Origin of the sequence: Paenibacillus sp. OSY-SE, from assembly GCF_000283315.1 — a bacterium.
GTDB classification, from domain to species: Bacteria; Bacillota; Bacilli; order Paenibacillales; family Paenibacillaceae; genus Paenibacillus_B; species Paenibacillus_B profundus.
In genome coordinates, this window is the sequence record NZ_ALKF01000152.1 from 1 (window position 1) to 40,458 (window position 40,458).

General features: G+C 43.6%; 39 protein-coding genes and 3 pseudogenes. 14 read left to right on the forward strand and 28 right to left on the reverse strand.

Going from position 1 to position 40,458, the window contains the following annotated elements; all coding sequences use genetic code 11:
* Nucleotides 1-92: 92 nt before the first annotated feature.
* From A372_RS0105285 to A372_RS33300, 9 genes are all read right to left on the reverse strand, one after another.
* Complete coding sequence (locus tag A372_RS0105285) at nucleotides 93-407, reverse strand: heavy metal-binding domain-containing protein (protein WP_019419785.1); 315 nt, start codon at nucleotides 405-407, stop codon at nucleotides 93-95.
* 171 nt (nucleotides 408-578) lie between these two features.
* Nucleotides 579-788 (reverse strand): hypothetical protein, encoded by a 210-nt coding sequence (locus tag A372_RS0105290; RefSeq protein WP_019419786.1) that lies wholly within the window; start codon nucleotides 786-788, stop codon nucleotides 579-581.
* Nucleotides 775-3,879 carry a copper amine oxidase N-terminal domain-containing protein gene (locus tag A372_RS0105295; RefSeq protein ID WP_019419787.1) on the reverse strand — a complete coding sequence of 1,035 codons (3,105 nt, stop codon included), beginning with the start codon at nucleotides 3,877-3,879 and terminating at the stop codon, nucleotides 775-777. The genes A372_RS0105290 and A372_RS0105295 overlap by 14 nt, the downstream gene beginning before the upstream one ends.
* A gap of 515 nt (nucleotides 3,880-4,394) precedes the next feature.
* A complete protein-coding gene (locus A372_RS0105305; protein WP_019419789.1) occupies nucleotides 4,395-5,213 on the reverse strand; it encodes a protein-glutamine gamma-glutamyltransferase in 819 nt (272 codons plus the stop codon).
* Nucleotides 5,214-5,330: 117 nt separating this feature from the next.
* Nucleotides 5,331-5,732 carry a DUF1761 domain-containing protein gene (locus A372_RS0105310; protein WP_019419790.1) on the reverse strand — a complete coding sequence of 134 codons (402 nt, stop codon included), beginning with the start codon at nucleotides 5,730-5,732 and terminating at the stop codon, nucleotides 5,331-5,333.
* A 147-nt stretch (nucleotides 5,733-5,879) separates the two neighbouring features.
* Complete coding sequence (locus A372_RS0105315; RefSeq protein WP_019419791.1) at nucleotides 5,880-6,908, reverse strand: NAD(P)H-dependent amine dehydrogenase family protein; 1,029 nt, start codon at nucleotides 6,906-6,908, stop codon at nucleotides 5,880-5,882.
* A gap of 101 nt (nucleotides 6,909-7,009) precedes the next feature.
* Nucleotides 7,010-7,843: a MerR family transcriptional regulator gene (locus A372_RS0105320; protein ID WP_019419792.1), complete on the reverse strand. Its 834-nt coding sequence runs from the start codon at nucleotides 7,841-7,843 to the stop codon at nucleotides 7,010-7,012.
* Nucleotides 7,844-7,888: 45 nt separating this feature from the next.
* Complete coding sequence (locus A372_RS0105325) at nucleotides 7,889-8,800, reverse strand: alpha/beta fold hydrolase (protein WP_019419793.1); 912 nt, start codon at nucleotides 8,798-8,800, stop codon at nucleotides 7,889-7,891.
* A 4-nt stretch (nucleotides 8,801-8,804) separates the two neighbouring features.
* A complete protein-coding gene (locus A372_RS33300; protein WP_019419794.1) occupies nucleotides 8,805-9,419 on the reverse strand; it encodes a TetR/AcrR family transcriptional regulator in 615 nt (204 codons plus the stop codon).
* A 233-nt stretch (nucleotides 9,420-9,652) separates the two neighbouring features.
* Here A372_RS33300 and A372_RS0105335 point away from each other — a divergent pair, with 233 nt between their 5' ends.
* Both A372_RS0105335 and A372_RS33305 read left to right on the forward strand, forming a co-directional pair.
* Nucleotides 9,653-10,090 carry a DUF7832 domain-containing protein gene (locus tag A372_RS0105335; RefSeq protein WP_019419795.1) on the forward strand — a complete coding sequence of 146 codons (438 nt, stop codon included), beginning with the start codon at nucleotides 9,653-9,655 and terminating at the stop codon, nucleotides 10,088-10,090.
* A gap of 4 nt (nucleotides 10,091-10,094) precedes the next feature.
* Nucleotides 10,095-10,514, forward strand: a pseudogene (locus tag A372_RS33305) (DUF1349 domain-containing protein); the annotation flags it as partial.
* Between the two features lie 64 nt (nucleotides 10,515-10,578).
* Here the strand turns inward: A372_RS33305 and A372_RS0105345 are convergent.
* Complete coding sequence (locus tag A372_RS0105345; protein ID WP_019419797.1) at nucleotides 10,579-11,349, reverse strand: MBL fold metallo-hydrolase; 771 nt, start codon at nucleotides 11,347-11,349, stop codon at nucleotides 10,579-10,581.
* Between the two features lie 118 nt (nucleotides 11,350-11,467).
* Here A372_RS0105345 and A372_RS0105350 point away from each other — a divergent pair, with 118 nt between their 5' ends.
* A complete protein-coding gene (locus tag A372_RS0105350) occupies nucleotides 11,468-11,884 on the forward strand; it encodes an Lrp/AsnC family transcriptional regulator (RefSeq protein ID WP_019419798.1) in 417 nt (138 codons plus the stop codon).
* 46 nt (nucleotides 11,885-11,930) lie between these two features.
* Here the strand turns inward: A372_RS0105350 and rnhA are convergent, their stop codons facing one another.
* The 8 genes and pseudogenes from rnhA to A372_RS0105385 form a co-directional block, all read right to left on the reverse strand.
* Nucleotides 11,931-12,566, reverse strand: a complete 636-nt coding sequence (gene rnhA, locus A372_RS0105355; RefSeq protein WP_019419799.1) for a ribonuclease H — start codon at nucleotides 12,564-12,566, stop codon at nucleotides 11,931-11,933.
* Between the two features lie 67 nt (nucleotides 12,567-12,633).
* Nucleotides 12,634-12,870, reverse strand: a complete 237-nt coding sequence (locus A372_RS0105360; RefSeq protein ID WP_019419800.1) for a DUF6953 family protein — start codon at nucleotides 12,868-12,870, stop codon at nucleotides 12,634-12,636.
* Between the two features lie 136 nt (nucleotides 12,871-13,006).
* Complete coding sequence (locus A372_RS0105365) at nucleotides 13,007-13,234, reverse strand: hypothetical protein (RefSeq protein WP_019419801.1); 228 nt, start codon at nucleotides 13,232-13,234, stop codon at nucleotides 13,007-13,009.
* A 143-nt stretch (nucleotides 13,235-13,377) separates the two neighbouring features.
* Nucleotides 13,378-13,803: a DUF3995 domain-containing protein gene (locus A372_RS0105370; RefSeq protein WP_019419802.1), complete on the reverse strand. Its 426-nt coding sequence runs from the start codon at nucleotides 13,801-13,803 to the stop codon at nucleotides 13,378-13,380.
* A complete protein-coding gene (locus tag A372_RS0105375) occupies nucleotides 13,800-14,366 on the reverse strand; it encodes a TetR/AcrR family transcriptional regulator (protein WP_019419803.1) in 567 nt (188 codons plus the stop codon). The genes A372_RS0105370 and A372_RS0105375 overlap by 4 nt, the downstream gene beginning before the upstream one ends.
* Nucleotides 14,367-14,785: 419 nt before the next feature.
* Nucleotides 14,786-15,550, reverse strand: coding sequence for an exodeoxyribonuclease III (locus tag A372_RS0105380; RefSeq protein ID WP_019419804.1), 765 nt, complete (start codon nucleotides 15,548-15,550; stop codon nucleotides 14,786-14,788).
* 262 nt (nucleotides 15,551-15,812) lie between these two features.
* Nucleotides 15,813-16,048 (reverse strand): annotated as a pseudogene (locus A372_RS36155) (transposase); the annotation flags it as partial.
* A 168-nt stretch (nucleotides 16,049-16,216) separates the two neighbouring features.
* The gene (locus A372_RS0105385) at nucleotides 16,217-17,071 is read right to left on the reverse strand and encodes a DegV family protein (protein WP_019419805.1); all 855 of its coding nucleotides are present in this window, start codon (nucleotides 17,069-17,071) and stop codon (nucleotides 16,217-16,219) included.
* Nucleotides 17,072-18,399: 1,328 nt separating this feature from the next.
* Here A372_RS0105385 and A372_RS0105400 point away from each other — a divergent pair.
* From A372_RS0105400 to A372_RS0105410, 3 genes are all read left to right on the forward strand, one after another.
* Nucleotides 18,400-20,097 (forward strand): SWIM zinc finger family protein, encoded by a 1,698-nt coding sequence (locus A372_RS0105400; RefSeq protein ID WP_019419808.1) that lies wholly within the window; start codon nucleotides 18,400-18,402, stop codon nucleotides 20,095-20,097.
* 123 nt (nucleotides 20,098-20,220) lie between these two features.
* Complete coding sequence (locus A372_RS0105405) at nucleotides 20,221-20,484, forward strand: AbrB/MazE/SpoVT family DNA-binding domain-containing protein (RefSeq protein ID WP_019419809.1); 264 nt, start codon at nucleotides 20,221-20,223, stop codon at nucleotides 20,482-20,484.
* Nucleotides 20,481-20,882 carry a type II toxin-antitoxin system death-on-curing family toxin gene (locus A372_RS0105410; RefSeq protein WP_019419810.1) on the forward strand — a complete coding sequence of 134 codons (402 nt, stop codon included), beginning with the start codon at nucleotides 20,481-20,483 and terminating at the stop codon, nucleotides 20,880-20,882. Before A372_RS0105405 ends, A372_RS0105410 begins: the two co-directional genes overlap by 4 nt.
* 102 nt (nucleotides 20,883-20,984) lie before the next feature.
* Here the strand turns inward: A372_RS0105410 and A372_RS0105415 are convergent, their stop codons facing one another.
* Complete coding sequence (locus A372_RS0105415; RefSeq protein WP_019419811.1) at nucleotides 20,985-22,214, reverse strand: MFS transporter; 1,230 nt, start codon at nucleotides 22,212-22,214, stop codon at nucleotides 20,985-20,987.
* A 376-nt stretch (nucleotides 22,215-22,590) separates the two neighbouring features.
* Here A372_RS0105415 and A372_RS0105420 point away from each other — a divergent pair, with 376 nt between their 5' ends.
* The gene (locus A372_RS0105420; RefSeq protein ID WP_019419812.1) at nucleotides 22,591-23,190 is read left to right on the forward strand and encodes a TetR/AcrR family transcriptional regulator; all 600 of its coding nucleotides are present in this window, start codon (nucleotides 22,591-22,593) and stop codon (nucleotides 23,188-23,190) included.
* 35 nt (nucleotides 23,191-23,225) lie between these two features.
* Here A372_RS0105420 and A372_RS0105425 read toward each other — a convergent pair whose 3' ends face one another.
* Together A372_RS0105425 and A372_RS0105430 are read right to left on the reverse strand one after the other, a co-directional pair.
* Entirely contained in the window at nucleotides 23,226-23,981 is a 756-nt protein-coding gene (locus A372_RS0105425) for a class I SAM-dependent methyltransferase (RefSeq protein WP_019419813.1), read from the reverse strand.
* 200 nt (nucleotides 23,982-24,181) lie between these two features.
* Nucleotides 24,182-24,901, reverse strand: coding sequence for a YebC/PmpR family DNA-binding transcriptional regulator (locus tag A372_RS0105430; protein ID WP_019419814.1), 720 nt, complete (start codon nucleotides 24,899-24,901; stop codon nucleotides 24,182-24,184).
* A gap of 977 nt (nucleotides 24,902-25,878) precedes the next feature.
* Between A372_RS0105430 and A372_RS0105440 the strand changes: the two genes are divergently transcribed.
* Nucleotides 25,879-26,922 (forward strand): hypothetical protein, encoded by a 1,044-nt coding sequence (locus tag A372_RS0105440; protein WP_019419815.1) that lies wholly within the window; start codon nucleotides 25,879-25,881, stop codon nucleotides 26,920-26,922.
* Between the two features lie 265 nt (nucleotides 26,923-27,187).
* Here the strand turns inward: A372_RS0105440 and A372_RS38420 are convergent.
* The 3 genes and pseudogenes from A372_RS38420 to A372_RS0105450 form a co-directional block, all read right to left on the reverse strand.
* Nucleotides 27,188-27,425 (reverse strand): annotated as a pseudogene (locus tag A372_RS38420) (IS110 family transposase); the annotation flags it as partial.
* 81 nt (nucleotides 27,426-27,506) lie between these two features.
* Nucleotides 27,507-28,892: an amino acid permease gene (locus A372_RS0105445; RefSeq protein WP_019419816.1), complete on the reverse strand. Its 1,386-nt coding sequence runs from the start codon at nucleotides 28,890-28,892 to the stop codon at nucleotides 27,507-27,509.
* Between the two features lie 241 nt (nucleotides 28,893-29,133).
* Nucleotides 29,134-29,667 carry a GNAT family N-acetyltransferase gene (locus A372_RS0105450; RefSeq protein WP_019419817.1) on the reverse strand — a complete coding sequence of 178 codons (534 nt, stop codon included), beginning with the start codon at nucleotides 29,665-29,667 and terminating at the stop codon, nucleotides 29,134-29,136.
* Nucleotides 29,668-30,133: 466 nt separating this feature from the next.
* Between A372_RS0105450 and A372_RS0105455 the strand changes: the two genes are divergently transcribed.
* A complete protein-coding gene (locus tag A372_RS0105455) occupies nucleotides 30,134-30,778 on the forward strand; it encodes an SGNH/GDSL hydrolase family protein (protein WP_026010913.1) in 645 nt (214 codons plus the stop codon).
* A gap of 206 nt (nucleotides 30,779-30,984) precedes the next feature.
* Here A372_RS0105455 and A372_RS33310 read toward each other — a convergent pair whose 3' ends face one another.
* A complete protein-coding gene (locus A372_RS33310) occupies nucleotides 30,985-32,130 on the reverse strand; it encodes an alpha/beta hydrolase family protein (RefSeq protein WP_237728489.1) in 1,146 nt (381 codons plus the stop codon).
* A gap of 83 nt (nucleotides 32,131-32,213) precedes the next feature.
* Nucleotides 32,214-32,678: a LytTR family DNA-binding domain-containing protein gene (locus A372_RS33315; protein WP_051004465.1), complete on the reverse strand. Its 465-nt coding sequence runs from the start codon at nucleotides 32,676-32,678 to the stop codon at nucleotides 32,214-32,216.
* A gap of 546 nt (nucleotides 32,679-33,224) precedes the next feature.
* Between A372_RS33315 and A372_RS36165 the strand changes: the two genes are divergently transcribed.
* A protein-coding gene (locus tag A372_RS36165) for an IS1595 family transposase (protein ID WP_443146828.1) occupies nucleotides 33,225-34,248 on the forward strand; the annotation gives its coding sequence in 2 pieces (ribosomal slippage) (nucleotides 33,225-33,644 and nucleotides 33,646-34,248; 1,023 coding nt in all).
* 62 nt (nucleotides 34,249-34,310) lie between these two features.
* A complete protein-coding gene (locus tag A372_RS0105485; protein ID WP_019419822.1) occupies nucleotides 34,311-35,021 on the forward strand; it encodes an alpha/beta hydrolase in 711 nt (236 codons plus the stop codon).
* Between the two features lie 47 nt (nucleotides 35,022-35,068).
* On the opposite strand, the gene A372_RS0105490 is transcribed toward A372_RS0105485, so the two are convergent.
* Both A372_RS0105490 and A372_RS0105495 read right to left on the reverse strand, forming a co-directional pair.
* Nucleotides 35,069-35,503 (reverse strand): hypothetical protein, encoded by a 435-nt coding sequence (locus A372_RS0105490; protein WP_157259447.1) that lies wholly within the window; start codon nucleotides 35,501-35,503, stop codon nucleotides 35,069-35,071.
* A gap of 213 nt (nucleotides 35,504-35,716) precedes the next feature.
* Complete coding sequence (locus tag A372_RS0105495; protein WP_019419824.1) at nucleotides 35,717-37,486, reverse strand: oleate hydratase; 1,770 nt, start codon at nucleotides 37,484-37,486, stop codon at nucleotides 35,717-35,719.
* A 176-nt stretch (nucleotides 37,487-37,662) separates the two neighbouring features.
* On the opposite strand from A372_RS0105495, the gene A372_RS38425 reads away from it, so the two are divergent.
* The 3 genes from A372_RS38425 (at nucleotide 37,663) to A372_RS0105505 (ending at nucleotide 40,275) form a co-directional block, all read left to right on the forward strand.
* Nucleotides 37,663-37,860 (forward strand): TetR family transcriptional regulator, encoded by a 198-nt coding sequence (locus A372_RS38425; RefSeq protein WP_019419825.1) that lies wholly within the window; start codon nucleotides 37,663-37,665, stop codon nucleotides 37,858-37,860.
* A gap of 15 nt (nucleotides 37,861-37,875) precedes the next feature.
* Nucleotides 37,876-38,214: a TetR-like C-terminal domain-containing protein gene (locus A372_RS38430; RefSeq protein ID WP_251575062.1), complete on the forward strand. Its 339-nt coding sequence runs from the start codon at nucleotides 37,876-37,878 to the stop codon at nucleotides 38,212-38,214.
* 555 nt (nucleotides 38,215-38,769) lie between these two features.
* Nucleotides 38,770-40,275 (forward strand): IS1182 family transposase, encoded by a 1,506-nt coding sequence (locus A372_RS0105505; protein WP_019419827.1) that lies wholly within the window; start codon nucleotides 38,770-38,772, stop codon nucleotides 40,273-40,275.
* The last annotated feature ends 183 nt before the right edge of the window (nucleotides 40,276-40,458 follow it).

A 40,458-nucleotide genomic window follows, 5' to 3' on the forward strand; every position in this document is an offset into this window, starting at 1 on the left:
TCCAATAGCCATCAACGATCACAACACAATAAAAAGGAACACCCCATCAGGTGCCCCCTCACCATACGCAACATCTCAATACCATCTCATAATTAGCGCACAATAACTGCCGTCCCGCTGACCGCGACCATTAACATGCCTTCACGCACGACCTCATAATCAACGTCAATGCCGACGACCGCATTCGCTCCTTTTTGCTTGGCCAAAACCTTCATTTCTTCCATGGCGATGTCACGCGCTTCCTTCAGCTTGCTTTCATATGCTCCGGAACGGCCGCCCACGATATCGCGCACGGAGGCCAAAATATCCCGCACCACATTGGCGCCCATAATCGCTTCACCTGCGACAACGTCAATGTATTCCACAATTTCTTTACCTTGTATCGTAGAAGTTGTCGTTATAATCATTTTGCCATTCCTCCAATAGTATAGACGTGGATTGAATCAAGTTGTTATACATTCCTCATATGAGCACAAGGTTGTATCCCGTATCTATAAGTATATTTTACTTGTTCCTGTCGTTTCATGTACATCGATTATGGTGACAAAACGGAGCCCGAACGTGACAATTCAGCAAGGTTAAGCCCTAACTGCAATCATCGCATGGCAGGCGTGCAAGCATGAAGCCGTATCGTCAGCATTTTTCCAGTCCGACACTTTCCCGTCTTCCTCTTCCCCACCTTTTTCGTGTTCTATAAAAATAAAGAAATAAGCCCCGGAAATAGATTCCGGGGCTTCGTCTGGTACGGTCAGGTGCATGGATGATACATGCTTCTTAGTAACCTTCACCCATAATAATCTCATTGGATGAAGCGGACAACACATTAATGGATGTAGTGCGCCCGTCTACGACAGACGAGATGAATACTCTATAAGCAGTGCCCGTTGTAAACGGGTTGCCGAATGCATCCGTATCATACAAACTAAACCATGCCTTGGTGTCGCCATTAACGCTCACCATCTTGGAAGCATTCGAGTTCGTCCGGTCCGCATCGGCCAGCGTGAAGCTGCTCGCGCTGCCGGAAGGAACGGCCATTACTTTATAGTAAGCGATGCCGCTCTCATTGCTTGGTTTGACAAAAGTGACACTAAAGTCGTTGTTGCCCTCTCTTTGAGCATATAAACCGCTAACCGCCTGCACGGATTGATCGGCGAGAGTGACATCTCCGGACGAGGATGACAGCGCATTGCCCGTGCCTGTTCTTCCATCGGCCACCGTCAAAATAAAGATACGGTACGATACGCCCTTCCTAATAGCGTCACCGAATACATCCCGAGTAGAATCGGTTAACTGCTGTCGGACATACCCGCCCTGCTTCGATACTCTCGTATAGTTAGAAGCGGAGACCCCATTGGCACTCGACAGGTTAAACGCATACGCTTGGTCAGACCGCACAGCCATGATGCGGTATTCAGCAACGTTCGATTCGTTGGAAGGCGCCATGAAGCTTACCTCGATATCACGTCCGCTGCCGTAGCTGCCCGTCACATTCGCCGTTACATTCGCCGCGGCGTCCACTGCAGTCGTGCCCCCAAGCGTAATCGCCGGGGATTGAGACGACAGAGCGTTGCTCGACTGGTTGCCCGTGCTTACGGACAATACGAATACACGGTAACTAATGCCGTTGCGAATCCGATCGCCATCAACGTCTCTGGCATCGGAAGCCAGAGTCTGGCCAAGGTTGCCGCCTGTTCTGTTCACGACTGTCGAATTCCAGCTGGACACATTATTCGCATCCGAAACGCTGAACCAGCCTGCCTTGTCGGCTTTCACAACCATGACGCGATAATGGTTAATGTTCGCTTCATCAGCGGCACGAGTGAACGTCACACGCAGGTCGCGGCCGTCGTTGTAGTCGTTCACATCGCTTGCCGACACGTTCGTTGCCGGATACACCGTTGAATTGTTCGATAACGTAATTGTGCCAGACGGGCTGGACAGCGCATTGTTATAGCTGCCTCGGCCTGCAGACATCACGAATACTTGGTAGCTCACGCCGTTTCTAATCGCCGATCCGTCCACATCTCTTGCATTGGAATTCAGCGCCAAGCTAATATTTCCTCCGGTCTTGCTCACGGCCGTATAATTATAGCTCGATACGTTGTTCGCCGCCGATAGATCGAAGCGGTTCGCATTGGATGCCTTCACGACCATGATGCGGTATTGGCTGATGTCCGATTCATCCGAAGCCCGGTTGAACGACACACGCAGGTCGCGGCCGTCGTTGTAGTCGCTCACGTCGCTGGCCGTTACATTCGTTACGCCGCTGACGATATTGTTGTTCGACAGCGTAATCGTATCCGAAGCGGTTGACAACGCATTGTTATAGGACCCCCCGCTATTGGACACCGCCATGACGAATAGGCGGTACGTTTCTCCGTTGCGGATAGAGGATCCATGCACATCCCGCATGCTGGAAGGAAGCGTAGTCGTGATGCTGTATCCGGTCTTAGACACGTCATGGTATCTGCCGTAAGATGCTTTGTTGGCTTCCGTCAGATCGAAGCTGTTGGCATCTTGGTATCTCACGGCAAAAATCCGGTAATAGCTTACTTTCGATTCGTCGGATGCCCGATTAAAGCTAATCTGTAAATCACGGCCATCTCCATAGTTGCCTACATCGCTGACCTTCGTAATGACAGGCAAGCCGACCGATTGACCCAATGTCATCGAGGCTGATCCTGAAGACAGCTTATTCGAGTACGAATTCGTATTGCTGACCGACAACACAAATACGGTATAAGGCACTCCATTGCGGATATAATCTCCCGAAGTGTCTCTTGCTGTCGAGCTTAGCGTCGATGTCAGCGTCGTGCCGCCCGATTTGTACACGGTCGAGTAGTTCTGGCTGGACACTCCGTTCGCTGAAGACGTATCGAATCGGTTCGCGTCTCTGGTCTTCACGACCATAATGCGGTAGTTCGAAATATTGTTGTCGTTTTGCGGTCTCGCAAAGCTTACATTCATGTCCCGCCCGTCGTTATAGTCCGCGACATCGCGCACTTGAACATTGCTCGCCGCCGACACGCCGTTGTCAGACAGCGAAATCTGCGAGGACGGATAAGAAAGCGCCATCTGGCTGCTTCTCTTGCCAACCGTCACCACGTACACGTTGTACGTTTGGTTGTTGCGGATATAATCCCCGTCCACGTCGCGCGCGCGGGAATCCAGCCGCACGCTCGGATCATCGCCTTGCGGATAAGCCGTCGTATAATTGTTGGAAGACACGGAGCGAGCCTTCGACAAATTAAAGGAAGACGAGCTCGACGATTTGACTACCATGATACGGTAGTGATCCACGTTGTATTCATACGGCGCTTTGGAGAAGCTGACATTCAAGTCGCTTCCATCTCCCTGTTGCCCGATTACTTTCGCGTATACGTTGGATACTCCGCTTACATCATCTGAATTATTTGGTCTGTCAGGTCTATCCGGAGTGCTTGGTCGGTCCGGAGTCGTAATTGTAACCGTTTTGCCTCTCTCGTTCCAGCTCACCAAGGCGCCCAATGCCTCACTGACGAAGCGGACAGGCACCATCGTTCTGCCTCTCAGCGTGTTGGCCGGCACATCCAAGCTTACGTTCATATTGTCGATGGTCGCCGACTTGGAGCCAAGCTTCAGCACAACGGTCGTGCCGTCCTTGCTGCCGGTCACCGTTCTCGTTCTCGAGTTATAAGATACTCTTGCGCCCAATGATTCAAAAATGGCGCGCATAGGCAGCAATACCCGTCCGCTAGACTGCACGGGCGGTTGATCCATCGCCAGCTTCGATCCGTCAACATAGACGGAAATGGCGGCTGCCGCATTCAATTGTGTGGTCGGCAGTATTAAAGAAAATACCAGTGACATTGCCACAATTCCAGATAATAACTTTCTCACGTGTTCATCCTCCCAGTTTACTTTCATCTTTCCATAAGAAAATTTTCCCTTCATAATTAGACGTACGAGAGCAGGAAAATGTTGCGTATTTTCTGAATAAATTGTGGCAAATTCACGGCGGATTTCTTAACCATATCTTAAGGAGACGGCCTGGGCTTCGATGAATGCTGCAGCGACACTCCCTTGAGGCGGCATAACTGCGCATATTTTCGGTTCTTATGCAGCTTGACCAGAGCGCTGTGAAAAAGGGTTGGCGCATGTTGGGCGGAGGCGGGCTTCTCCGCCTGCACGCTTCGGCTCATATCGCTGCGCGCAGCGGCGAAACCTCAACGCAAAAAAACCGGCCCATGGGCCGGGGATCGAATTCAATTATATTCTTTCGGAATCTTGCTTATCTTTCAAACTCAGCAATGATTCGAATTGTATACATATGTCCCGTTCTCGGAAATTCGCAGCGAACAGACGCCTTTCGCTTTTAGCTTGAGGTGCCCATTCTGGCCGTGCTAACCTTTATTTCAGTAAATGTAAGTATTCGCCCCCACTCTGGCAACGATGGCGTTTACTGAATACTTATTTTGTACTGCCAAAGGATTTCCCCTTACAGATAATTTTTGCAATGATTGAAAATCCGGATGAAGCACACGTTCGGACAGGTAAGCCGATGTCATACTGCCTGGTTTTCTTTTGCTATTAAGAGCCGAAATGATTCCCTCCGACGTTTCTATCCCTATTCCGTGTCCATAATACTGGTCATTGGCCAGCATGACGGTATTCTCCCCTTGCCATTCCGGCGTCTCGGGAAGATGGTCAGGATTTTCGAAATAAAGTATATCCCCTAAATAAGCTTCATTTTTATTATTGACTGAAATTAGCCGCAGGTTGCTGTCAACATTCCAACCCCATAAGAACAGCTCTGTAAAATAAGTATTGAATGCTTCCTTATGGATAGCATCGAATACTGCCTTGTACAAAATAATGACCACTGCAGTCGCACATTCGAACGCATAGAGATACCCGTTTTGAAAAATATCGTTTATCCCATCAGACGGTAACACGCCACTCTTCAATCCGAAACCTCCATTTTTTGTGCGAGACCAATACCGCTTATTGCATTGGGAGCCTTTAAACGTGGCGAATCTTACACCACTGGCATCTAAATCCGTGGCCGATTTCACAATTTTAGATCTCATTTTCAACTCGAACTCCAAAGCTTCAGGAGAGTCATATCGATATATGACTGGACTTGCCTTCTTCTTTTGCAATATTTCTCTTTCTACATCCGACAGCGTTACCTTATTTACTTGTTCTACATCACTGTCCGAAATAATTATCACTGATTATCCTCCAACTGATGTATGTTCATAGTATAGGTTAGTGTACGTGTGTCATTTTATTTTGGTGCATCATAGGGCTGCATGCATACATATCGGTCCAACCTCTGCTTCTTGCCATTACATCACTCCGATAATAAGTCCTGCTATCAAGTAAGAAATCAAATGATATCCGGCGGTGATCAGATACAATCCTAACTTTCTGCCTTCAAATAAGTAGTTCATCCCGATCTTAAGGGAAATGCTGATCCCGACTAGAAGACCGATGGTCATCCCGGATGCAATCGTGGGTTCCCCAGCCAACGAGACGAGCCAAGCTAGAATAAATGCTCCACCTAATGCGGTCAGAGCCGTCAGCACATATGTCGCAGCCCCTCCCGACAGGTCCTCCATGTTCACATTCAGACGTTTGGCCCACGCATTTCCGAATAACAGCGGCGAATACCATAAAAACCCGAGCACCATAGTGGCTGCCGTGGCCAGAAGCACCGCCCAAATATTAATTTGACTCAAATCTAACATTGTTATCCCCCTCTGTAATAGAAAGACTCTGCGTCTTGCTATAATCATATTTTCTCTTTTTCAGGGGAAAAGTAAACCTAAATGTGTGGACGGGAGCAGACGCAAAAAAGACGACAGTGATAAGCTGTCGCCTTTGCAGAATTCGATTTATTTTACGTAGTAATGAAGCGGATACGTACGATATTGGGCCGGTGCCATTTTTTCGGTTGTGTAGAAGCCTGCTGGAGCTTGAAGCAAATCTGGAATCCGGTTGACGACCGTCGCGCATGTAAGCTCCACCGTTGCCGGGCAAGAGATGTTGACCTCCGTTTTCGGTTCGCCTTTGATAACCCAGTCGTTGTGATCCACTTCGTCCTCGGCATATACTTTACCGATACATTCCGTTACGATAACTGGACCTTGATGGGTGACAGTCGTGACGACGGCGGACATACCAGTGGCATCGCCTGCAGGAATTGTTTTGCCAAGCGTAGTTGAATGAAGATCTTGATTGTGTGTCATTGGAATCAATTGTTGATCCATTGACTTAATCGTCCATCCAAACTGTGAGCACAGCCACTCGTTGGCGTTTCTCATAAAGGACGGAAGATCATTGTTGCTCGCGATTTTCTCCTCGAATTCCTTAACCGTCAAGCCCGCACCATGAACTTCAGCAAGCGCGATGCCGTACTCTTCGACATTGTAGCTGGACATGCCTTCAATTCTAGTAATCTGATGCGTCGCTCCCGCCAATACCGTAATTAAATTGCCCCAGAACACGTCTTGGTAACCAGATCCGCTTAAGGTGCAATTGTTGTCTTTGGCAAGCCGGTCCAGACGGTTGGTCAGCGCCGGGGAGGTTGTCCATGGATAAAACGCCTCTTCGCACGTGCTAATCGCGTTCACGCCATAACGAGCCGCCAGCTCAAAAGCGCCATACGTATCTGTCAGCAAGCTTGTCGTCGAAATAATGCAAACCTGTGCATCGCATTCCTTGAATACTTGCTCGGCATCGGAACGGACAGGCACATTCAACTTCACGCCCAAGCCTGCAACCTCACCCACATCTTTGCCGACGACGTTCGGATTCACGTCGATCGCCCCTACGATTTCCGCACCTTTTTCATACAGATATCTCAGAAAAAACTGTCCCATCTTACCGCAGCCGTATTGAATGACTCTAATTTTTTCCTTCATGTGGACAACCTCCTATATTGTTATAAATTTCACAAACTATTATGCAATCGATTCTTGGGAGCTCCTATGTCCTTATCATAAACTCTATAGTTACTATAGAGTCAATCCCTTTTGATAGGAACTTGTAATTTCATAAACATATTCCGCTCGTCATGATGAAATATCGGCAGCTCCACCACCACTTCACAAATGTAATCCCCAATCACTTCGTAGCCATGCTCTTGAACATAGTCGAACAACTTGCCCGCGTACTCACGTTCATGAAAGAAACTATCGCAATAGATGCTCAAGTAGTCGTATTCCGGGATGATTTCAACACCTGCTTGCATCTCAAAGTCGGGATCTACGAACAAAAAAACTTCTGTCGATACGAATTGTCCCCGTTCAATCGCTTCTTGACGGATAATGGAGCCGACATTGCAAAAATAAGCCATCGGCAAATGGTTGACGATCGCCTGTGCGCGCAACTCCCGCAGTATGTATTCGTACGTCTCCAACGTATTTTCATAAATATTAACCTTGCTGTCGTAGCAATAAATTTTGCGTGCCGGAACACGCTGCAGAACGATATGTCCGTCACCCGGGGCGTTCATATAGGTATCGTAATTTTTGATGCTGACATGGACCGCCTTTTTCATCTGATCCAGTTCCTTCATCTTGCGCTCGATGAGAACCGCTTGTTGCCGCAGCATCTCAGGGATAGATTCGACATCCTCGGTGTCGAACCAAGCTTTAATGTTGTCCAACGACATGCCCAAATACTTCATATAGTTGATCATATCTAGTCTGGCGCATTGTTTAATCGCATAGTAGCGATAACCGGTACTCTCTTCTACGTACTCAGGCTTTAGCAGACCCAGCTTGTCGTAATAGCGCAGCGTTTGGACAGAAGTGTGGTTCAATTCTGCCATTCGGCCGATCGATAGTTTATCCATGACGAGGATACCCCCTCTCGATTAATGCGATACATCCGCCTAATCCTATACGTTGTGGGTGCTGATAGGGTGTTGCCTGAGAAAATCAATAACAAGCTCGTTAATCCGTTGTTTCTGTTCGATACTTAAGAAATGCCCTGCCCTAGGGATGGTTGCGATTGTGACATCGGGAATGAGGCTCGCCTTCGCTTGAACCGTCTTGATGGAATGGCGGTAAATGACTTCGTCTTCCCCGACCACGAATAAGGTAGGGACTGGAAGCTGCGATAGCTCACCCTCTGTGAATTCGGTAGGAAGCAGCCCGAGTCGAGGGGCGCAGCTCTGGTAGCACGCTGCAAGGAGCGCTCTGTAGGACTCAGGCAGCAGCTCCAGGCTATTATGCTTCGACATGCACCACTTGAATGCGCGATCAATAAACCACTGTGTTGGGAACATCACAGCAGGGAACATCTTTACATAGAACATCCTTGGCAGCGGCGCAAAGGAGCCGGCAGGTGCCAGCAGCCCCAGCGAACGTACCCGCAACGGATGCGCTACCGTATAATTCAAAGACAAAAAACCGCCCATGGAATGCCCCAATAAATGAAACGCGCCCAATTGCAGCTCCCCGACCAGCTCCAACAGCCATTGCGCTGCTGCTGCTCTGCTTGATAGCGGCTTGACGAGCGTGCTTTTGCCAAAGTCTCCAGGGATTTCAATGCAATGAACATAATAGTCCTTGGACCATTCGGCAATGTTTGCACTCCACATGAGAGAAGTCGCGGTCATTCCGTGAATGAGCAGCAGAGGCGGATTCGACTTATTGCCGCATTTGATCATATGAGTAGTTCCGAAGTCAGTTGTAACAAAGCAGGATTCGTAAGAAACTGGCCACTCGCTCAGCGCTTGGTCATAAGCAGCTGTAAAGTGCGCTCGCATACTATCGCTTCTAAATATGGATGAAACCTTCATATCCATCAACTCACTCCTTTACAGACGAAGTATTAATGAAAGCTCTTAAGATTTGATCTACTTGCGGAAAGCGTTCCAACGACGGATAGGTTAACCGGGTAAACACAACACCGTTCAGCATCGAAGTGTACATAAGAGCTTGCTGTGATGGATCCGCCTTGATGAATTCCCCATGCTTCTGACCTTGCTGGAACAGATGCGTGAGCAACTTCAGGCTCTTGGCCGAATATTCGGCTGAGATCGCTGATGCCTGCTCCGGGACCGTCTTGGACGTATTGGTTTGCAGCGCGATCAGAAAGAAATAACCGCTCTCCCGGGTGTGAGCAAGAATCTCTTCCGTCATTGCCTTTAGACGTTCATAAGGACTTCCATTGCTGTTCACAGCCTGATGAATCGTGTTATAGGAAGTAGTAAATGCCGTCTTTGCTAACTCCATATATATATCTTCCTTGGAAGAAAAATAATGATAAATCAAGCCGTGGCTTAGCTGAGCTTCCCCTACAATATCGCTGACTTTCGTGCCTGCATAGCCCCGCTCTCCAAATACTTTCGCCCCGGCTGCCAGCAGCTGCTGTTTGCGTTTATCACGAATTTGCTGATTCTGTTCATCCACTCTGGGCGACATGGTGTTCATCCTCCTTGACAGAAGTGTTCTTCATAAGGCAATCGTAATTAACTTTGATTAATTAGTCAATCAAAAATATGATTTAAAAAAGCACATCTTCTAAAAAAATACGCAAGACGGCTATTTTTACAGTTGATATTTGATATTCACGAACGGATGTTCTATAATACTGGAAAACATTGCGTTTTAATCTAAACGAAACGTTTCCAATAGTTGCAGAGGAGCTGAACGAAATGTCGGATACGTGCGTCTACGACAAGGCTAAATATCATTACGACGGTGATTTTCCCGCAGATTTGCCTAACGAGCAAGCATTTGTCCATACTGGTTTGTTTTTAGGATGGATGATAGAGCATGGGTTATACAGCATTGATTTCGAGGAAGATGCTGAAGAAGATATTGCGGCTTTCAAGCAAAGGCAACTAACCGGAACACAGATTTATATGAACTGGGACGGGGTTCTGGCCGATGATATGTTAAGCGATGAGGGAAATCGATTTGCAACGGTTTATTTTGATTTTGAGAATGGCACCTATTTAGAAGACTATCAAGATACATTTTCGGATGCCCCTACTCTCTATCATGTAGAGGATACGTGGGACAATTATTTTCAGTTGAAAGAAGTAATCGATCAACGGTTTATGGACTGGAAAAACACGAACGCGAAGTAAGGCGGACTTCACGGCAGAGACATCGCTGAGCATGAAGCCCATGTCAACCTATGATCAAGCAGGCCTATTCGTAATGGTGTCGGATACATGTTGGTTGAAGACATCGCTTAAATATATACCGGACGGCCCATCACACTTGGGAGCGGTCGTCACGAATTATGGATATTCGGACTGGTCCACTCGGAATTACCAGAATGCATATGTCACGGAACCTCTGGCATTCCGAGTCGAGCGCAAGAACGGCGATTATACCGTATCGGCCAAGACGCAGGGTAACCCTGATGAGTGGGAACAGATCCGAATCGCTCATCTGCATGAAGACCAGCATCCACAACCCGTCAAAGTAGGTATCTATTGCTGCAGCCCGACCCCGAATGGCGGTTTCGAGACGCGCTTTCATTCTTTTTCCATTGAGAAAAGATAACTTGTTGTATCACAAGCATATAGGACTCCAACACCCGGCCGCATGCGGTCGGGTGCTTACCTATTCAGCGCGATGAACGGAAAGAAAGCGATTCTCCGTCGGCAGGCACGAGTATATGAGAGGAGAGCCCCTTGTCTGCAATGTAGCTTTTCAATTCCTCTCTTGTTAACAAGCAATGATTGACAGATTCCATATGAGACACAATAATGGTCGCTTGCGGGGCTTCCATATGCGTCCGATAGACATCTTCCTTCGTCATCGTAATAGGATCGCCCTCTAGGAACTGGGCTGCGCCTGCATTTACGACAATCACTTCAGGCCGGTACGCGTCAATCGCTGCGTGAACATCGTCGCACCATATGGTATCGCCTGCAATATAGAGGGTCGGTTCATCTGCATGGGAAAAGGCCACTCCCGATACTTCGCCCATTAGGTTGCCGATCTCGCCTAACCCGTGCTTTCCAGACGTCCGATGCAGCCGAATTTCCCCAATCTCGGATTTGCTATTCAACCATTCCACGTTATGAAATCCCGCTTCCTCTATGACCTTCGCATCTTTTTCGGACTGCGCAATCATTCTCATATCCTTCGGCAGCGCCTCGATAGCGGCCGCATCGAAATGATCTGGGTGCAGGTGGGTTACAATAACCGCATCGGCTTGTATAATATCATCCACAGGGATCGGCAGCTCGACCGTCGGATTCCATTGTTCTTGATTCGGGGTGTTTGGAAACGGTGGATATGCCCCCTGCCGCGCTAGAAATGGATCGATTAAAAAGGTCATGCCACCATAATTCAACACGATAGTGGCATTGCGTATTTGTCTAATCTGCACGGTCAATTCCTCCTTTAAGTATCTTCTCCTATAGGATAATATGTAAGCAATAACACGGAACATAGATCAAATCATGAATAATGTACGGTTTACTTGAAAAATGAAAGAGGTTGTAGGAATGCTGGATAACACGGACAGACGAATTGTGGAAGAGCTATTGCAGAATGGCCGCATGTCGATGAAGGAATTGGGGCAAAAAATTCACATGACCGGTCAGGCGACCGCCAACCGCTTGCTCAAGCTAGAGGAAGAAGGGGTAATCGAAGGATATACCATTCGGCTGAATCACGCCAAAGCAGGGAATCCCGTCCATACCTTTATCAATATTTATACAAAGGAATTCAATCACCGTCCCTTTCTATCGTTTATCGAGACACAACGTTCTTATTTGGTGAACAACTTCAAAATTAGCGGCGAGGGCTGCTATCTGCTAGAGTGCAGGTTTCCGTCTAATGAGGAATTGGATCTGTTCCTGAGTGAATTAAATAAATATGTGAACTATAAATTGTCTATTGTAATTAATAAGAAAAACTAAACATGAGCGAAATGTAAATAGAGCACCTGGCATGGTGCTCTTATAGTTATTTTCTTCCATAATCGGCTTTAATTTCTCCCCAGTCTTGGGTCTCCCACTTTAATACCTTGTTGTCATAGCTATTGGTCTGCAGCCATTTCAGGGCTCGGTCCACCAGATCCCATACTTCTTTTGTGGATTCATTCCGCTCTAATGTCGTAGCCACTTTCTTCTCTCTCACCCATTTCAAAGCGGTTCTGGAGTCGCTATATACGGTCTGAGTGCTGCCCTGCTTCTTCAAGTAAGCCAAGGAATGGACGATAGCTAAAAACTCACCTAAATTATTCGTACCGTTCGGAATGGGACCACGGGAAAATATGACCTCGCCGGTTTGCGTATTCACGCCTCTATATTCAATCGGCCCCGGGTTCCCCTGCGTTCCTACATCAACTGAAATGCTATCGTAATCAATCGTTTCTTTGGACTTGGGTGAGGCGGGTTGAGTCTGTTTCTTAGCGGACCCCTTCTGGCCCCAATGCTTGGTCCAACCTTCCCGATAGGCTTGTTCCGCCTCCGCTTTAGAAGGATAGGATTTATACTTCGCATCCTTGCGTCCGTCCACTTGCTCTTTACATTCTGTCCAATTCGTATAAATGCCTGGCCGATTGCCGACCCATACGACATAGTACTTTTGTTTTGCCATTTACCTATCTCCCTCTTCCTCCGCACTTTCACTACTTATCTTCTATATACTTACATATCAAATGATATTACGTCCACCCCCAAGAGAAGCCGTCTCTGTCCCATGCTATTTTACCGCCATGCAGCTTGCGAAATGCTTTCTTCACTTCTTTGGAAAGCGACGCATTTCCATTTTCATTCACAAACACAAACTCTTCTCCGAAATGCGATTTTACATAAGCGATCACATCGCTTTGATAGACAATTCCTTTGAATTTAATTTCTGCTACCATCCATTCGGCAACCTGTTGCGCTGTTATTTCCATGTGGATCCCACTCCTTATTCTTCTATTCAAAAGTATGTACGCAAAGAGCCGACCTCATGCGGTCGGCTCTTTCATGTGTGATGTAGGCGAACCTTGCTGTGTAAAATGAATTCGCCGCAGCGTGATGTCCCAGAGCTTATGCCTTTCGCACGATTTCATCTATTTCACTCTTCAACAAAAGGTACCTATGAACACTCCTCATAATTGGAACCTTGGTCAAATTATTTTTATCCACATATATTTTCATGAGATCTTTAGTGAGACCTAACTTCTTTCCCGCTTCCATAACTGTTAATACAACTTCGTTACTTGTAGCATTAAAAGTTTTCTTCACCTTTTGGTTCCAGTCTTCAAATTCATGCATCTACGGGCAACCTTTCTCATCCTTAGTTGTTCAGAATACCTTAATTGTATCATGAACCTACGTAAATGCATAAAATTCGCTTTTAACAGTGTGATGTAAGCCTATCCATCGATGACGTAGTTATAAACTCACCACGAGTATCCTTACGGTTCAAAAATTAAGATCATAAAAATAAAAACCGCCAATACAAGACATAGTGGTGAAAATAACATCGTATCCCATCTAGCGAAAGGGGTCCCCTTCTTCTTTTTAAAAAAGCCGACCCAGCGAAATTCGCCGATGGACCGCAATAAAAAAACAAGTCCGATGCTCCACCCGCCCCAGCGATACATCCATTCAGGCAAGACAGCTAACGCTCCTCCCGAGAGCCCGATGATGATAACAGACGCGAACGCCAATAACAAGGCAACTGCAAAAGTCGAGAATGTCCTTGGAGTAAACAACGGCCTGCTTCCGTCATAAGGTATAGCGGCAGCCTTGCCCCATTCCCCCCCGAACATCCAATACACATGCAAGATGCTTAACCCCATGAAGACGCAGCCTACAAAAATAGATAATGCACTTGTCATCCGGACACCTCCCTCGTTTCAATTTTGGTTTGCCACAACAGATCGACCAACTTGGCGGTGTCATCCAAATGTTCACGATGTTTATTTCTTTCATACCAGCCTAAGTAGAAGTGATACATAACAAACGCTTTTTGTTGGGCGGATTTTTCAGATAGCCCTCTTGCCTGCAAAAGAGAGATCATGAAATCAACCCTTTTGTTTTCTATCGTGTCTAGCAATTGTTGATATCGTTCGTTTTCTTGCCCTAGCCTCCGCAAATAAAAAACAAAGTCACCCGCTGATGTTGTAGAAAACATCGCTGTCAACAGTTTTTTAATCTGGTTGTCAATGTTCCCTTCTGTAAGGGTATGATCGATCACTTCATGAGTTGCTCGCTTCACCCAGTCGTCTACGACGCATGTAATGAACTCTTCCCGATTGCCGAAGTACCAATAGAAGCTGCTTTTGCTGCAGCCTAACTCCCTCGCCATTTTTTCAATCAAGAGAGCCTCACTTCCCCCGATTGAAAAGTATTTCTGGCCTTTCTGGATCCACTCTTCCTTCGTCACCACGATTTTGGGCATCGACCTCTCCTTTCTGTACGGTGTCGTACAGATAATATATGATCAGTATACCGCCGTGATTAGATTCCCGCAATGGTTATGTACGCAATCGTCTAGAAATGATTATATTTATAAAAAACAGTTCACCATCTACACTCAAAATAACCAACCCCCATTGAATGAGGATTGGTTATTTTACATTATTCACTATGTGCTTAAGGCCTGGCTTTACCAGCCAAAGTCTAGCGTGTTCCGGTTTCGGCCAGCGTCTTGATGTTGCTTAATATCATCCACCAATGCGCTTCCGCATTTTTATACGAAGGATGCTCGGCTGTCCACTGGGTTCCTTCCGGCGACACGAACGTATCGAACGAACAACTGTCCTAACGCAAGCAAAGGCTGGGGCCCCCTCTCGCTAGAGGAAGCATCAGCCCTCGAATTTACACTTCAATGTCGGCGATATTGAGAATAACAGGGCAATGATCGCTGCCTAAAATACTTGAATCGATTTGCGCATCGATTAATAAGGAATTCAGTCTTGAAGAGACAAGGAAATAATCAATTCTCCAGCCAATATTCCGCTCCCTCACCTTGGGCATGTAAGACCACCACGAATAGGCATCTGTCTTCTGAGGATAGAAATGCCGGAACGTATCGGTAAATCCAGCGTCCAGCAATCGGGTCATCTTCTCACGCTCTTCCGGAGTAAACCCGGAATTGTTCCAGTTGGACTTCGGATTCTTCAAGTCGATCTCTTGGTGGGCCACATTCATATCCCCGCACATAATGACAGGCTTACATGCATCCAACTGCTGAACGTAATGTCTGAACCGTTCTTCCCATTCTAGCCGTTCTTCCAACCGGGACAGATCTCGCTTGGAATTGGGCGTATATACATTCACGAGATAGAAGGACTCGAACTCGAGCGTGATGATCCGCCCCTCAGGCTCTTCATCTTCTTCTATCCCATATCGTACCGATACAGGCTTTATTTTAGTGAAAACCGCTGTCCCCGAGTACCCCTTCTTCAGCGCATAATTCCAATACAGCTCATATTCATCGCCAAGCTCCATGGCAATTTGGCCTTCCTGCAGCTTCGTCTCCTGCACGCAAAATATATCTGCTTCCGTCTCCCGGAAGTAGTCATTAAATCCTTTGTTCACACACGCCCTTAGGCCGTTCACATTCCAGGATACCAGCTTCATTCGCGTCTATCTCCTTGCTGTATACTATTCTTTAATCTAGTGTAACATAGCTGAACGATAGACTGGGAGGCTCTCTCGTGATGCTATTGTTTCCAATGATTTGACCTATTGTACAGAACCCGGTTAAGGCCGAGTATCGAGAGAATCATATGCTACCACGATGGGGAGAGAAGCATCTTTTTTAGTAATGGTCTGACTATCAAAAATACTATAAGCACCGAAGAAAGTAATCCTACCGTCAAACTACTTACAAGACTACAAATACTACGTCAACATCAGACAAATCATAAATTGACTTTAACAGTAAATACTTGAACATGCGAACAGGGTCAATGGCATTACGACCGTTATCGAGACAGTGTTGTTCTTAAGCTCATCGTAAACAAAGGAAAAGTCAACTTGATCGTTAATTTGCCGCAACAAATTATCCTTCGTAACGACTAGGTTATAGATATCCCTACATGGATTTAAAATGATCGTTTGTTGGTTTTGAATCATCGGACTCACCCACTAAGTTTGATACCTTAATGATACAGAAAAAAAGGTACAGCCTCCTCATAAATTGAGGAACTATACCTTTTTCTTTAAGGGGACTTTTTCAGTGGCCTCCTTCATACGGCCGGGGTTTTCATGGTTAAGGCAATGGGGGAAATCAGATCCCATATATCATTTTTCTTCGTTGTGCCAAATAACAGCTAAGGTACCTTCACCGGCATGAACGGCAATGGCAGAGCTAATCTCTCCGATCACAATATCAAGACCTGGGAATTGGCTCAGGAGATCTTGCTTGAATGCCTCTGCTTTATTACGAACATTTCCATGCATAATTTGCAATTGTTGAATGTTGTTTTGATGATAAGCATGTTTGAATAGTTCAATCATTCGCAAGTAGGCTTTTTTCTCTGAACGCACTCTTTCAAATAGCTCAAATGCGCCGTCTGAATTAATCCGAATGATAGGTTTGATGCGGAGAAGTGAACCTACTAAATACTGGGTGCCTGTCATTCTCCCACCCTTATAGAACTGCTCTAGACTGCCTAACACAATGTAATTTTCCGACTTATCAGCCTCTTGTCGTAATTTGACCGCTATATCCTTGCAGTCGATCCCTTGTTCAGCAAGTTCTATCCCTTTGTAGAGTAACGTCGTGATAGCATAGGACATTGATTTAGAATCGATCACTTCGACCTGGAGCGGCACGGAATCTGAAGCTGATGTGCAACAGGCTAGTGTCCCGCTTAATTTGTCAGATACATGAATGGCAATAGCGCAGTCATAATCTATACTTAATTTCTCGAACAACTCTGTAAACTTACCGATAGGAGGCTGTGACGTTTTGGGGATGTCTTTCTCTTCCCGGATGCGTCGATACAATTCCTCAGTAGTCAGATCAATTCCATCGTCAAACACATTATTACCAAATACAATTCCTAACGGAATCACATACACGTCTGGGTTATTCTTTAAATCATCAGGAATATAGGCGGTGCTGTCTGTAATCCAAGCAATTTTCTTTGTCATTGAGTTCCCATTTCTGTTCATGTTATGAAGTCGACTAAAAATGTAAAATAATTTATTTTTATGCAAAAAAATAATCGCGTTTCCATCTTATATAAAAGTAAATAAACTCTACCTATATAAGTTAGATCTCTAAGCTTTTACAGAGGGTTTCGCTCATGTAACCATACTGGCCTTCATTATATCATCTACATTCATTTATATAAACGGGCCTCTGATCGAATAAATTAAAAAGACTATCATATTATATAAACTTCCTTCGTATTGCCATATTTAACGTTTAATTATTCGTTCGCTGGTATCTCCCTTCGGAGTATTCTCTTCTTCCCTGCACGCGAACGAGGGTACTTCTTTATCTATCCGCACATAGCTATCCCGGAACGATTACAGTATAATGTGGACATATTATTGCAGGTGTTTCACCTTAGGAAGCATAGGAGGTATTTACTTGAGTTGGAGTTCTGTTACAAAGACCTTATATGCAGTAGCTATTTTTCTTGTGATTCTTATCATCAGTCAAGTCTTTATAAAAGCAATTCTCAATTCGTTCGTGTCTTCTGATTATTTAGTAAATCTGCTTACATTGTTGACCTCTATTGGTTTCTCGTTTGTTGTAACCAGAAAGTTTCTTCTTAAACAAAAAAGGAAATATTCGCTGTGATATCCCGTTAACCTTATTGAGAGTCTTTACATTTAACCTCCAACCACTACGATAGAAAAGTCGATGACATGATCTATTGAGGACAGGGAGGGAACATATGAGATTATTTGAAATGCTTTTAGTTCTATCATGTTTTGCTTTACTGATAGACTTATTGTTTTTCAAAAGAATAGCCCCGAAAACAGGCATAGTTACATGCATAGCAAGCAGCGTTATATTAAGGCGTCCTAAAAAAACTACAAATATAAAGTTTCCAAAGGTGAAATTTCAATAAAGGCTTGGACAAGAGAAAACCTAACGGGAGGCATTCTTCCCGTTAGGTTATTTATTTTTGAGAGGCCGTGGCGTAGAGGCCATAAAGGTAGAGAACACTGATGGAAAGCGTCATAATTGCATCAGCTTCTAAACGATCTAAGAGATCGGTAACAGTCCACATGTTTATAAGCATAGAAAAGCAACATACAGTCGACTAATAAGGTGGGACTTTTGTTATAATCAGGGTAAGTTTGAGACCTAAAAGGTAAGTGTATACAGGAGAACCGGGAAGACAAACTATTCGATGCGCTCAATAAGATCTGAAAAACAAAATGTGCCACAACGTACAACAACTGCTGTGTGCTAGTGAACCTGATTCGGAATCATCCAGGTTAGGAATAGGAGTTGATTCAGCTTGAATCTCCATCATCTCAGTAAAAGCATTGACCCTGTTATTATAAATAGAGGCCGGGATTATGTCCTGGCTGGATATGTACGCTCCATTAAAAAAATCAAGGATGGACTGTATAGGGCGTTGGTGGAGGGTAGTGATCTCTATGAGGTTCTTGTAGAGCTTAGAGACAATGATGACGTTCTATCCGTCGAATGTGACTGCCCATTTGATTACGGTCCAACTTGCAAGCACCAGGCTGCAGTTCTGATTAAGCTAAGGGAAATGAGAGGAACAGCCAGAAGCCATTCGGCGAACCTGTCCTCACCCATATCCGTTCAGACCAAAACTCTGAAACAACTACTGGAAGCAGAGAGCAAAGACAGCCTGATTTCACTACTGCTCTACTTAGCCGTTGATTCCGAACAGATGGAAGAGCGAATCAGACTGTATCTGTCCGATGTCGATCATAACGATTCGATTGAGAGCTGCAGACATCTGATTCAGTCCTATATCGAAATATATGCCGACAAATATGGATTTGTCAGATGGGATAACGTTGAACGGGCTGTTGAGGGCGCCGAACACGTGGCTGAACAAGCCGCTTTAGCTTTCGTTGATGGCAAGCTGCTGCAGGCTGCAAAGATAAACATCTGCATCCTGGAGGAAATGATGGATTTGCTCCAGTCATCGGACGATTCTAACGGTACAATCGGCGGAATTATCGAGGAAAGTATAGAGCGCTTGGATGCCATTGCCCAATCAGGCGAGTTGTTGTTGTCCGGAGAAATGGAAATCCTGTTCGATTTGATAATGGGTGTTGCTATACAAAACCGTTTCGACGGATGGCCTGATTGGCGGGTAGATCTGTTTGCAGCAGCCTCATATTTAACCGCCTCCCCTGATCTGCGGGAGAAGTGGGAACAACACATTGAACGTATGAGTCAAAATACAGACGAAGATACTTGGAGCGGCGAGTACTTTACAGCTCGTATAGCCAAACTGCGTTATAACCAACTGCAAGAGCACGCCGGTGAGACGCAGGCCAACGATTATTTATACAGCCAGTTGCATTTTTCCGACTTCCGCAAGCAAGCCATACAGCTTGCACTGGATAACTGCCGCTATGATGAAGCTATACGTCTGGCGGAAGAGGGCGAAGCACAGGACCTTGAGAAGGGCTTGCCCGGCCTCGTTGGTCAGTGGAAGCAGCTCCGCTACGATGCATATCGCTTGTCAGGGGATGTGCAGAGGCAACGCGAGTTAGGCTTGGAACTGCTATGCTGCGGAGACCTTTCTTATTACACGTTCGTCAAAGCTGCCTATTCTTCCGCCGAGTGGCCGCTAGTCTATCACAACCTTTTAGAAACCTTGGAGAAAGGTAACTTCTGGCGGCAGGAATCAGTGTATACGCAAATTCTGGTGCAGGAACAGGAGCACGCACGTCTACTGCTCTATGTGAAACAACACCCTGAACAAGTTGAGACCTTCTGTCCTCTTCTGATAGAACATTATCCAAAGGATGTTATCCACATCTTCCAAAAGTATATTGAATGGAAGGCAGCCAACTCTTCTTCAAGAAAGCAGTATCAAGGGGTTTGTCAGGTCCTCAAGAGGTTTAAGAAAGCCGCCGGCCCTGCGGAGGCAGAACGTATTGTTCAGCTACTGCTGACACAGTACCCGAACAAGCCGGCCTTCAGGGATGAGTTAACGAAGCTCTAAACTGAAACTCATAATACAACTTCATTGCAAGATTAGAATCGTCAACTTCCCAATGCAAAAAGCCGACAGAACTTATGTATAATTGTTATAACAGTTGAATAGTATGATAAGGAGGGAAATACGATGGGCAAGGTGATTGAAATGGAACGAAAAGTAACAAAATTCGGAAATAGTCTAGGAATCACGATGACCGAAGCATTAAAACAAATTGGTCTTGACCTGGGAGATACGGTTCAAATCGATGTTAATCAGACTAGTGGAGAAATCGTGATCAAAAAGGCCAATAAAGTGACACTGCCAGCGGGAATTAGTGCTGATTTTATGGAAAGTCTTTCAGAAGTGATAAGTGAATATGATCAAACCTTAAAAGGATTAAAAGATAGATGACCGAAACCCGTTATTTGACAAGCCAAGAGGTCATTGCGATCAACATTGCCATGATACAGAAGTATAGTGAGGGGGAACAGATCGGCGTGAAAAGCCCCAGCCTGCTGGAGTCTGCAGTGTTCCGTCCTCAATCATCGGCCTTCGGAGAAGAAGCATACCCTTCTATTTACGAGAAGGCGGCAGCTTTGTTTGAATCTCTCAGTCAAAACCATCCCTTTTATAATGCCAACAAGCGCACCGCTTTTACTGCCCTGCTAATCTTTTTACGATATAATGGTTTTCGTTTTGTAATGAGCACCAAGGCAGCGGAAGATTTCACAGTAGACATGGTCAATCATAAATACACTTTTGATGAGTTGGTTACAACCATTCACAGAAATACGATTATCCACAAATAGTAAAACAAAAAGAGCACCGCTTGAGGTGCTCTTTTTGTTGGTGGAATGAATTATCAATAGTTATTCGCACGAGACCCTCGCTGCGTGATACTTAATTCGGTTTTAGTACTTGACCGAGACTGAACCATCCTTCGGGCTCATGACCGCGTGATTGTATGCTGACCGGAGGGATCTGTAACCAAGAAGCACGATAGCCAGAGCAAGCAATCCCGCCGCTATAGCCACGACAAACCCCGCCCGTGCGCCAAAGCCATCCACAACCCATCCCGCTGCAGCCGAGCCTAGAGCAACCCCGATACCCAAGCCTGTAATTGCCCAGGTCATTCCTTCCGTTACCTGGGATTCGGGAACGATTTTCTCCACCAACCCCATAGTGATGATCATAGTGGGAGCCACGGACATCCCAGCGAAGAAGACAGCGACTGCTAGCTTAGCAATGCTGTCCACGAAGAAGAGTGGAAGCATCGTAACGGCCGATACTGCAACGGCCCGCAAAAACTGACGGTGTGGCGGAGTACTCAGCCTAAGAGTGCCGTAAACCAGGCCGGCCAAGCATGAACCTACAGCGTAGACGGAAAGCACGATACTGGCGGCTACCGCATTTCCCTGATTCTCTGCAAAAGCTACACTCACTACGTCCACTGTGCCAAATATGGTGCCTATGGCAGCGAGCGTGAACACCAGCACCCTCAATGAACCAATCTTGATCACAGTTCCTTTACTGTTAGGGTTAAGCGGACGCACGGTTGGTTCGGTACTCTTTTGCATCGTGAACAGAAATACCCCTATCGTTAGAAAAACGCACGACAAAAGAGGACCCGCTTCGGGGAAGAGCATAACGCTTAAACCGACAGAAATGACCGGACCAATAATAAAGCAGAGTTCGTCAACAACTGACTCAAAGGAAAATGCGGTATGCAGCTTTGGGGAACCCCGATACAGCTCGGTCCAGCGCGCGCGTACCATGGCCGGCATACTGGGCATGCATCCGGCGAGTAACGCGAACAGGAATAGCGTCCAATCCGGTGCTTGATATCTTGTGCATAGCAGCAAGGAGACGACGGATACTACACTGATCCCTGTGGCTGGGAGCAGTACACGGGATTGCCCCAATCGGTCCACCATACGTGAAATTTGAGGGGCCATCAAAGCTGACGCCAACGCAAAGGTAGCTGCAACAGCACCAGCGAGCCAGTACTCGCCACGCAACTGAGACAACATGGTAACAACGCCAATTCCCAGCATGGATATAGGCATCCGAGCGACAAAGCCTGCCGCTGAGAACCCCTTTGCACCAGGGGCATCGAATATCTCACGATATGGATTAGGCATGATGCACCCCCGAATAAATGCAGATTGGAAATACATTCTTCATTCCTTTAACTCCCCTCATTTTGAATAGTAATTCATTCAGACCAGGATAAACGGCTGCGCCGTCCTTGTGCAACAAGGAGCATCGCGTTTGTCAACGTAGACCATAGATAAGATGTGAAAAACTTATACTATCCTATCAGCTGAATTATATTGACATACGTAATGTATGTGAATACTATATATACATACGATGCGTATGTCAATGTCCATTTTTATACCTCCAACTACTGAATTCCAAAGGACTTATTCTTTCGGATGTCGAACAATATTAAGCATAGGATTGGTTCCCAGCGAAGACAATTAACATAAAAAACGTATGTAAGCAGGAGGAAAAATGGCTCGAAAAGCACGATCGGAAATGATTGCAGAAACACGCGCCAAGTTGGTAAGTGCGGCAAGGCAAGCTTTTGGCACGATTGGGTATGCACACACATCCATGGATGACCTCACAGCTTCTGTGGGCCTAACGCGCGGCGCGCTTTATCATCACTTTGGCGACAAGAAAGGCTTATTGGAAGCTGTCGTCAAAGAAATCGATGCTGAAATGGATAGCAGATTGGGAAGGATCTCAGATGCAGCAGAAGGAAATTGGGAAGGCTTCGTTGGTCGTTGCCGCGCTTATCTTGCCATGGCTCTTGAGCCCGAAATCCAGCGAATCGTGCATAGAGACGCGCCTTCGGTACTGGGCAATGCTTATTCTCAATCATCTCAGTCGCACTGCCTAGCGACGATGGCTGATATGCTTCAGCAATTGATGCTGGATCGGATCATTGCAACGACGGACTCCGAAGCTTTAGCGCGGCTACTGAATGGGGGACTAATGGACACTGCTTTTTGGATCGCAAATTCCGAGGATGCCGAGGCTGGCTTGTCCAAAGCTTTACACAGCCTTTCACTTGTATTGAACGGCTTGCTTCTGGAGAAGGGTTTGTAGTGTAATGAAATGACTCTTCGCCGAGCTAAGCGGACCTACACATTGCCTATGTAGCTTCGTGTAATATTGGGAATGACAATCATGTTGTCACTGCTATATTTTATAAAAAGCTCGGTCACTGCCTCAATAAATGGATTGTAATTTGCATCTGTCGGCTTAGGAGCATAGGATGCTGACAAATTGCGTCCTACAAATCCCTCTAGATTAAACTCCAGATCGTGCCGAAAAACTTCATATTCATATTTGCCGTCTTTGAAAAAGTCCTTGTATATGTCAGGCGTTTCATCTATGCCTCCACTAAAGCCTTTAAACCCAGAGCACAGCTGTTTGCATACCTCCGCATTTTCATTTACTAAAAGGCTTGAAGAATCCCTGCTGTTCCATACAAGGGCTACATTTGAATTGGGTTTCAATATTCTCTGGCATTCCAATTTAAATTTATCTTTGTCAAACCAGTGAAATGCCTGCGCAACCGTTGCCAAATCAATACTGGAACTTTGAATACCGGTATTCTCGGCAGTCCCTTGTATCGAGATAAAACTTGAATAGCTGTTTAATGCTTTTTCTGCAATCGTTCTCATATCACGATTAGGCTCAACTGCAAACACTTTAAAGTTTCTGTCGAGTAGCTGTTGAGTAAAAACCCCCGTACCCGAACCTATATCTGCAATAATATGGTTGGAAGTTAATTGGTTGGATGAAATCAAATAATTCATATATTCTGTTGGATAATTCGGGCGATATTTCGAATAAGTATCTGCTTTACCGGTAAACTTGTTTGTTGTTTCCAAAGCATGTACCCCCTTCGCCTAATATAAATACCACGTGCTGATATCTCCATTACAGTGCTACCGAATCCTATCCATAAAAACCCGACCTCATATGGTCGGGTTTTTATGGTAGAAGGCCAGGGAATCGAACCTCAATCCGAAAATATCGCCACATAAGCTGCAAAGATTGTAGCGACACCCTAGAAACCTCTGAATTCAAATTAATCTTCAAGCTCAACGTTATGGTAAACTTGTTGAACATCTTCCAGATCTTCTAGCACATCAATCAGTTTCTCGAATTGAGCCTGAACGTCTTCTGCAAGCGTAACATAGCTCTGTGGAAGCATGGTCAGCTCCGCTACGGTAAATTCCGTGATGCCCTCATTCTTGAATGCCTCTTGAACAGCATGAAACTGATCAGGCTCAGCGTAAATAATGACCGCTTCATCCTCTTCCAAAATATCACGAACGTCTAAGTCCGCATTCATTAAGATCTCCAGCACTTCATCTGCTGTCTTGCCTTCCAGACCAATAACCGCCGTTTGATCAAACATATAATTTACAGATCCGCTCACTCCAAGGCTGCCGCCGTTCTTGTTAAATGCAGCACGCACCTCAGAAGCCGTACGGTTCACGTTATTCGTTAATGCGTCCACGATAACCATGGAGCCGTTAGGTCCGAAGCCTTCATAACGGAGTTCATCGTAGTTCTCATCTGAACCGCCCTTTGCCTTCTCAATCGCACGGTCAATGATCGCTTTTGGTACATTGTATGTTTTGGCACGCTCAACGACAAATTTCAAGGCTTGATTCGATTCCGGATTCGGCTCGCCTTGCTTCGCGACCACATAAATTTCTCTTCCGAACCTGGCATATATACGACTTGTATTAGTATCTTTGGATGCTTTCTTTTCCTTAATGTTGTTCCATTTACGCCCCATACTGTTTTCGCTCACTTTCCACAATAAATATGCATAATTACAATAATTATAGCTCTAAATAGCAGGCTTGAGCAAGCGTCCTATATGAGGGAAAAATACATATTTACACCTCGCGCAATAAGCCCCGTCGGTTGTAAGATAGGCCGTATAAGGGCGATTCGATATCTCCATTGACTCTGCTTGCGTCGCTTACTCCTAGATGACGTTCTTAGAGATTGGATATCGATGCCGTGCTCCATGCTCGTCCGCTCTGCTCCCTGCGTGCGGAACTAAACCCCTGTCCGAAGATAACACAACAAAGGCTTTTACAGGTGTAGCCACAATTTTGATGTCACCCCAAGATTATTTTATTTTGATAAAACCCGATAATAAACATATAAACGTCACAAGATAAGAAACAATGACAAAGCACAAAAATTATATAACAAGAATGATCAGATAGGGCACCTATTTATTCACCTAAAAATAGTAGGAAAAACCCGGTTGCCTTGGGCCCCCTATCATGGTGAACGCGCAGGTATCAAGCTGCATGTTACTCTGCAAGCGGGGAATCATCAGCCGTCGAATGTCGTGGAAACGGTCGGTTCTAAGCATGATGGACCGTGCTTATGGTAAGCTCGAACGATTGGATCGGTTTAAAGAAGAAGGACAGTCGTTCGTGGTTCGCTTGTGAGACAATGTTCATTTAGAAAAACCACGTGCCTTGCGCCGTCAGGCAGTTCCCGACTCGTCGGTTATCCGGGACATCAAAATTCTATCACGACATGTGGTACTGTCATTCGCTCGTTTTACACGTTTGCTTGATCTTGGGCAACTACCAGCCGAATGGCGGTTAATACTTTGTCACATTCTTCAAACGGACGGTCAGAACAGGCTTATTCTTGTTACATAATTTGGTTAATCAACAGGCGTGATCAGATAGTAATGTTTTAAATAATAATTTAATGGAATGAATACTAATCTAGGATGTGATTTTAATGAATAAAATAGGCTTCACTCAAAAACATCGTTCAACTAGATATTATAAGTTACGTGAATTGTTTAAAAAGGGACTTACTCTTGTCTTACCAATATTTCTAACATTAGTAATCATTGCTTGTCTATTTATCTTCCCTTCGCGTAAAGCTTGGATAATCGCCAATGGTTCACCTCAAGATCTAAATATTGTTAACTTTGAAGGAAGAATTGATAGCAAATCACATACAATATATTCCAAAAGTAGATTGAAAGGACTCATAATTAATCAACAACCCCTATTATTAAATGTGAATGGAGAAAATTTCAATCTAGAACCTGGAGATTTACATATACGATATGGTTATAACGATAAATATGCAGACCATTGGGATATTATCGAATCCAATTCTATATTTAAATTTGACATGCTTGATATAAATTCAAGTCATCTTTCTATCAATAAAGAGTTTTTTCTTCAGCGCCTAAATGAACTCCCTAGTATGTATACTTTAAATATCGAGGTAGATAAAGGTTATATATCTGCAGGTATAAATGAAAAGAATTTTAATTTGACTTTACGTGGAAATTTTGAAGTTTTTATAAAAGAAAAGAAATACAAGAATGCTGCCCCTTACTTTCAAATGAATTTTACCACTCTTGATCAACAACCTAGTTCACGTTTTCAGTTTCTGAACTTCGACAATCTGAAATTATTAATACCAACAATGAAAGGAGAGCTATTATTCACTGGAGAAGGTGATAAATCAACCTCATTTTTTGAAACTGGTAATTTGAAATTTAACCGAACTACTAGTGAACAACAATACAGTTTAGATGAAAAAATCTTTACAGTAGAACCTTACAATGAAGAAAAGCTCAAAATCGCATACTCGATGACTAGAAACAAAAACCAGTTAAAGATATACGGAAATACAGATAATGCCAGTTTAACAGGAAACAGTCTTTTTTCAACTTTTGATCAATGGTTATTTGAAAATATGTCAACCGTTATTGGAACACTAGTTGCATCATTGTTAGGTTTAATTATCGTTAAGAAAAAGTAATGCCTGACGAAGTCTTTCCTTCGAAGCATCTCTTTCGCTACCTTGCGCGCGGGCGAACCCGCTCAGGGGTTCAACTCCCTTTATTGCCTCCAACAAACACAAAAAGACGACCTCGTCCCATGCGAAAATGTGACAGCGTATCCCACTAAAGTTGAGCCCTTATCCCGGTACATGGCGATGCAGAGTAGGAGCACACTCACAGTTTCTTAGGCTGCGAAAGCTAAATAGTTAACTTCCCTGCTGCTTTTAATTTCGTGTTGAGTTCGCCATTCACATCAGAAATGAACGTGCCTAATTTTACATTAGAGGCTTCCATGATTTTTTGAGTCCATTTTTTTCTGCTGTTAAGTTACCAATTCTTTTTTTACGCAATCGGGTCAAATCTCGCAGTTCGCAGAGACCTTTCGATAGGACAAAGCCCTTTTCAATAAGACATAGCGGAGTAGTTTTTCAATCCATTCTGCATCAGTCACATCCGTTATTCGCCCCGGAACATTTACAACATTTACAAATAAACACGCCTGTCTTATTGACTTTATGTGATATGCAAATGAATAAACAATTGGATATTCAGATACAACATTTTATTGATTCAGGTTACTATGCTTACGTGAATACATAAAGTATATAACCGTACCAATACCAATCCATATAACAAATGAAACCCAAGTGATTAAGGGCAGACTAGATGCAAGGTAAAGACAAAGTAACGCACTAATGGCTGGCAGCACTGGCACGAACGGGACTCGGAATGAAGCCTTTAATTCAGGGAATTTCTTGCGCAGGACGATGATTGCGATGGATATTAAAGTAAACGCAGCTAATGTGCCCATGTTCACTAAATGTGCAAGTGTTGTTAGATCAATAAAACCTGCAATGCCTGCGGCAACGAACCCGGTTAACCACGTGTTAGCGAATGGAGTTTGGGTCTTTGCATTTACTTTTGAGAACTTTCTCGGTAATAATCCATCACGACTCATTGCGTAGGATAAACGAACTTGCGCATAGAGCAATGCAAGGATAACGGTTGTAATGCCAAATACCGCCCCAATTGAAATGATTCCAGCTATAGAGTTCTGCCCTACAGATTCTAATGCTAATGCAACAGGTGCACCAACATTTAACTTGGTATACGAAATCATCCCTGTTAATACCCCAGAAACGGTCATATATAAAATGGTGCAAATGAGCAAGGACGCTATAATCCCAATCGGCATCGTTTTTTTAGGATTCTTCACTTCTTCCGATGCCGTAGCGATAACATCGAACCCGATATAGGCAAAGAACACCGTAGCTGCACCTGTTATAATCCCATTAAATCCAAAGGGCACAAAAGGCACCCAGTTATCAGGTTTTACATACCAAATCCCCACAATAATAAATAGTAAGATAACAGCTAATTTTACAAAAACCATGATATTGTTAAACTTAATACTTTCCTTTACGCCTTTACTAACGAGTGCTGTGATGGACAATATGATCAGAACTGCTGGCAAATCAATGACTCCCCCTTTTCCTACACCGGGAGCGGAGGAGATAATGTCGGAAAATTGTATATGAAAGCCCGTGAGCAACGATTGAAAGTATGCAGACCAACCCGTAGCAACGGCAGAAATAGCCAGTACATATTCAAGCATGATATCCCATCCAATAAGGAAAGCAAACAATTCACCTAATGTTGCATACGTGAATGTGTACACACTTCCTGAGACAGGTACGGCTGAAGAAAACTCTGCATAACAGAATGCAGCGAGCGCACAGGCAATACCTGCTATAACAAATGATAACATGATCGCTGGTCCTGAAGATTCTGCCGCAACGACACCTGTAACAACAAAAATCCCAGTCCCGATCACGCAACCTACGCCAAGGAAGATTAAATCCATCAAAGACATCGCTCGTGCTAATTCTTTTTTCTCACTTTGAGCAAGCATGAGGTTCAGTGATTTTTTTCGGAAAAGCTGATTCAATTTTATTCCTCCTATGCAGTGGGCACACAAAAGACATATGACATATATAGTATTCCAACAATTGAAACATTCATTATTTTGCGCACCACTTCCATGCTGACATTCTTTTTAAGAATTTATCATAGGAAGAAATATGTTATTTGTGAGTTATATCACACTGAACATAATCCATTTATTGTATGATAACCCACTGTTAACCTCTAACCATAAATTATGAAGGTTCACATCCGAAATCAGTATTTTACGATATAAACTGAGGCTGAAAATGGACATCAGATGCATACAGCCTGACCTCTTGTGCACCATTAGAAAGGCTAACCATTCTTTCAAATTGCAACCCCAGTTTTTCAAGAAGTTTCGCAGAACTGTGATTGTTTAGAGATGTTATAGCCGCAATACGATTTAGGCCCAACACATTTTTTCCATACGCTATCGTTGCAGAAGCTGACTCATAGGCATATCCTTTCGCCCAGAACCTCGGAAGAAAAGCAAATCCAATATCCACATCTTCTAAAGAATCTCTCTTTATTAGCCCGCAGATCCCTATTGGGACACCATCCGCCTTTAGCTCAGTCAAGTACAGACCGAAACCCAATCGGGCATACATTTCAACCGGTCCCTTCAAAATATAGTTACGTGCATCTTCGACGGTTCTCACACCTTTATCGCCGATGAACTGCAACCACGAAGGATTATTCAAAAGCTCAAGCATAAACTCCGCATCGTCAGTTGATATCCGACGAAGGATTAGCCGATCTGTTTCAAGGACTTTCAAAGCAGTTGCCCCTTTTTTGAGGTTTAACGAACAACACCCTATGTAAATAAAGTATATACATAAGTTGGAAATGCGCCTACCCCCGTGGACAATATTAGAGGTTGGATACTAACAGTATGCTCGTTCGCTGACGTTTCCTTTGGAAGCATCTCCTTCGCCGCCTGCGCGCGGGCGAACCCCTGTCCGAAAATATCGCTACACAGGCATCTACGTATGTAGTCACAGTCTGGATGCCACCCCAGTATCACCCTGTCTTCAACTCTGATCCGATAAGTACTAATAATCCGCTCATATTGATGCAATAGTTGTTGTCAATGCCCACATTACCTGTACATGATTGCAATATAATATGTCTAAGATGCACTTTGAGGAAATACACGAGCAAAACAGTCGATCGTTAACATCGTTTTTTCATCAGACTATTTACGTTGTATATATGATTAAGAGTGGAGTTGGTGATATTCTTATGATCTATACAGCTCTTGGAGATTCCATTACATTTGGGGAAAATGCCTCTTCTTTGGCAAAGGCTTATCCCCGATTGGCCGTATCTGCTTTAAATTCGGACTCACGCAAGGTTCGTGGGTTTGTTCTGGCTCGGCCCGGTTGGAGCAGCTATGATCTATTGGATGCCATTATATGGCAGGGGTCCTCCGTAATCAGTCATTCCTCTGTTGTTTCTGTATGGATTGGAGGAGTGGATTTAGCCCACGCGGCACTAGCTTCAATTAGAACCAAGAAACAACTAGCTGTAAAGCACATTGTAACCAGCTATAGGCGTAATCTAAGTGCCATTTTTACTCAAGTAAAAAAAGGAAGCTGTGCTCAGATCATTTGCTGCACGCAATACAATCCGTTTCCGAACAGCCCTCTTTCAGTTGAGTCGATAGGCCAATTAAATCGTATGATAAACGAGCTGGCCCATAGTTATGATGTAACTGTAGCTCCCGCTCATAAGTGGTTTGAAGGAAAGCAGGCATATCTTATGTATGGATATCAAAATGGAAAGATTGAAGATGCGTTGAGCGGACATCTGCCCATCCATCCAAATGATCGGGGGCATCGAGTTATTGCAACGGGATTGGCCCCATATCTTATCCCACGCAAGTAGACCTAGAGGTCGTATCTCTATCTATCAGAAAAACCACTAAACATTAGGTTCAGTGGTTTTTTGATATCTCCATTTTACTTGCTGCCGAAGCCTATCCTCCGTCGACGATATTAGAGGTATGATATCAACGCCGTGCTCGTTCGCTGAGGATTTCCTTCGTAGCTTCTCTTTCGCTGCCTGCGCGCGGGCGAACCCTTGACAGGGGTTCAACTCCCTTTATCTCGCCTCCAATGCAAAAAGCCGACCTCGTGCGGTCGGCTTAATGATGGTGGAGGCGAACCGTGGAGCAACAAATCTACAATTCGCCGCAGCAAAGTAAGTTGTTTACCTTGATCCGTAGTTCCTTCGGATGTGAAGCGCCCAGTACCTTTCAATGTATAATCAAAGAATTTAAGAATAAGTTCATTCTCCGTTTCTATACAGTAATATTGGTCAATAGCTGCTTTTCCACCCTGCAGCATCTTTGCGAGCAGAGGAGAAAAAAGCGGTAAATCGGTGAGGCTTAAATGTTTTGCTCCTTGAAAATGAACGGTATATGCTTCCATGAAGTTTTTGTCAGCGATGTAGTTTGCCGCATAAGTAGAGTTACTTCCAAGCTGTTTCCAAACATCGTCAGAATAAATGTTAAGGATTGGGGTCATGTAAGCTTTGCCACTTGCCGCAAAATCACCAGTCTCATTGTTATAAGCAAGCTCGCTAAAAAACGGGGCATCAATATTGACAACCGCACTTACATCTTTACGGTCTCGGCCGATCCAAACGCTTGCCGCGCCGCCCATGGAGTGCCCGAAAACACCTATTTTATCTTTACTGATATGTTGATAAACAGGGGCTGTATCGTTTCGGGATTTTTCAATGATTGTATCAATGACAAAATTCATGTCGTCCGTTCGCAGTTTCATCCATTTTTGAATGAGCCCATATAACTGCTCCCTTGTGTAAATGCCCTCTTTGTTGACATTATCGACTTCCATCTTATAATCCGAATTGATTAAGGTAAACGACCCATCGTCTGAAACTGTATAAAAAGAATGATAAGGATGATCAATGGAACATACGACATACCCGTGGCTTGCAAGCTCCCTAAAAGTAGAAGCATTGCTTGTCTTAATACCAGAAGCTCCATGTGAGAATACCAAGAGCGGATATGTTCCATCGGAATTTTCGGGATACCAATATTGTACATTAACAAACCTATTCTTACCGGTATCGGCAAATTCCTCGATGCGGTTTTTGTCTATGTAAGTGTATGTTGCAGTTGCGACTTCATATTGGCCCGTAACTTTTGGCAGTTTATGCTGCGGAAAAACAAGTGCAGGTACAAATACAAGTACCAACAATAATGTCATCATGACTGCTTTTACGACAATACAGGAGATTTTGTAATCACGGTTACTCGCTTTATTGCGAATAAGGGAAGCCGTTCCGATTACCGCTAGTATGACAAGCAGTGCTGCAAGCAATACCCAGCGGGCATACTTTTAAGTACCGGCACATACTGCCTCGATATGATAACACGTTCCCCATTATCAAGCACTGCTTCAAATTTGCCGCTTAACGATGGGCGAACGAATGAAATTTTGGCTATGTTCAAAATCGTTGATTTGGATGTACGAAAACATTTCCTTCCTTTGCATAGCTCCTCCAACTCATAGAGCTTGAGCTTCACCTCATAAATCTCATCCTTGCAATAAATAAAAACTTTCCCGTCAACGGCCTCGAAATAATAAATATCGCTAATTTTTAGACGGTGAATCCTATCATTGTGATATCCTAGAAAAATGAGTTCTTCCAACTTTAGCTTGTTTACGATTTCGTATATTTTGTTATTTACCTCATAGCACCTGATAAGAATTTCCTCTTCCTGCTCTTTACCGATCTCTTCTATTGAAACTTTCATAAACTCACTCGCTCGCATCGTCGATATGATTTTTGCCGCGGGCTTATACACCGAAAAGAAAGCATCTAAAACTTCGGGACGGAGATTCTCTATAGCATACGTACATTTTAACAAATCTTTCTATAGACATACAGCAAAAATCCACAGCCTCATGCGGTTGTGATTATATGGTGGGGGTGTCGATATCTCCATTATACTTGCTGCCGAAGTCTATCCTCTGTAGACGATATTAGAGGTTGGATATCAACGCCGTGCTCGTTCGCTGTTGTCTTTCCTTCGAAGTATCTGTGATTTGAACTATAATATTACCACTGTTTGAATCATATAATTGCCGAAGTATAAACAAAAAAGGCTCTTTTTTATCATGAGGAGAATAAATAATGAACTATAATATTGCCACAAGTTCATTTTTGAAGCATAAGTTTGCCTTTATTAATTTTATTTATTCCTATGGCTATGTTTTAAATAGATGTTGAAAATTGATATATTATATATAAGATATACTATAATTAAGCCATATATACATACAGGTTTGGAGGTATTATTATGGCAACTGTTAATTCTTTGATTTCAGATATTCAAAAACTATCAGTATCTCAACAAGAACAGTTGCTTTCCTATTTAGAAGAACTGCTTGTATTAGGTACACAAGTAGGTCAAGTAACACAAGAAGTCAAGGAATTTAGATTTTCCAAGGGAAAAATCTGCCCACATTGTAGTACTGAAACTGTATCAAGAAACGGCAAGTATAAAGGGAAGCAACGATATATTTGTAAATCCTGCAATAAGACTTTTACTGACTTCACAAACTCTGCCACTTACAAAAGCAAGAAAACATTAGATAAATGGCTTAAATACGCTAAATGTATGATTGCAGGTTATTCCATTAGAAAGAGTGCTAAAATTGTAGAGATTAATATTGCAACAAGTTTCTTTTGGAGACACAAAATACTTGATTGTATAAGGGTCATTTTTTGGTGTAGGCTCTGTTGAGGGTGTAATTGAGGCTGATGAAGTATTCTTTGCAGAGAGTTTCAAAGGTACAAAACCTTCTAAAATGCCGAGAAAATCTCGTAAAAGAGGCAAACAGATTAAAAAGAGAGGTATATCTAACGAACAGGTTTGTATTGCTACTGCTATTGATAGACAGGGTAATCTAATTATGGAGTTACTATGTAGAGGTAGAATGACACACCAAGAATTAGAAAGCTATGACGGTCGTGTAGGGGATAACTCTATCTTTTGTACTGACAGTCATAAGAGTTATGTTCAGTTTGCCAAAGATTTTTCATTGGAACATAAGCGTATACAAAGAGGAAAACATAAAGAAGGAATTTACCATATTCAACACATTAATGCTGAACACAGCAAATTAAAAAAGTGGATGAATAAGTTTAAAGGTGTTGCAACTAAATATATCAGCAATTATTTGTATTGGTTTAAATGGCTACAATTATTTGAAACTGACAAAGAAGTTGTTAAAATCAAGAACTTTATGGTTCAATGCAATGTAGCCCATGCTTATACAAGAATAACAGATTTTAAAGAAAGAGAGCCAATATTTATTTAGGTATATACATTTGTAATATTAGGAATGACGAATTATTTATATTTCATGGAGGATAAATTTCAATGATAAAAAATAATTTTAAAATAGAAAATATTCCAGCGATTTTGTGGGGTGACAAATCAGATAAGTTATTTGTGGTGGTGCATGGTAACATGTCAAATAAGGCAGATGACTCGATTATTGTATTTGCAGAAGAAGCAACAGCAGTAGGTTATCAAGTGCTTAGTTTTGATTTACCTCAACATGGTGACCGTAAGGATGATACTTATCTTTGCAAAGTTCAAAACTGTGTTCAAGACCTTAATACAATTATGACCTATGCAAAATCGTTATCAAATAATATAAGCATTTTTGCTTGTAGCATGGGAGTATATTTTAGCCTATTAGAATATAGCCATGAGCCGTTGAAGCAGTGTTTGTTTCTCTCTCCTGTGGTAAATATGGAACGTATCATAAATAATATGATGACATGGTTTAACGTAAGTGAGAGTAGACTAAAAATAGAGAAAGAAATTTCTACACCTATTGGACAAACTCTCTATTGGGACTACTACTGTTATGTGAAAGAACATCCTATTGTTGCTTGGAATAATCCAACTTCAATTCTCTATGGTTCAGAAGATAACTTATGTGAGTTTAACGTTGTATCTGAATTTAATAAACGTTTTAACTGTAATTTGCAAGTAATGGAGAATGGAGAACACTATTTCCATACTGAGGAACAGTTGCAGTATTTCAGACAATGGCTGAAAAAACATATATACGTTAAATGATAATAAAAAATGATTGATGTATAATCTTCTTTAAAAGTTATATAATTTCAACATTGTTTTAAAACATCGCCATTCCTATAATCATAATGCTTCTTGGTTATAATTTTACACTCTTCAGGGAATTTTCTCTTCACGAATTGAGGTTTACAAGAGACACGTTTAGCAATTTGAGAAAGAGATGGCGGAGGTTCCTCTAACATTGCCTCTTTTAGGGCATTTTTAATTATTTCTGAGATATTAGGTCTATATTTTTTCTTAACATAAAGTTTATTAGCAGTATGATCGATTATTACTTTTTTTAATCGCTCCCTTTTAGTAACGAATACCGGTGTGTTCAGAATAATTGCTAGCCAGATTATATTATCCAATTGAGGCTTATTGGTTCCTTTTCTCCATCCCCATATCTTAAAGGGCATTCTTTGTACGTCTCTAGCAAACTCCGCAAGATTATTATCATAATGTTTGTAAATGATCTTTTCCAATATTTTTTGAATGGAGTCTTTTGTATCATTATTTTTTAAATACTGAGTAGTAAGGATTATCTGTTTCGACCATTAGATAAACTTTGCAATCTATTAAGGCAGATAGTAGGAGGATCAATCTTGTTTTAATAAAAAAATGAGGCTGAAGCACGGTGATTTGATTCTCTCACCATTGTGCAACAACCTCATAGCTTTGCATCTATTCGTTTTCGTTTAGATCAACTTATACTCTTTAAGCAGCTGCATGATTCTGGTGTGAGAAATTTTTTGCACACCCGTCATTGATGCTAATTGGATTGCTGGAGGCAGCTCCATATCGGTTAGTTTCTTGCCGTCCATCATTTTCGCTGTGGAATCCATCAACACGCGGACATCATAAGCGGATCCAAATACTTCTGGCACGCCGCGGTCAATGTCAAGAAGCGTGTACACAGCTTCCATGGCGGTACGTACCGAATACTCTGTGGTGAATACCGTGTCTCGCGGTGTTTCGGCAAAGTTACCGATAAAGGCAGCGTTGACACAACCATCAGGAACTACATTCGGACGATCTCCCGCAGCTCTTGGCATGAAGTAAGATGTAACATAAGGCATCATGCAAGGGACACAGTTTGCGGAGTTTACGGCAAGATCGTGAATCTCTGCTTCAGGTACGCCGATGTGGTAGAGCCATTCTTTCGTGATCTCGATACCCGTGCAGTCCTTCATCGGTTTCTTGATGTAGTCACCTGGCACGTCGCAATACAAGCTGTATACCCATACGACAAGCTGGTCTTTTGGCTGGGATTTGAAGTGAGGCTGTCGGTTCAAGGTAAAGCTCATCAGCCATTTCGAATCTTTTACCGTCACGATACCGCCGGTAACGACCTTTCCGCTGAATGGATCGCGCTTGCAGATTTTTTCGATATAAGGCGGAATCCGGTCATCTAGCGTTGTAATGGTGGCAGACTCCCAGTTGCTTTCCGCAATGTTGCCACAGAATTTGTCTGGACGGCCAAAGGCAGGATCTTGCTCCGCGATCTTCTTCCAAAGCTCCCAGCTTCCCCCGAGGGAGGTGTTCATAATGGCGGGAGTGTTGTTGTCGCCTAAAGTGGAGCTTTCGGTATTGCTGCCATTGGTGATGAATACCAGATCATTTTCAGTCAGGTCAATGTGTTTTTCTTGTCCGTTTTGAACATAGACCAGCTTTTTAGCAACTTTCTTGTTCTCCGTAATATCAAACTCAACATTAGCTACGGTCGTTGCATATTGGAAGGTGACACCATGGCCTTTCAAATACTTCATTAGCGGCAGTGCAAGAGACTCGTACTGATTATATTTTGTAAATTTCAACGCTGAGAAATCTGGCAATCCCCCGATATGATGAATGAATCTAGCGATATATCTGCGCATTTCCATGGCGCTGTGCCAAGGCTCAAACGCAAACATCGTCTGCCAGTAAAGCCAGAAATTCGAGTTAAAGAAATCTTCCGAGAAGACATCTGTAATTTTCATATCTTCAAGCGCTTCTTCTGGAGTAAAGAACAACTTGATAATTTCCATCGAAGCGGTTTGAGTAAGTGTGAATTTGCCATCGGTATGTGCATCCTCACCACGATTGAGGATAGCACGCTGCAAGGAGAAGTTCGGATCCTCCTTGTTGAGCCAGTAAAATTCATCTAATACCGATGCACCCTCCGTTTCAAGTGAAGGAATAGAGCGGAATAGATCCCAAAGGCATTCGAAGTGGTTTTCCATTTCCCGTCCACCGCGGATAATGAAACCCCGGCCGTCATCGTAGATGCCGTCTAATCCACCTCCGGCAATATCGAGTTCCTCAAGAATATGAATGTTTTCCCCCTTCATCTGACCATCACGTATGAGGAATGCGGCTGCGGACAGTGATGCAAGACCAGAGCCGATCAGATAGGCGGATTTTTGATCAACACCGAGTGGTTTCTTTGGACGGGCAAAAGCTTCATAGTTACCATTGCTATAATACATCCTTATAACCTCCTTTAGTGTTCCTGACACCTCCACTTTATAGGAGTGTGAATGGAATAAAAATAGACAGTAAAAGCCATGTGTCTAAAATTTAAACTTCAGGTGCCATGTGTCTAAAAAATCTATAGGTTATGGCAAAATAATAAGAAACATTGCACCCTAAGGAGAGGTTTCCTATGCATCCGTACACCAAGCATGCATTGGCTGATGCATTGAAGGATATGCTGGGCACCAAGACTTTAGATAAAATAACGGTTAAAGACTTGGTGGAAGCCTGCAAGTTGAATCGCCAAACCTTTTACTATCATTATCAGGATATTTATGACCTGCTTGGATGGATATATAACGGAGGCACTCGGCGCTATCCAGAATAACAAATCCTATGCGACTTGGCAGCAGGGGCTATTGATCATTTTAGATATGTGGAAAGCAACAAGGCGCTTTGTATGAACACATGTCGTTCTCTTGGAAAAGAGCATTTGGAGATGTTTTTAAATCAGGTTTTGTTTGAACTTCTGAGCAATGTCATCAATGAAGTTTCGGATTCCCGTGCGATTTCGGAAGAGGACAAGACGTTCATCGTTCAATTTTACAGCCATGCCTTTGCAGGAACGCTGCTGGATTGGATTGAGGATGGGATGAAAACGCCTTGTGAGGCGATCGTGAACCACATCGTTCGACTGATGGATGGGCGTTTTATGGATGCAGTGGAGCGTTTTAAGAATTAGTACACCCATTTATCATGGAATGTCAGGTGTTTCGCTTGTTGTTCCCTCCACACATGTGTTCTTCATAGGCATCCCCATTGCCACGAAGCTTCATTGATCTATTTTTGTTGGAGATATTTATGGTAATAGTCCGATGTCCCCAAGGAAACTCTATATGAACGAATATCCTCATACGAAAAACGAAAGACCTTTTAAATAGAACCCCTATAATTTGTTTCTAGAATAAATGTTCAAAGAAAATAAAGTATTTTCTTATTGTTCTGATCCATTTAAGGATTTATATATTAACGACATGCTGCTTGCGTATATGCTTTAATAGATCTTAAAACAAGTTCGGCTCATGAAGCTTTCCTGGGCGAGGTGCAAGAATAGAAAAGTTGTAAACCAACGATAAAAAATGACGAAGTTAAGATAAAGAACCGACTTTTTATAGTCGGTTCTTCCAGACTGTCGACAAAGCCCTGTCGCCAGTCTTATTTTATTGAAAATACTTCATCCATTCACCGCATTAATATCGTATAATATAGGTAAATAACTAGTGCGGGAGTGTTGGATATGTTGCGAAAAACGGGTTACGAAGGACGTTCCCAAATCTCCATGGTCTCCTTGGACGAGCTTGTACCTGAGGATCATTTGGTCCGTAAAATCGAATACGCCATCGACTTTAGCTTCATCTATGACTTGGTTCGAGATGTCTACTGTGAAGATAACGGTCGCCCTAGCATTGATCCGGTGGTTCTTATTAAGATTGCGCTCATTCAATGCCTTTTTGGTATTCGCTCCATGCGCCAGACCATGAAAGAAATTGAAACCAATGTCGCGTACCGTTGGTTTATTGGATATGACTTCAGTCAGCCCGTTCCTCATTTCTCCACGCTGGGTAAGAATTATGTGCGCCGTTTTCGGGATACGGGACTCTTTGAGGGGATTTTTAATCGCATCCTCGAAGAAGCTGCTCGTCATGGTTTCATTGAACCTGATGTACTCTTTATTGACGCGACACATGTTAAAGCAAGCGCGAACAAAAACAAATATGTGAAAGAGATTGTTCAGGAGCAAAGCCGAAAGTACCAGGATCAGCTTGATGAAGAGATCAATAAAGATCGAGCTGTACATGGAAAGAAACCATTCGAAAAAAAGTGGGTAGTAACGCAGAAGGAGGTGAAGGTTAGCACGACTGACCCGGAGTGTGGTTTATTCGTAAAGGGAGAGAAAGAACGTGTTTTCGCCTACAGCTTTCACACCGCGTGTGATCGGAACGGGTTTGTACTCGGCGTCAAAGTAACGCCTGGAAATGTCCACGACAGCCAAGTCTTTGAAGATGTTCTAAACGAGGTTACTCGCCTGGTTCCGGCTCCACGAGCGGTTGCCGCGGATGCGGGTTACAAGACGCCAGCCATCTGCAAAACGCTGCAAGAGCAAGAGATTCGTCCCGTCCTGCCGTATACACGTCCTCAGACGAAAGAAGGCTTCTTTAAAAAGCATGAGTACGTTTACGATGAACACTACGACTGCTACCTATGTCCGGCAAATGCGGTACTGTCTTACGAAACAACGAACCGTGACGGTTATAAAATGTATCGCTCAAATCCGACAATCTGCCAAGCCTGTCCTTTCCGGACACAATGTACAGAGAGTAAAGATGCAGTGAAGCGTATCAGTCGACATGTTTGGGCTGAATATGTTGAAGAGGCGGATCACCTCCGCCATACAGAAGAAAACAAACGAATTTATGCGGAGCGAAAAGAGACAATAGAGCGAGTTTTTGCTGATTTAAAGGAGAAGCATGGTATGTGGTGGACGACCTTGCGAGGATTAAAAAGAGTCTCCATGCAAGCGATGCTTGTTTTTGCTGCCATGAACCTCAAAAAAATGGCGACCTGGCTCTGGAAGACCGGTCGCCCATCTGATAAATTCAATTTCGTATTTGAAATATGGATAAAAAACATAAAGAACTCCCGCGTCTGCAGTATTTCGCGGGAGTTTGTCTTCAATCTGAGAAGTCGCTATTTAGCGACTTCTTTTAATCATAAATATGTAGTGCTGAAATTTGAAGTTTAATGTTGCCGTTGTTGTTTTGCAGCATAAACTTGCAAGTTCGGCAATGTCATAGTTCAAAGCACAGTATCTCATTCGCTTCCTAGGCGAACCCGCTCAGGGGCTCAACTCCCTTTATCTCGCCTCCAATGCAAAAAGCCGACCTCGTGCGGTCGGCTCTTTCAGGTTTTTGGTGGAGGCGAGGGG

What these genes read in the sequence shown, in the direction of transcription:
- A372_RS0105325 (WP_019419793.1), bottom strand. Translation starts at nt 8,800, where the DNA reads ATGGATATGAAGGTTTCATCCATATTTAGAAGCGATAGTATGCGAGCG.
- A372_RS0105385 (WP_019419805.1), bottom strand. Translation starts at nt 17,071, where the DNA reads ATGACAAAGAAAATTGCTTGGATTACAGACAGCACCGCCTATATTCCT.
- A372_RS0105505 (WP_019419827.1), top strand. Translation starts at nt 38,770, where the DNA reads ATGTTGCGAAAAACGGGTTACGAAGGACGTTCCCAAATCTCCATGGTC.
- A372_RS0105310 (WP_019419790.1), bottom strand. Translation starts at nt 5,732, where the DNA reads ATGTTAGATTTGAGTCAAATTAATATTTGGGCGGTGCTTCTGGCCACG.
- A372_RS0105360 (WP_019419800.1), bottom strand. Translation starts at nt 12,870, where the DNA reads ATGGAAATAACAGCGCAACAGGTTGCCGAATGGATGGTAGCAGAAATT.
- A372_RS33310 (WP_237728489.1), bottom strand. Translation starts at nt 32,130, where the DNA reads ATGATGACATTATTGTTGGTACTTGTATTTGTACCTGCACTTGTTTTT.
- A372_RS0105420 (WP_019419812.1), top strand. Translation starts at nt 22,591, where the DNA reads ATGGCTCGAAAAGCACGATCGGAAATGATTGCAGAAACACGCGCCAAG.
- A372_RS0105410 (WP_019419810.1), top strand. Translation starts at nt 20,481, where the DNA reads ATGACCGAAACCCGTTATTTGACAAGCCAAGAGGTCATTGCGATCAAC.
- A372_RS33300 (WP_019419794.1), bottom strand. Translation starts at nt 9,419, where the DNA reads ATGTCGCCCAGAGTGGATGAACAGAATCAGCAAATTCGTGATAAACGC.
- A372_RS0105285 (WP_019419785.1), bottom strand. Translation starts at nt 407, where the DNA reads ATGATTATAACGACAACTTCTACGATACAAGGTAAAGAAATTGTGGAA.
- A372_RS0105375 (WP_019419803.1), bottom strand. Translation starts at nt 14,366, where the DNA reads ATGCCCAAAATCGTGGTGACGAAGGAAGAGTGGATCCAGAAAGGCCAG.
- A372_RS0105380 (WP_019419804.1), bottom strand. Translation starts at nt 15,550, where the DNA reads ATGAAGCTGGTATCCTGGAATGTGAACGGCCTAAGGGCGTGTGTGAAC.
- A372_RS0105455 (WP_026010913.1), top strand. Translation starts at nt 30,134, where the DNA reads ATGATCTATACAGCTCTTGGAGATTCCATTACATTTGGGGAAAATGCC.
- A372_RS0105430 (WP_019419814.1), bottom strand. Translation starts at nt 24,901, where the DNA reads ATGGGGCGTAAATGGAACAACATTAAGGAAAAGAAAGCATCCAAAGAT.
- A372_RS0105415 (WP_019419811.1), bottom strand. Translation starts at nt 22,214, where the DNA reads ATGCCTAATCCATATCGTGAGATATTCGATGCCCCTGGTGCAAAGGGG.
- A372_RS0105335 (WP_019419795.1), top strand. Translation starts at nt 9,653, where the DNA reads ATGTCGGATACGTGCGTCTACGACAAGGCTAAATATCATTACGACGGT.
- rnhA (WP_019419799.1), bottom strand. Translation starts at nt 12,566, where the DNA reads ATGGCAAAACAAAAGTACTATGTCGTATGGGTCGGCAATCGGCCAGGC.
- A372_RS0105370 (WP_019419802.1), bottom strand. Translation starts at nt 13,803, where the DNA reads ATGACAAGTGCATTATCTATTTTTGTAGGCTGCGTCTTCATGGGGTTA.
- A372_RS0105440 (WP_019419815.1), top strand. Translation starts at nt 25,879, where the DNA reads ATGAATAAAATAGGCTTCACTCAAAAACATCGTTCAACTAGATATTAT.
- A372_RS0105350 (WP_019419798.1), top strand. Translation starts at nt 11,468, where the DNA reads ATGCTGGATAACACGGACAGACGAATTGTGGAAGAGCTATTGCAGAAT.
- A372_RS0105365 (WP_019419801.1), bottom strand. Translation starts at nt 13,234, where the DNA reads ATGCATGAATTTGAAGACTGGAACCAAAAGGTGAAGAAAACTTTTAAT.
- A372_RS38425 (WP_019419825.1), top strand. Translation starts at nt 37,663, where the DNA reads ATGCATCCGTACACCAAGCATGCATTGGCTGATGCATTGAAGGATATG.
- A372_RS0105320 (WP_019419792.1), bottom strand. Translation starts at nt 7,843, where the DNA reads ATGGATAAACTATCGATCGGCCGAATGGCAGAATTGAACCACACTTCT.
- A372_RS0105315 (WP_019419791.1), bottom strand. Translation starts at nt 6,908, where the DNA reads ATGAAGGAAAAAATTAGAGTCATTCAATACGGCTGCGGTAAGATGGGA.
- A372_RS33315 (WP_051004465.1), bottom strand. Translation starts at nt 32,678, where the DNA reads ATGAAAGTTTCAATAGAAGAGATCGGTAAAGAGCAGGAAGAGGAAATT.
- A372_RS0105485 (WP_019419822.1), top strand. Translation starts at nt 34,311, where the DNA reads ATGATAAAAAATAATTTTAAAATAGAAAATATTCCAGCGATTTTGTGG.
- A372_RS0105405 (WP_019419809.1), top strand. Translation starts at nt 20,221, where the DNA reads ATGGGCAAGGTGATTGAAATGGAACGAAAAGTAACAAAATTCGGAAAT.
- A372_RS0105495 (WP_019419824.1), bottom strand. Translation starts at nt 37,486, where the DNA reads ATGTATTATAGCAATGGTAACTATGAAGCTTTTGCCCGTCCAAAGAAA.